This is a genomic window from Ruegeria sp. E8 (genome assembly GCF_056533985.1).
In genome coordinates this window covers 1-54202 of the sequence record NZ_JBQFOY010000013.1, presented here as the reverse complement: position 1 = coordinate 54202, position 54202 = coordinate 1, and the positions used below count along the sequence as shown (strand labels likewise).

The following is a 54202-nucleotide window of genomic DNA, read 5'->3' as shown; positions in this document are numbered from 1 at the left end:
CAGCAGAAGCCGCCGAAGAGGCGCTGGCTGCCGCGGATGAGCTGCGCAATGAGACGCAGGCCCGCGAGGCCGAGGCCCGAGCGCAACGCTCCGAGGCCGAAGGTGAGCTTGGCGCGATCCGGGCCGAAACCACGGCACTGGCCAAGCTGGTGGAGCGCGACACTGCAGAGGGCGGGCAGGTGCTGGACTTGCTGCGTGTCGAACCCGGCTATGAAAAGGCCTTGGGTGCGGCGCTGGCCGACGATCTGCGCGCACCTCTGGTCGAGGGCGATGGCCCGTCGGGCTGGGTGCAGATCGCGGGCTATGACAGCGACCAGCCGCTGCCCGAAGGGGCCGAACCGCTGGCACTGCATGTGTCCGGACCGGATCGTCTCAGCCGCCGGATCGTGCAGATCGGTCTTGTAGACGCCGATCAAGGCGCGCGCTTGCAGGCGGCGCTGAAACCGGGTCAACGGCTCGTGTCGCGTTCGGGCGACCTGTGGCGTTGGGACGGGTTCCGGGCCTGGGCCGAGGATGCCCCAAGCGCGGCGGCTCTGCGGCTGGAACAATTGAACAAGCTGGAAGCGCTGAAACAGGAACTCACCCGCACCGAGGCGCAAGCCGATGGTGCCCGCGCTGCGCATGAGGCACTGTCGCAACAATTGGCCGATGTGACCGAAGCCGACCGCCGCGCGCGTGAAGCCCGCCGTGCTGCTGATCAACGCATGGCCGAAACCGCGCGCCTGCTCAGTCGGGCCGAAGCGGATCGCAATCTGGCACAGGGCAAGCTGGAAACCCTGACTCTGGCCGTGGATCGCCACAAGGAAGACGCGATGTCCGCCCGCGCGCAACTGCGCGAGGCCGAGGGCGCGTTGAACAATCTGGGCGATCTCGACAGCGCCCGTGCCGAGGTCGAAGACATCAAACAAACCGTTGAGGCAGCGCGGATCACGATGCTGACTCACCGCTCGACCCATGATGAGCTGCGCCGTGAGGGGGACGCGCGCACCCGCCGCTCGCAAGAGGTCACGAAGGACCTCAGCGGCTGGCGGCACCGTCTGGAAACTGCTGAGAAACGCATCTCGGAATTGGCCGAGCGCAAGGAAAGTTCTGAAGAGGAGCTGACCGAGGCCATGGCCGCCCCCGGCGAAATCGCCGAAGCGCGGGAAGAGTTGAACGAGCTGATCGAAACCGCCGAAGCCCGCCGGGCCGAGGCTGCCGATAAACTGGCTGAGGCCGAGACTCAGCAGCGCGAAATTGTTCTGGCTGAACGCGAATCCGAACGTCTGGCCTCGGAAGCGCGGGAAAGCCGTGCCGCGGCAGAGGCGCGGTGTGACGCGGCCAAGGAAAGCGTTGTCGCGGCGGCCGAACGCATTGCCGAGGATCAGCAGCTGACCCCGAACCAGTTGCTGAATCAGCTGGACGTGAACCCCGATCAGATGCCTGCTGCGGATGTTCTGGAATCTGAGGTGAACCGCCACAAGCGCCAACGCGACGCCATGGGTGCGGTGAACCTGCGCGCCGAGGAGGACAGCAAGGAGGTTCAGGAAGAGTTCGACACGCTCAGCGGTGAAAAAGCCGATTTGGAAGAGGCGATCAAAGCCCTGCGCAGCGGCATCGCCAGCCTCAACCGGGAAGGGCGCGAGCGTCTGCTGACCGCGTTCGAACAGGTCAACTCGAACTTCGCCATGCTGTTCAAGCACCTCTTTGGCGGCGGCGAGGCCAATCTGGTCATGGTCGAAAGCGACGATCCGCTGGATGCGGGGCTCGAGATCATGTGCCAGCCGCCGGGCAAGAAACTGTCGATCCTCAGCCTGTTGTCGGGCGGGGAACAGACCCTGACCGCGACCGCGCTGATCTTTGGCGTCTTCCTCGCCAACCCCGCCCCGATCTGTGTGCTGGACGAGGTCGACGCGCCGCTGGATGACGCCAACGTCACCCGTTTCTGCGACCTGCTGGACGAGATGTGCCGCCAGACCGACACCCGTTTCCTGATCATCACCCACCACGCGGTGACCATGGCGCGCATGGACCGGCTGTTCGGTGTGACCATGCAGGAACAGGGCGTCAGCCAACTGGTCTCGGTCGACCTTAAGAAGGCCGAGCAGATGGTCGCCTGACCGCTCACCGCAACGTTATGACGGTAACGCGGATATCGCGCTAACTTGGTCGCATGACGCGCTTTTTGATCCCAGCCCTCATCGCCGCCAGCCCGGCCTTTGCCGCAGACTGGCCTGTCAAATCCGGGGATGTTCCCCTGACACCGTCAGAGCTCGACGCTTTGGCAGGCCAGACCTTCACCTTCTACGACGACGGTCAGGCCAAATTTTCGACCGGAGGGGCCTATTCCTACACCTATGCCAGCGGAGACTCGGCCTTTGGAACCTATTCCATCGCCGAGGATGGCAGCGTCTGCATCGCCTACCGCAACGGATTCAGCCGATGTGATCTGTATGTGCGCAGCGGTGAGCGACTGATTTTGATCGATCAGAAGGGGGATCGCTACCCTGTGCGGCCAGAGTAGAATATCCCAAAAGAGTGCATCCCCAATGAAAGGCCGTGGTCGAACTGTGGGCGCTTTGACACAAAGGGCTTGTTCAACACAGGGTAAGTCAGGCCAAATCCACGGCCGCAGTTGACGAGGCCCGCGCGGCATTATTATTGGAACAGCGATCCCGTTTCGGCTTTGGGCATGAGGTGCTGTTTTGGATTTTCAAGTTGCAAGTTTCTGGTTTGGCCCGCCTTTGTCTTGCGTTGAAAGAGTGTGCATTCAGTCCTTTTTGGACCATGGCTATAAGTTCCATCTGTATGTCCTGGACATGGATATAGATGTTCCCGAAGGCGTCATTGTGCATGATGCCCGGGAAATCTATGCAGATGAGACCACCGAAAATCTGGCCGGCGGCCGAAGACGAATGGCAGTCTACTCAGACATTTTCCGGATCCACATGCTGCGAAAAACCGACTATGTCTGGGTCGATCTGGATATATACTGCGTCCGGCCGCTGGACGTTCCGCCGGATTACTTGTTCGGTGTCGTCTGGCGCAATAAAGCGATGAACAACTGCGTCTTGCGCCTTCCAAGGAACTCTCTGGCATTGAAGCTGATCCTGAATTTTTTGGAGTCAGAAGTCCCGATCCCGTTTTGGCTGAGCAGCGATCACATAGCAAAACTGGTCAAACGGCATGACGCGGGCGAGAAAATCACGCTCTATGACCTTCCGTGGACGACAACCGGCCCAAGTGTGACCCGCTGGGCGCTGGGGGTCACGGGTGAAATAGACCGAGGCCAGCACTGGCATTTGTACTGGCCGCGTCGAGGATTTCTTGATCCTGCGCTTCGCATTGAAGAATACGAGCCAGATTGGGCCCGGTTTCACCATTTTCAGGGCGAAACCCGGGGCGACCTTCGCAGCAAGTTTGGCGGGGTTCCTCCGAAGGGAAGCTACATCGACTTTGTCTGCCAAAGACACGGTATAGACCCGGAAAAGTACCCGGTCACATAGGCTGCGCCAGCAGTTCTGGCCCCGGTCGCAAATCGCAATCGCCCCGGCACATCCACTTTTACGATGCACCTGTGGTCAGGCCCGATCCGGTCTGTTCCGCAAGTTTTTCGGTTCATCCCCCTGCCTTCGGCTCACTGTCGATTATCGCGACTTGCCGCCAACTGGCTTGCAGCTGTTTCCTCACTTCGGGTCATATAGGTAAGGTTGACCAGTTGCGAACTGGGGGACTTTAGCGGTTTTTGGGGTCTAGTAGGGTGATGTTCTCGGCAATGGCAACCTTGCTCAAAATGGGTAAGTTTCTTGCTTTTTAAGTCTCATTATGATCTTTTTATTATGTTTGGTGAGGGGTACGGTGATGAAATTGATCAAGCATATTTGTATTTGTTTTCTTTTTTTCTGCAGCGCTCAGGCGGCTCAGGCTATGACCTTCAATCCTTCTACAGTCGGGCTTGTAGCCTTGAACGGACAACAAACCTGCACAAACTCGACGTCAGGCGGATTTGACAACACGACGTGCACCGGGCCTGAAGGTTCGATGTCAACCAGCGCAAGTGCTGTTGGTGGTGTTCTGAAAACCGGCAACCAGTCTTCAATCGACTACAGCGCCGTACCAGGGTCCCTGTTTGGAAGCTTTTCACATGCCGGGGCTGGTTATTCGGACTCCATCACCGTTACCAATGGGCCAAGTAGCGGGTTTCTCGACATTTCTCTGCGTGTTCAGGGGATCGGTACGATTGCCTATACTGGACCCGCTTCCAACAGCGGGTCACTAAGGCTTGAGGTGTTCATGTACAAAGGGCCAGGGTTCGGGGCGACCAATGTGAATGTCGTCAACGATTATACCTCGAACATGAGCATCGATCAGATTTTCACCGGCAGAATCCCCTATCAGAATTCCGTCGCGGACTTTTCCATATTTTTGAATACCTTTGTTTCATGTCCCGGGGCCGCTGCAGGCACGGGCGGCACCTGTACATCTTCGATGAACTTTCTGAACAGCGCGACCGTGGTTGGTACGCAGGTTCTTGATGCAAGCATGAATCTGGTGACCGGCACGACGCTGACTGCGGCGTCGGGATTCAATTACGCAACCGGGGTAACACCTCCGGTTGCGCCGGTTCCGGTTCCCGCATCAATTCCGCTGCTTGCGTCGGCGATTGCGTTGCTTGGGTTCCTTGGGTTCAAGCGCCGCAAGCAGTCTGACCATTCCGCGCCGATTCCGAAACTCGCCCCCGCGTTCTGAGGATACCTATCCAAAACTCTGAGCCTACGACGCAAACCAGCAGGTCGTGGGCTCAGAGCCTGTTCAACAGCTCTTTTGTCGGCCATGCGTCCGCAGGCAGGCCCAGCCGCACCTGTTCGGCCTGTACCGCAGCCCTTGTTCCGGCCCCCAGAATGCCGTCAATCTTTCCAACGTCATACCCTTTGGCCTGAAGCTTGCTTTGCAACTGCTTCATCTGGGCGCCGTTCAAACCCTGTGCCGGATCGCCTGCGTCGTAAATCTGGGCCCCTTCCAGCCGGGTGCCGAAATAGGCGGCGGTCAGGACGTAGACAAAGCTCTGGTTCCATTCGAAGTAAACGTCGAAATTCGGGTAGGCCAGAAAGGCCGGTCCGTTGCGCCCCTGTGGCAGGATCAGCGATGCGGGCAGGTCGGCCAAAGACCCGCTGCGCGCCTCAACGCCCATCGCCTGCCAATCCGCCACGGAACGGGGCTTTCCGGGGCCGGACAGCGACCAATCCATCTGCGTGGGCACCGTGACCTCTTGCAGCCACGGTTGCCCGGATTGCCAGCCCAGATGCGACAGCATCTTGGCTCCGGATATCAGCGCATCGGTGGCCGAGGTCTTCAGGCGGACATGCCCGTCCCCGTCCCCGTCGACGCCGTTTTCCAGAATATCACGGGGCAGCATTTGGACCATACCGACTTCGCCGGCCCAGGCGCCCGTGGTGCGGCCCGGGTCGAAATCGCCATTCTGATACAGCTCGATGGCCGCAAAGATTTGCGGGCGGAACAGGTCCGGACGGCGGCAGTCATGGGCCAAAGTCACCAGCGCGTTGCGGGTGTTGAAATCACCCTGAAAGGCCCCGTAGTCGGTCTCAAACGCCCAGAACGCCAGCAGCACCCCGCGCGAGATGCCGTATTCACGCTCGATCCGGTCAAACACTGCGTCGTATTTGCGCGACATTGCCTGCCCACGCTCGATCCGGTTTTTTGTGATCAGACGGCGTGAAAAGTCGATGAACGGTTTCTGATACACCCCCTGCGCCCGGTCGGCCCTCAGCACGGCGCTGTCCTGCTGAACGCCCTTGAAAAACGCGTTCACGGTGGATTGGTCAAAGCCCTGCTGGACGGCCTCGGCCTTCAGCCCTTTGACGAACGAGTTGAACCCACCCCCACACTGGGCCAGGGCAGGAGAGGCAAACAGGGCGGCAGCGATCAGGCTGGAAAGAAAACGCATAAGGCGGCATCCGTCAGAAAATCAGGTTGACCCCAACCCACACTGACACGAGCCCAAGCGCAAGCCCCCAAACGCTCCACAACATGTGGCATGCGCGGAAAACTTCTGACGGCCCGATCTCGCGCGGCGCATCGCCATTGACCCAGGCCAGATCCCTGACTTGACCGTCATAGCTGCGCGGCCCGGCAAGGGCGACGTTCAGCGCGCGCGCCATGGCGGCTTCGGGCCAGCCTGCATTGGGTGAAATATGGCGGCGCGCATCCGCCACAATCTCGCGCCAGCGCGATCGCTGGCCCGAAAGCGCCACGATCAGCACACAGGTCAGGCGGGCAGGGATCAGGTTCAACAGATCATCGAACCGGGCCGAGGCCCAGCCAAACGCGCGGTATTTTTCATTGCGATACCCGATCATGCTGTCGGCGGTATTCACGGCCTTGTAGACCAGCAGACCGGGCAATCCGGCAATCAAAAACCATAACGCAGGCGCGACAACCCCATCGCTTAGGTTTTCTGCCGCGCTTTCGATGGCCGAGCGCGCCACCTGCGCCTCGGTCATGTCCCGCGTATCGCGCGAGACGATCATAGCCACCTGCCCGCGGCCCTCTGCCAGCGAAGTCAGCAGCCCGTCACCCACCGCGCGCACATGTGCAACCAGCGATTTCTGTGCCAGCAGGATCGCGCAGAGCAAGATCTCGACCACCGGCCCCAGCAGGGACAGCGTCCATCCAAGCCCCCATGCACCGCAAACCAGCAGCGCAAGTACGCCCGCGCCTTTCAACTGCCGCCCGGTTCCGTGGTTCAGACGTTTGTCCAGCCAGCCGATCAGATTGCCGATCATCACCGCCGGGTGTTTGACGCGCGACCACAGCCAGTCAGGCTCTCCCAGCGCGGCGTCCAGACACATGGCGCAGACCAGCATCAGGCCAAGGCTCACAGCGCGGCCTCCAGCCAGTCCCAGCCATCCGCAGGCGGCAGCCCGAGGCGCAGATAGGTGCGCGAATAGGGAAAGATGCGGCTCCAGATATGGCTTTGTGCAAGGCGATCCTGCCAGCTGGCGGCATCGTCGACCTTGTAAAGACGGAACAGGCTGGTGCCGCCGACGACCTCAGCCCCTTTAGTCGTCACCAGCGAATCCAGTCGAGCGGCCTCGCCCGCCAATCGCGCCCGCGTGGCGTCCGCCCAGCCCCTGTCCGTCAGGGCCTGGGTTCCAAGCCGCAGGGCAGGGCCCGATACAGACCACGGGCCGGTCAGGTCATTCAGCCGGTTGATCAGGTCTGGCCGCCCGATGGCAAACCCCAGACGCATTCCGGCCAACCCCCAGAACTTGCCAAAACTCTTCAACACGATCACGCCGGGACGTTCCGCCAGATGGATCAGGGACGCATCGGGCGTGACATCGCAAAAGCTCTCATCGATCACGGTCAGCGGGGCAGAGACATCGCTTTCCTGCCAGATGCGCCCGTCGGGATTGTTTGGGTGCACGATCACACGGGTGTCCCCCGGAGCGTCCGTCTGAACGGTCCAGCCCTGTGCCGAAAAGGCCGCGGCGTGTTCGTTATAGGTCGGTGGCGTGATCTGCACTGTGCCTGCCGCGGCAAGTGCGGGGATGCGCGCGATGATGGCCGATGCGCCCGGCGCGGGCAGGATCGCCGCGCCGTCCGGCACAGTCCAGAACCGGCGTGCGGCATCGCTCAACCGTTCAAAGGCTCCGTGATCCGGCAATTCAGCCCAATCCGCAGCGGTCAGCCCCGAAATCTCGTAGGGATGCGGGTTGATGCCGGTCGACAGATCCATCCAGTCGTCGCGCGTGCCGCCATATCTGACGATTGCCCTGTCCAGCCCGCCGCCGTGGTCGCGCGATGCCCGTGGGTCCAGGCCGTGATCCAATGTGCTCATCTGCTCTCTCTGCGGGAAATGACCGGTTTTGGCGTGCTTCAAGCGGATTTTTGCCTCTTACACAAGCAAAACTGCCCGATCACGGACCTGTTGGGGCGCTGTTAACACTTTGTTAAGGAAATCACGGGATCACGGACTACGGGGGTCGGCACCACTCACCATATCAAGTGCCGAGGTTGTTGCAAATGAAAGTTCTGATTGTTGAGAGTAACCCCGACCTTGGTCGGGTCTGGAAAAGACATCTGGAGCGGCAAGGCGCCGAGGTCACGCTGGTCGAGACGCAGGAGGACGCCATTCTGGCGCTCTATGGCACGGATTTCGAAATCATCGTGCTTGATCTGGTTTTGGAAACCGGCAGCGCGTTGGCCGTGGCCGATTTCGCCAGCTATCGCCGCCCTGAGGCGCGGGTGATCTTTGTCACCAACACCACCTTCTTTTCGGATGGGTCGATCTTTGCCCATAGCCCAAATGCCTGCGCCTATGTGCAAAGCGAAACGCCGCCAGAGGATCTGGCGGCGATGGTCGAACACTACGCCGCAGGGCGTTGATCGCGGCCATGCGGTTCCGCATAGTCCAGCACCGGGTTCACCGGAATGATCCGGTGCGGATTGATGCTGTCATGGCTGAAGTGATAGTGGCGCACGATGTGGTTCATATTCACTGTGGGGGCCACACCGGGCCATTGATACAGCTCACGGGTATAGGCCCATAGGTTCGGGTAATCGACCAGACGCCGCTTGTTGCACTTGAAATGCAGGTGATAGACCGGGTCGAACCGGATCAGTGTGGTGAACAGCCGCCAGTCAGCCTCGGTGATCCGGTCTCCCATCAGATACCGGTTGCGGGACAGGCGATCTTCCAGCCAGTCCAGCGTGTCGAACAACGGACCTACAGCAGCGTCATAGGCCGCTTGCGAGGTGGCAAAGCCGGATTTGTAGACGCCGTTGTTGACGTCGGAATAAATGCGGGCGTTCACATCTTCGATGTCGTCCCGCATCGCCTCGGGCCAGAAATCATCCGTGTTGCCGGTGATCCCGTTGAAGGCCGAATTGAACATGCGGATGATTTCCGAACTTTCGTTCGAGACAATGGTCCCCTGCTGCTTGTCCCACAGGATCGGTACCGTGACCCGACCGGAATAGGACGGATCGGCCCTGGTGTAGACCTGATGCGCAAAGTTCAGCCCATGAAGATCGTCACCTGTGGCACCGTGATCGTCCGTTTCAAAGGTCCAGCCCTTGTCCAGCATATCGGGATGCACCACCGAGACCGAGATCAGGTCGCTCAGCCCTTTCAACTCACGGAAGATCAACGTGCGATGTGCCCAAGGGCAGGCGTGGCTGACATAGAGGTGATAGCGCCCGGCCTCTGCCTTGAACCTGCCCGCGCCGGACGGTCCCGCGCTGCCATCGGCGGTTATCCAGTTGCGGAACTGCGCGGCGCTGCGTTTGAACGCGCCGCCTGTGGATTTGGTGTCATACCAGGTGTCATGCCATGTTCCGTCGACCAGCAGGCCCATATCTTTTCCTCCGCAATAGCGTTTCGCCAAAGATAGGCCCAAGCCCGGCATCTTCCTATCCAAGAGCCCGCGCAAAAGCTCTGCACTCGCGCACAGTTGGGGCCGGTATTTCTGTGCAACACCCCTCGGGCCGATCGTGATCTGTGATGAGGTTCACTGGATTTTTACAATCGTTCCGGCACAATAGGAGTCATTCACGGGGGAACGGATTAATGAGTACCTATGTTTCAAAGGAAATACGCGCCGAGTTGGACGCGGCCCGAATCGCAGCATTGAAGAAAGCCAGCCGTTTGCGGGTGGTCGTGTGCGACAATACCTACAAAATCCTCAAATTGTGGAAGGACGGCTTCACGGTTGAGGCTGAAACCACGCCGCGTCTGCGCGGGCTGGTCGATATCTACGATGGGGCCAACCACCTCTACCAATGCCTGATCATCGCGGATGAGGATGAAGGCGGTGAGATGCGGTATGAGTTCAAGCGCAGCACCGTAGCCCATGACAAGGCTCCGCTGGATTTCTATCGCGCGCCGGATGCGCCGATTGCCCTGTTGGGGCACGAGGATTAAGGCCGGATTTCGACGGTCGTTCCGGTTTCGGTCAGGCTCCAAAGCTGCGTCATTTCGGTGTTCGACAGTGCAATACAGCCCAATGTCCAGTCTCCGGGCAGGGTAAAACCGACCACGCCGTTGGGTTGGCCATGGATGAAGATGTCTCCTCCGGGGTCCGTGCCTTGCTGACGTGCGCGTTCGATGTCGTCGGATTGCGGGTAATCAATTCCCAGCGACAGATGAAAGGCGCTGTTTGGGTTGCGCCGATCGATCCTGAACAGACCGACGGGCGTTTTGCCGTCTCCTTCGATCTCTTTGTCCCCCTCCGGGGCAAAGCCCAACGCAATGTCGGCCTGCATCACCACCGCCCCGTCCAGCGTGGCCGTCAGGCGGCGGGCAGCTTTCTCGATCAGAATATGATCAACACGTGTGGCTTCGGGTGCCATCGGCGGGGCCGGCGGGCGCGGTCCATAGCGGTGCCAGCCAATCCAGCCGGCACCTGCGATCAACAGGGCGAGACCTATCAGCCCCAGCCGCCGCATGACTTACTGCAAATCCCCGAAGGCTTGTTTCAGCCGCGCGCAGGCTTCTTCAACCCGCGCCCGTTGCGTGGCGAGGTTGAAGCGTTCGAACGTTTCCCCACCGGTGCCAAAGCCGGGACCTGACGAGGTCGCAATCCGCGCGTCCTCGCGCAGGCGGCGGACAAATTCCGCGTGATCCATGCCGGTGCCCGAGAAATCGACCCAGGCCAGATAAGTCGCCTGCAACGGCATCGACCACAGGCCCGGAATCTCGGCAATGGTCTGATTGAACAATCGCCGGTTGCCGTCCAGATGCGCGACCTGAGCGTCCACCCATTCGGCCCCCTCAGGGCTGTAGGCGGCAGTGATCATCGCCACACCCAAGGCGCTGGGGTCGTAATCCAGCGTCTGCAACCGATGCTTCATGGCCGCGCGCAGTTTGGGGTCGGGGATGATCATGTTGCCGGTCCGCTGCCCGGCGATGTTGAACGTCTTCGACGCCGCGGTCAGTGTCACTGTCCAGGGCCGCGCATCCGGGGCCGCCACATCCATCGGCACGAACTTGGCTCCGTGATAGACCAAATCGTGGTGGATCTCATCCGACACAAGGATCAATCCGTTGCGCTCGGCAAACGCGGCCACGGCGCGCAGCTCTTCCGGGGTCCAGACCCGCCCCGACGGGTTTTGCGGCGAACACCACAGCAGCATCGTCTCGGACCCGTCCAGCCGCGACTGGGCGTCGTCCAGATCAAGCCCATAACTGTCGCCTTCCCGCACCAGCGGGCATTCCACGACCCGGCGGTCCGATTTGTTCACCTTGTGGGCAAACTCATGGTAGACCGGGGTGAAGATCACGATCCCATCGCCCGGCTTTGTCCAGACATCCAGCGACAAAGCAATTGCGTTGCCCAGACCCTGGGTTGTCAGAATCCAATCCGTGTCGATTTCCCAGTCATGCCGGGTTTTCATCCACCATTGGACTGAGGATAGATAATCCGGATGCATCCAGGAATAGCCGAATACGCCGTGATCCGCGGCCTTGTGCACCGCATCGATCACGCAAGGCGCTGTTTGATAATCGGAATCTGCCGTCCACATGGCCAGCCCGTCCTCGGGCGAAACGCCATACAGCATCTCCATCTTGTCCCATTTGGAACTGTTGGTTCCCCGGCGGTCGGTCAGGTCGTTGAAAGTCATGTCTGCTCCGTTCTGTTGGACGAAAGCTAACCGCAAATCGGGCAGGTGCAAGGGGGGCGTTGCGGCGCGGGGCGGGATGGCCTAAATCAGCCTCATGAAACGCAATATCCTGATCCATCCCGACCCCCGCCTGAAGAAGGTCTGCGCGCCCGTGGGCGACCTTACGGACGAGCTGCGCAAACTGGCCGACGACATGCTGGAAACCATGTATGACGCGCCCGGCATCGGCCTGGCCGCGCCGCAGATCGGTGTGCTGGATCGGTTGATCGTGATCGATTGCGTCAAGGAAGAAGGTGAGGCACCGCGCCCCCTGATCATGTTCAACCCCGAGGTCATCGCCTCGTCTGACGAAACCAATGTCTACGAAGAAGGCTGCCTGTCGATCCCCGATCAATATGCCGAAGTGACCCGCCCCAAGGTGGTGGATGTCACCTGGATGGATCAGAACGGCAAACTTCAGCAGGAAACCTTTGACGGGCTCTGGGCCACCTGTGTACAGCACGAGATCGACCACCTGAACGGCAAGCTGTTCATCGACTATCTCAAACCGCTGAAACGGCAGATGATCACCCGCAAGATGCAAAAGCTCAAACGCGAGAAGGCGCGCACATGACCGTCCGCTCCTGCCTGCCGTGGCCAGACAAACGCCTGCGCACCAAGGCCGATGAGGTGAGTGAAATCACCGATGAGATTCGCGCCATCTGGGACGACATGATCGACACGATGGAGGCGATGCCCGGTGTCGGCCTTGCTGCGCCGCAGATCGGCGTGATGCTGCGTCTGGCCGTCGTCGATGGCTCGGCCGAGCGTGGCAAGGCTGTGCGCCTGGCCAACCCGGAAATCCTGCACAGCTCGATCGAGCTGCGCGAACACGACGAGGCCAGCCCGAACCTGCCCGGCGTCTCGGCCAAGATCAGACGTCCGCGCGCTGTAACGGTGAAGTTCCTGAACGAACAGGGCATGGTGGACCGCCGTGATTTTGTCGGCATCGACGCCACCAGCGTGCAGCATCAGATCGATCACCTGAACGGGCGGATGTATTTCGACCGGCTCAGCAAGGTCAAACGCGACATGCTGCTGCGCAAAGCAAAGAAACTGACGTAGGCCGGGATTCAGCCCGGCACCCGTAAACCACCGGAGCCGATCATGCGCGTCATCTTCATGGGCACCCCCGATTTCTCAGTTCCTGTGCTCGATGCGCTGGTCGAGGCCGGGCACGAGATCGCCGCCGTCTATTGTCAGCCCCCACGCCCTGCGGGCCGCGGCAAGAAAGACCGTCCCACGCCCGTTCATGCCCGGGCCGAGGCGCTGGGCCTTCCCGTCCGCCATCCGGTTTCGCTGAAATCAGCCGAGGAACAGGAAGCCTTCGCCGCGTTGAAAGCAGATGTGGCCGTGGTCGTGGCCTATGGCCTGATCCTGCCGCAACCCATTCTCGATGCGCCCAAACAAGGCTGCCTGAACATCCATGCCAGCCTGTTGCCGCGCTGGCGCGGGGCCGCACCGATCCATCGGGCGATCATGTCCGGCGATGCCGAGACCGGAATCTGCATCATGCAGATGGAGGCCGGCCTGGACACTGGCCCTGTCCTGTTGCGACAGGCGACTGCAATCGATCCCGAAGAAACCACCGCGCAATTGCACGACCGGCTTTCGACCATGGGGGCTGCGCTGATCATCGATGCGCTGGCCAGCCTGTCGGACCTGACGCCCCAACCTCAGCCCGAGGACGGCGTGACCTACGCCACCAAGATCGACAAATCCGAGGGCCGCATCGACTGGACACGCCCGGCAGTCGAGGTAGACCGCCAAATCCGAGGTCTTTCACCTTTTCCCGGTGCATGGACCGAGATGGAAGGTGAACGCATCAAGCTGCTGGCCTCGCGCCTTGCCGACGGGCAGGGCGCTCCGGGTGAGGTTCTGAACGACGATCTGCACGTGGCCTGCGGGCAGGGCGCTGTCGAACTGCTGCGCTTGCAAAGGGCAGGCAAAGGCGCGCAGGATAGGGAAACATTTCTACGGGGCTGGGCAATACCAACCGGCACTCGGCTGTCTTCGGAGTAAAACCATATGTTCATGGTGATGATGGGCACCGTCGTGATTGCCGGGATCGTCGGATATCTGTCCGAGAAGACCGGCTTTACTCATAACGGTTATTTGCAATCCATCATCATCTGTGTGGGCGGCGCGTTTCTGTTCTATTTCGTGCGGATCATGTTCGGCATCAGCTTTGGCCCTCCGGGTCTGGATGCGGTGATTTCCTCGGTTGGTGCTTTGATCATCGTGCCAACGCATTGGAGGAAATGACATGCCCATCGTCGCCCTTATCATCATCGGTGCTGCTGCCGGATTTCTGGCCAACCGGCTGATGCGGATCGAGGCGGATATCCCTCCCACCATGCTCATCGGAATCATAGGTGCCCTGATCGGAGGGCTTCTGCTGCGGTTTCTGGCAACCGTCATGGGCTGGATGTCAGGCTTTGTCGGCGCGGTTCTTGGCGCTTTACTGGTGATCTGGATCTGGCAGACATATCTGCGCCGCTAATCCCTTGACCTCAGGCTGCTTCTCCGTCCTGATCGCATCCAGCGATAGGGGAGGATGTCGATGCAGCACGATCTGAAACCGGGTGATGTTGCCCTGATGGGCATTCCACTGGACTTACATTCGTCGTTCCTGCAGGGCCCCGCCTTCGCCCCCGGACGCATCCGCGAGGCGCTTCATTCCGGTGCCGCCAATCTGACCGCCGAAGACGGCACCGATCTGGGCGCGACCGAGCGGTTCCGCGATACCGGTGATCTCGATGTCTTCGAGATGCGAGGGCAAGAACCGATTGACCGCATCGAAGCCCAAGCAGCCAAGCGGATCGCAACAGGCGCGCGCCTTCTGTCGCTGGGCGGGGACCATTCCGTGGCCTATCCGCTGATCAAGGCCCATGCGGACAGGTACCAAGGGCTGAACATCCTGCATATCGACAGCCATCCGGATCTGTATGACACGCAAGACATCGGACCGCTGGGCCATGGCTGCCCCTTTGCGCGGGTCATGGAGACCTGCCCGGTCAACCGGCTGGTACAGGTCGGCATCCGCACCATGAACGCCCACCAACGCGAACAGGCCGACAGGTTCGGGGTCGAGGTGATCGACATGCGCAACTGGAGCCCCGATCTGGAGATCAGCTTCGATGGCCCCGTCTACCTGTCACTGGATCTGGATGCGCTGGACCCGGCCTTTGCCCCCGGCGTCTCGCATCACGAACCCGGCGGGCTGAGCACGCGTGAGGTCATCAACCTGATCCACAGCTTCGAAGGTCAATTGGTCGGTGCGGATATTGTCGAGCTGAACCCGCACCGCGACCCTTACGGCATGACCGCAATGGTTGCTGCGAAGTTCGTCAAGGAAATCGGCGCGCGCCTGCTGACGCGCTGATTTACCGTTCGTCGCAGACCGCAGCCGAACCCAAGGCCGGTGCACCCTTTGTGGTCAAATCATACCGGTTGGCCTCAGCGGCGGTCATCCAGTGCATGCTGTCGGCCGGGGCAGCAAACAGGGTGTACCAGTAAAACTCCTCATCCACGCCGATGTCTCTGAAATAGTCCAGATATCGATCATGTTCCGGGTCGTCCTCGGGCAGCTCGGTCGCAACCAGCCCTGACCCGGCCCAGCTGTGGACACCGACACAGGCCCCCGGTTGCAGGACGCGGCGCTTTCCGGCCAGAAACAGATCGGTGCCCCCGCTGGCAACCAGACCGTTCGAGGGCACGACCGTGTCGAACCCAGCCCTGCGCACCTCGCGGCTGAAGACGACATTTGCATCATCATCCACCGACCCCTCGATGTATTGCAGGACCAGCGTGCGGGCTTCGGGGTATTCGGCCGTTACTTCCTCAAAGGCGGACAGCGTTGTTTCATCAATCGTGCCCGAGGCGATGATCTGATCGCCCTGAGCGACGAAACTGACAGGGTTATAAACCTCGCCACATGAGGCCAGCAGAGCCAGACAGGCTGCAATCGATGTAAGTCTGAAAGTCACGTTGGCCTCCGGGCTGTGCATTCCAAAGAGGTATCAGCCCGCCCTTGCCGCGTCTACCAACAGGCTCAATTGCGTGGCGGACGGCTTTTGTAGACGGGCAACTGCCAGCCAAACACCAGTGATCCGGCCCGCAGCGCCCAGCACACAAGGGCGCAGAGGCTCAACGCAAATACGGGTTCCAGTCCCAGCCTAACGGCCAGAACCGTCGTCAATGCCCCGGCAAATGCGCAGGAGACATAAAGTTCACCCTGTTTCAGCACCAGCGGCACTTCGTTGCAGACCACGTCCCTCATCAGCCCGCCCAGACACCCGGTTGTCACACCCATTAACACGACAATGACACCGGATTGGCCTAACGATAGCGCCGCACCGGTTCCGGCCGCGACCGCAACCGACAGGGCGAAACTGTCCAGCCAGACCAGCCAGTTGTAGCGGCTTTCCACCAGATGCGCGGTAAAGAACACAAGAACTGCCGCTGCTACGGCAATCAGAATGTAATCCGGTTGCCCCACCCAGAAGATCGGGTGCCGGTCCAGCAACAGGTCGCGCACGGTACCGCCCCCGACCGCAGTCAGGCAGGCCATGAAGGCGAACCCGACCAGATCCAGCTGAGCGCGACTGGCCACCAAGGCCCCGGTCAGCGCAAAGATCAGAACCGAGGCATAATCCAGCAGGGTCAGTGCGGTCACGCCTGCGCCTTTTTGGGTTTGAACGGCGCCATGCCTGCGCGCGCCAGCTCATCGGCCTTTTCATTTTCCGGATGGCCTGCATGGCCCTTGACCCATTCCCATGTCACATCGTGCCGCTCCTGCGCCTCATCCAGACGCTGCCACAGATCGACATTCTTGACCGGTTTCTTGTTCGACGTTTTCCAGCCGTTCCGTTTCCAGCCAAAAATCCAGCCGGTGACGCCGTTCTTCACATAGGCGCTGTCGGTGACGATGGTGATCTTTGACGGGCGCTCCAGCGTCTCCAACGCGCTGATGGCGGCCAGCAGTTCCATCCGGTTGTTGGTCGTCTCGGCCTCGCCGCCGTTCAGCTCGCGTTCTTTCAGAACCCTGTCCCCGTCCATTGCGCGCAGCAGAACGCCCCAGCCTCCGGGGCCGGGATTGCCGGAACAGGCACCATCGGTATAGGCAAAAAGGTCAGGCATGGGCGAACACCAGAATGAACCCGTCATACGATCCGGCCAGTCCCTTGCCCATGCCTTGGACTGCGCGATCAATCGTGAACCCTGCCGCGTGCAGGGCGTCTGTGATCTCGGCCTCAGTGTAATAGGTGTAGTAGCGATCCAGTTCGTCCCGGTGTTCACCAGTGCCCAGCTTCATCCCCAGAAACAGTTGCCCTCCGGGTTTCAGAGCCGTGTGGATCGCTTTCAGATGACCCGGGAAATCAACGCGCGGCGCGTGCAGCAGGGAAAAGCTGGCGTAAATGCCGTCATATTTGGCGGTCTCTGTGACGTCGTCAAACGTACCCAGATGCGCGTCCACACCGTTTTCGCGGGCATGTTCGACAAAGGCGGGCGTGGCATCCAGCGCCCGAACCTTCAGCCCCTGCCGCATCAGGAAACTGCTGTCCGACCCGGGACCGGACCCCAGATCCAGCACATACCCACCGGCGCCAACCGCATCTGCGAAAGCCTGACGGGCCTCAAGCTGTTCGGGTGGCAGGGGGATGTTCAGATATTCCGCCACCCTGTTGGTATAAGCGGTGATTGTGCGTGTATCGGTCACAGGTACACTCCGACTGCAAGGCTGGCCAAAACGACGGCGGTTAGCAGGATGCGCAATTGCATCCACCAGACCGGCGTCAGCCGCCAGTATGAAAACAGGGCGTCCAGCAGCAGCAGGCCCGCGAACCCGTACATCAGATTGGTGCCCGCATTGACCGGCCCGCCACCCGTCATGACAAAGGCCCAAAGGGCCGGCAGAACCGACAGCAGATAGCACAGGGCTGCCTTGCTGCCCGAGGTCTTGGTGGCAAAGCCCCAGAGAACGCCGGACATGAAGCTCAGGATGACCGAGCCATAGAACAGCTGCACATACGGCCCCACAAAGCGCGGGCCAAATGTCTTCGCGCCCCAGGCGTTCAGATCACCATTCAGGTAAGTCAACGCGCCCCAGACAAACGGGATCAGCCCGGCAAGCCCAAGATAGAGCGGTGCCTTCGGCACTCCGCTCACGCCGGCTGCCTCAATACGCGGGGCACTTTGAACTCGACGTTTTCGACGGCCGTTTCAACCGGCTCGACGGTGACATCGTAGTGATCGCGGAAGGCGTCTATCACCTCGTTCACCAATAGTTCCGGAGCCGACGCACCCGCAGTGACGGCCACGGTCGAGATCCCCTCAAGCGACCGCCAGTCGATCTCGGTGGCCCGCTGCACCAACTGCGCATACTGGCACCCCTCGCGTGAGGCGACCTCGACCAGACGGCGTGAATTCGACGAGTTTGGCGCGCCCACGACCAGCAAGGCATCCGCCTTGGGGGCCACGGCTTTCACCGCCTCCTGCCGGTTCGTGGTGGCGTAACAGATGTCTTCCTTGTGTGGGCCGACAATGGCGGGGAACCTGGCCTGAAGGGCGGCTATGATGTCCTTGGTGTCATCAACCGACAGGGTGGTCTGGGTGACAAAAGCCAGTTTCTGCGGATCGCGCACGTCGACCGTGGCCACATCGTCCACGGTTTCGACCAGCAGCACATCGCCCTCGGGCAATTGCCCCATGGTGCCGACCGTTTCGGGGTGGCCTTTGTGGCCGATCATGATCATCTGCAACCCGGCATCTGCATGGCGCTGGGCCTCGACATGCACCTTCGAGACCAAAGGGCAGGTCGCGTCCACATAGATCATCTCACGCTCGGCGGCTTCGGCGGGTACGGATTTCGGTACGCCATGGGCGGAAAAGATCACCGGGCGGTCATCGGGGCATTCATGCAGCTCTTCGACAAACACAGCCCCCTTGGCGCGCAAGCCATCGACCACGAATTTGTTGTGCACGATCTCATGACGCACATAGACCGGGGCCCCCCATTTCTGCAGGGCCATCTCAACGATCTTGATGGCGCGGTCCACACCGGCGCAGAACCCGCGCGGGGCGGCCAGGTAAAGTGTCAGTGGTGGCTTTGTCATTGGGCTGTCTCCTTACGGCACAGGTAAGTCTTTTCCCGGCCATGGTCCAGACAGGACAGTGTCATTCATCTGACACGAATCGATGCTAGTCAGGTGATGTTTCAGCACCTGTACCTAGTTAAAGAAGCGCGGTCAGAACCATTGGTCCTGACCGCGCGAAATTTTCCCCATCATGTCAGACGTTTTGCCTGATCAGCCGTTGCTGGCAACTGCTACGCTGCGAGGCTCTGCCGGCATTTCGCGCGGCGGGCGCCCGATGACGTCGCGCAGGTCTTCCAATTCGATGAAATTGTCGGCCTGACGGCGCAGCTCGTCCGAGATCATCGGCGGCTGGCTGCGAATGGTCGACACGACCGACACACGAACGCCCTGACGTTGCAGGCTTGCGATCAGCGGACGGAAATCTCCATCGCCCGAGAACAGCACGATATGGTCCACACGTGGCGCAAGTTCCATGGCATCGACGGTGAGCTCGATATCCATGTTTCCTTTGACTTTACGGCGCCCCATGCTGTCGGTGTATTCCTTGGCCGGTTTGGTGACCATGGTGAATCCATTGTAATGCAGCCAATCAACCAATGGGCGGATCGGCGAGTATTCGTCGTTTTCCAACAGCGCTGTGTAGTAGAAAGCCCGAAGCAACTTGCCACGGCGCATGAATTCCTGCCGCAGAAGTTTGTAGTCTATGTCGAAACCGAGAGCTTTTGCCGCAGCATAAAGATTCGAGCCATCGATGAACAGCGCTAGCCGTTCGTCCTTATAAAACATAAATAGTCCCTTCCGGTATAATCCAGACCGCGCCGCGTTACGTGAGTGAGTGAGTGATAAAATGACGCGCTCTGGTAGGCCTATAATTAGAACTTTTGTCGATTATCGCAAGTATGCAGTGTGTCGAATGTAGGATATCACATGAGCAAATCCATGCCAAATGCCGTTGTTGCGCTGGGCGCAAATCTCGATTTGAGAGGAAACGGTCCCAATGTGACGCTACAACATGCACTTGATGCGCTTTCGCGTCAGGGTGAAGTGATTCGCTCGGTCAGCCGATTTTTTGCCACGCCGTGCTTTCCTGCCGGGGCCGGGCCGGATTATGTGAACGCTGCAGCGCTGATTGCAACCGGGAAATCCCCGGCCGAGCTGTTGCAGGTTCTGCACGAGGTCGAACACGAGTTTGGGCGGGAACGGATACAGCGCTGGGGGATGCGGACGCTGGATCTGGACCTTGTCTGTTTCGACGATCAGGTCCTGCCGGATCGCGCCACGTTTGACCGCTGGCTGACCCTGCCGCCCGAGGCACAGCGGCAAGAGGCGCCGGATCAACTGGTTCTGCCGCATCCGCGCCTTCAGGATCGTGCTTTTGTGCTGGTACCCATGGCCGATATCGTCCCGGATTGGCGCCATCCAGTTCTGGATCGCACGGTTTCCCAGATGGTCTCTGCCCTGCCTGCGGCAGAGGTTGCGGCGGTCACGCCGCTGTGATCCCTGCAAATGCAGCATTTCCTGCTTGTCAAGGCGCGGATTCGCGCTTAGATAAGCCTCTTCCTGACATGGATTCAGAAACGGAGAGCGCCCCATGGCCCGCGTGACGGTTGAAGATTGCGTAGACAAGGTTCCAAACCGGTTCGAGCTGGTGATGCTTGCCGCCCATCGGGCGCGTGAGATTTCCGCCGGTGCTGCGATTACCGTTGACCGCGACAACGACAAAAACCCTGTCGTGTCCCTGCGTGAGATCGCCGACGAAACCCAAAGCGCGGATGAACTGCGCGAGCGTCTGATCGAGGCGAACCAGACCCAGATCGAGGTTGATGAGCCTGAAGAAGACCAGATGGCGCTGCTGATGGGTGCCGAAACGGACAAACCCGCCATGGACGACATGTCCGAAGAGAAGCTCCTGCGCGCTCTGATGGAGGCTCAAGGCCAGGGGTAAGCCCTAAAGACGAAGGTGCGGACCGGATGATTTCTGCTGACGACCTGATTGCGCTGGTCCGCAACTACAATCCCAAGACGAATGCCGATCGCATCGCGCTGGCCTATGAGTTCGGCCAGCAGATGCATGAGGGGCAATACCGCCATTCCGGCGAGCCTTATTTTACCCATCCCGTTGCCGTTGCCGCCATCCTGACCGAACAGCGTTTGGACGATGCGACGATCATCACCGCCCTGCTGCACGACACGATCGAGGACACCAAGGCCAGCTATGGCAAAGTGGCCGAACTGTTCGGGGATGAGGTCGCCAAGCTGGTCGATGGCGTCACCAAGCTGACCAACCTGCAGCTTTCCAGCCGCGAGACCAAGCAGGCCGAGAATTTCCGCAAGCTGTTCATGGCGATGTCCAAGGACCTGCGGGTCATTCTGGTCAAGCTTGCCGACCGTCTGCACAACATGCGTACGATCAAGGCGATGCGCCCTGAAAAACAGGTGATCAAAGCGCGCGAGACGATGGACATCTACGCGCCGCTTGCGGGCCGGATGGGGATGCAATGGATGCGCGAGGAACTGGAAGACCTCGCCTTCCGCGTCCTGAACCCCGAAGGCCGCCAGTCGATCATCCGCCGCTTCATCACCCTGCAACGGGAAACCGGCGACGTGATCCACCGCATCACCGGCGACATGCGGCACGAACTGGAAAAAGCCGGGATCGAGGCCGAGGTGTTCGGCCGCGCCAAGAAACCCTATTCGATCTGGCGCAAGATGCAGGAAAAGGATCAGGGCTTCTCGCGCCTGTCCGACATTTATGGGTTCCGCATCATCACCCGGACCGAAGAAGACAGCTATCGCACGCTCGGTGCCATCCACCAGCGCTGGCGCGCGGTGCCGGGGCGGTTCAAGGATTACATCAGCCAGCCGAAATCGAACGGCTACCGCTCGATCCACACCACGGTTTCCGGGCGTGACGGCAAACGGGTCGAGGTTCAGATCCGCACCCGCCAGATGCACGACGTGGCCGAAACCGGCGTTGCCGCGCATTGGTCCTATCGCGACGGTGTGCGCTCGGAAAACCCGTTTGCAGTCGATCCGGCCAAATGGATCGCGAACCTGACCGAACAATTCGACAGCGAAGATGATCACGAGGATTTCCTCGAAGCCGTCAAGCTCGAGATGTATTCGGACCAGGTCTTCTGCTTCACTCCCAAGGGTGACGTGGTGAAGCTGCCGCGCGGGGCGACGCCGATTGATTTTGCCTATGCCATCCATACCCGGATCGGTCACGCCTGTGTCGGGGCCAAGGTGGATGGCATTCGGGTACCGCTCTGGACGCGGCTGAAAAACGGCCAGTCGGTGGACATCATCACCGCAGACGGTCAGACGCCGCAGGTCACATGGCTTGAGATTGCAGTTACCGGCAAGGCCCGTACCGCCATCCGCCGCGCCCTGCGCGAAGTGGATCGTGAACGCTTCATCAAGCTGGGCAAGGAACTGGCGCGGTCGGGTTTCGAACATGTGGGCCGCAAGGCCACTGACAAGGCGCTGGATACCGCTGCCAAACACCTGCGCCTGAAGGACCGGCACGAGCTGCTGGCCCGTCTGGGCAGCGCCGAACTGACCGCCCATGAAGTGGTCGAGGCCGTCTATCCCGAGCTTGCCAAAGATGACGGCGATGCCATTCCGCTGCGCCGTGCGGTGATCGGTCTTGAGCCGGGGCAGAAGTTCGACCGTGCGCCCTGTTGTCAGCCGCTGCCGGGGGAGCGTATCGTCGGCATCACCTATCGGGGCAAGGGCGTTGTCGTGCACGCCATCGATTGCGACAGGCTCAGCGAGTTCGAGGGCGAACCAGACCGCTGGGTCGATCTGCACTGGCATTCCGGCACCCATCCGGCGGTCTATGGCGCGACTCTGGATCTGACCATTGGCAACGATGCCGGGGTTCTGGGGCGCATTTGCACATTGATCGGCGAGAAAAAGGCCAATATTTCGAACCTGGAATTTGTTGACCGCAAACCGGATTTTTACCGTCTGCTGATCAATGTCGAACTGCGCGACCTTGAACAGCTGCATTCGCTTATGCTGATGCTCGAGGCGGAAAGCGACGTTGCAGCGGTCGAACGGTATCGGGACCGGCCTAAGACCGCAGTTGCGGCTGGCTGAGAAGGGGTGATCACGGGTGGTATTCAAGCGCCGAGACCGACGCTCTCCAGTCCAGATCGCATCGGAATTCGTTTATCCGCGTGGCGGATGGACCCGCGCCTTTCATTACGTCAAGCACCGTGTCCGGCGGTTGCCGGATTCGCCTGACCGCATTGCGCGCGGCATCGGGGCAGGGGTGTTTGCCGCCTTCACCCCGTTTTACGGGCTTCATTTTCTGGTGGCCGCTATCGGTGCCCGACTGATCAAGGGAAACATTCTGGCCGCGCTCAGCGGTACGTTTTTCGGCAACCCGCTGACCTATGTTCCGATCGGGGTGATCTGCCTTCAGACCGGGCATTTCCTGCTGGGCACCGAATACGAAGAAGGCGACACGCAGGGCCTGATGGGCAAGTTTGCCGATGCCATCGGGGACCTCAAGAACAATTTTCTGGCCTTGTTCACCGATCGCGTGGCCGACTGGCACGGGCTGGCGCAGTTCTATGATGACGTCTTCTACCCCTATATGATCGGTGGCATCATCCCCGGCATCGTGGCGGGTGTGATCTGCTACTACCTCAGCCTGCCCCTGATCCTCACTTACCAGCAGCGTCGCCGCGCCAAGATCAAAGCGAAGTTTGAGGAAATCAAACGTTTGGCCGAAAAATCGACTGCCGTTTCCCCGGCAGAGCCTCTAGGCTCGGGCCAAACTGTTCAAAAGGAATCGACTGATGTCTGACAACCAACTGCGTCTGGGTGTGAACATCGATCACGTCGCCACCGTGCGCAACGCGCGGGGCGGGGCCTATCCCGATCCGCTGCGCGCCGCCAAACTGGCGGAAGAGGCCGGGGCCGATGGCATCACGGCGCACCTGCGCGAAGACCGCCGCCATATCTCGGACGCCGATATCGACGGGCTGATGGAGGTTCTGTCGGTCCCGCTGAACTTTGAGATGGCCGCGACGCCCGAGATGCAGAAAATCGCCCTGCGCCACAAACCGCACGCGGTCTGCATCGTGCCCGAAAAGCGCGAGGAACGCACCACGGAAGGCGGGCTCGAAGTCGCGCGCGAAGAAAACAAGCTGGCCCATTTCATCGCACCGCTGCGTGATGTCGGCTGCCGCGTGTCGATCTTCATCGCCGCCGATCAGCGCCAGATCGAAGCCGCCCACCGCATCGGCGCCGAAGTGATTGAGCTGCACACCGGCGCCTATTGCGACGCCCATGCCGAAGGTCGCATGGACGAGGCCGCGCGCGAGCTTGAATCGCTGCGCCAGATGTCCGCCTTCGCCCATTCGCTGGGGCTCGAGGTTCATGCAGGTCACGGTCTGACCTATGACACCGTCAAGCCTGTTGCCGCCTTCCTCGAGGTGAAAGAGCTGAATATCGGCCACTTCCTGATCGGTGAATCGATCTTTCTGGGTCTCACCCCGGCCATTGCCGAGATGCGCCGCCTGATGGACGAGGCGCGCGCGTGATTACGCCCGGCTTTGTCGCCATCTGGCTGGCCTGGCTGATGGCTGGCGGCTCTCCGGGGCCTGCCACGATGGGCATTGCCGGAACCGCGATGAACGAAGGCCGCCGTGCCGGTCTGGCCTTCTCGCTGGGCATCTGTGCCGGTTCCGCCGCCTGGGGCATTGCCGCTGCTCTGGGCCTGTCGGCGATCATGCTGGCCAATGTCTGGGTCTTCGAGGTGATCCGCTATATCGGCGTGGCCTATCTGGGCTGGCTGGCCCTCAAGGCCCTGCGCCGCGCGATTACTGCGGATGACGTCGCTTTGGGCAAACCGGTCACAGGCTCGCTGCCGACGATCTTCGCCAAGGGCGCGGCGATTCACCTGACAAACCCCAAGGCGATCCTCAGCTGGGGCTCGATCTACGCCATCGTCGCGCCCAATGATGCCAGCCTGTCGATGCTGCTGGGCTATTTCGCCATGCTCTATGCCGGATCGCTGCTGATTTTCATCGGCTATGCGTTCCTGTTTTCCTCCGAGCGCATGGTCCGCACCTACCGCCGCGCCCGCCGCTGGTTCGATTTCGCCTTTGCCGGGTTCTTCGGGGTGGCGAGTTACAAGATCCTGACGGTGCGGTTGGGATGATGGATTACACTGCGCTGATCTCGACGGCATTGACGTTCTTTGTGGTGGCGGTTTCACCCGGCCCCGCAAACATCTCAAATGCTGCAATAGCAATGAAATTTGGCCGCAAAACCAGCCTAACTTACGGTGCCGGTCTGTCCTGTGGTCTGGCATTCTGGGGCCTTGTTGCCGCCAGCGGCATGGGGGCAGTTCTTCAGACATCAATCTATCTGCTGATGTTGCTCAAAATTCTGGGCGGCCTTTATCTGCTGTGGCTCGCGTGGCAATCCTTCAATTCGGCTGTTAAACCCGGCAATGATGCCGAGGGTCCATCCGGCGGTGGGCGCTGGTTTCTGCGCGGGCTGATCCTGAACATGTCAAATCCGAAATCTGTGATCGCATGGATGGCGGCATTGTCGATTGGGCTTGGACCAGATGACGGTTTGCTGAATGTGGCGCTCGCCACTCTAGCCTGCGTAGTGGTTGGTACATTGAACAACACCCTGTATTCAATTCTGTTCTCGGTGGATGGCATGATGCAGGGCTATCGTCGCTGCTGCCGCTGGATTGACGGAGCCGCAGCCGGGTTGTTTGCGTTGGGCGGCTTCGGTTTGATAAGGTCGGCGTTCTCCAGATGATCCTCGGCATCGGCACAGACCTCGCAAATATTGACCGCATCCAGGGTACGCTCGACCGGTTCGGCGACCGCTTCCGCAATCGTGTCTTCACCGACACCGAACAGCACAAGGCCGAACGCCGCGCCGATACGGCCGGAACCTACGCCAAACGCTGGGCCGCGAAAGAGGCCTGTTCCAAGGCGCTGGGTACCGGCCTGCGCATGGGTATCGCTTGGAAAGACATGGCCGTCACCAACCTGCGCACCGGCCAGCCCGTGATGCATGTGACCGGATGGGCGGCCGAGCGCCTCAGGGAAATGACCCCCGACGGGCACGAGGCGATCATCCACGTCACCCTGACCGATGATCACCCCTGGGCGCAGGCCTTTGTGGTGATCGAGGCCCGCCCGCTTCAAGAAGCGCCTGCGCAGCCTTGACTTGCCCCCACCTGACCCGCATGTAGCACCCCAACCACGCATAGACTGGAGAGAGCAGTATGGCCGAGGAAGCCAAAACCGGAAGCGGCGTCTGGGAGACGATTAAAACCATCGTCTACGCTCTGCTGATTGCAGGCGTGTTCCGCACCCTCTTCTTTCAGCCGTTCTGGATTCCCTCAGGCTCGATGAAGCAGACGCTGCTGATCGGTGATTTCCTCTTCGTCAACAAGATGGCCTATGGCTATTCCTACGCGTCCTGCCCCAGCCTGATCATCCCCAGCGTTGGCCTGAATGTGGATGCCGAAGATATCTGCGGCTGGATGCAGGGCGGAGAAAACACCCGCATCTGGGGCGGTGATCCCGAACGCGGCGACGTCATCGTTTTCCGCCATCCGGTCACCGGGCGTGACTATATCAAACGCCTGATCGGTCTGCCGGGCGACCGTATCCAGGTGCGCGCTGGCCAGATCATTCTCAACGGCACGCCGGTTCCGCAGCAGCCCGATGGCGTCTTCACCGAACTTGCCGAACCGCAAGGCCCGCAACGCCTGCGCCCGCGCTGTTCTAACGGTCCGGTCGGCATCGGCGGCACTTGCGAGAAAAACCGCCTGATTGAAACCCTGCCCAACGGTGTTTCGTATGACGTGCTGGAAATCGGCAATCAGGGATCGGACAATACCGGCATCTATACCGTGCCCGAAGGCCACTATTTCTTCATGGGTGACAACCGCGACAATTCCAGCGACAGCCGCCTGCCGCAATCCGCCGGTGGCGTGGGATACGTGCCATACGAAAACCTGATCGGGCGCGCCGACCGGATCATGTTCTCGTCCGCAGGCCGGTCGATGCTGTTCTTCTGGACCTGGCGCGGTGATCGGTTCTTCAAGGCGGTCAATTGAAGCTTTCGGTTGAAATAAAGGCGTTCCAGCAGCGTTTGGGGTACCAGTTCACCAACCCCGAACTGCTGGTGCGCGCGCTGACCCATGGCTCGGTGTCGTCGTCCACACGACCCGACAATCAGCGGCTCGAATTTCTCGGCGACCGCGTGCTGGGCCTTGTCATGGCCACGGCGCTGCTTGAGGCCGATAAAAAGGCCTCCGAAGGCCAGCTGGCCCCCCGCTTCAACGCTCTGGTCCGCAAAGAGGCCTGCGCCGATGTGGCACGCCAGATCGATCTCGGTGCGGTCCTGAAACTTGGCCGGTCCGAGATGCTGTCCGGTGGCCGCCGCAAACAGGCCCTGCTGGGTGACGCGATGGAGGCGGTGATTGCCGCCATCTACCGCGATACCGGGTTCGAGGCCGCCCGCGATGTCATCCTCGCCCTGTGGGGGGATCGCATCCACAAGGTCGATGCCGACGCCCGCGATGCCAAAACCTCGTTGCAGGAATGGGCGCAGGCCCGCGGTCAAAAACCGCCCGCATATGTCGAGGTCAAACGCAGCGGCCCCGACCACGCCCCGATCTTCACCATCGCCGCCCGCCTTCAGGACGGCACCGAGGCACAGGCCACAGCAGGCTCGAAACGACAGGCCGAACAGGCCGCGGCGAAGGCTCTGCTGGACCAGTTGAGCCCGCCCGGTTCCTCCTAAAACTATGAAGATCAGACCGGCCCAGAAGGTAGACGCCGCCAGCTTGGCCGCACTGTCGATTGAAGTCTGGGTCAGCACTTACTTGCGTCACGGCGTGAGTTCTTTCTTCGCCGAGTTCGCACTGTCCGAGTTCGCGACCGCGCGGTTCGAAACGCTGCTGCAAGAAGAGAAGGATATTCTGGTTGTTTCGGAAAACCGTGATGGGATCGATGGTTACATTCGGCTGGCGGAAGGCCGTATTGCTCCCGTTGACGGGCTTTCCGATCTTGAGATCGTGACATTCTACGTGCAGCCGCGCCATCACGGAAAAGGCATCGGTTCAGCGCTGTTAAAGGTGGCAATTGACCACTGCCACGGTAAAGGCCGGAACGACATTTGGCTGACGACCAATTCCGAGAATACGCCCGCAATTGAGTTCTATCTGTCCAAAGGGTTCCGGCAGGTTGGCGTCGCGGATTTTCAAATCGGAGACCAAGCCTATCCGAACCATGTATTGGCGCTGAGCATGTCCGCAAAGGGTTAAGTTCAGACCACCCGAATGAACCCGGTCAGCCCGGTCTTCTGATGCTCGATCACATGACAATGAAACGCCCAGTCGCCGGGATTGTCGGCAACCAGCGCGATCTCGACCACCTCATCTTTCAACAACAGTATCGTATCGGTCATCAATGGCGGCAGCCTGCGCAGGTTCGACGTCAGCGGAACAAAAGCCAGCCCGTGCAGGTGGATAGGGTGCAGGTTCGGTGATTCATTGCGCAGCCGCAGAACATAGCTCTTGCCTTGTTCCAGCACGGCCAGCGGCCCGGTACCCTGTGCAGCATCGCCCGCCCAGGGCGTGCGGTTGATCGACCAGAAATTATACCCCAGAGAGCCGCAGAACCCGTTATTTGGCTGACCCCCTTCCGGGGTCCATCCGAACACGAACTCATGCAGTTCCGCCTGTCCAAGATCGGGTCGCCCTACCGGGTTTTTGCGCAATGGCCGTAGATCACGCAGATCGCGTGCCAAAGATTGCCCCGTGGCCCGCAACTGCGCCATGGCGCGGTGTTTCTGACCGGGGAACTTGGCGACAAGCGTTGTGGATTGCCCTTCGCCGTCAGGCATCCGTACGGCAAAATCCACCCGCTGACCGGGGCCCAGCAGCAGCGGCTCGGCGGCGGTGGGCAGGGTCAGATCAACCTCGACCGGATGTCCGTCCCAAGCGATGATCCGGGCGTCAGCCTCTTCCAGATGCAGCTTGTAGATACGTGTCGTGTCCGTATTGACCACGCGCAGGCGTACCAGAGCACCTGCTGCGTGGTCATACATCGCCTCGCTCTGCCAGTTGGCGGTCTGTACGTTGCCAAACGTGCCCGCCCGTGCGGCGCCACGCGCGGTATAGGCCGGCAAAAACGCACCTTCCTCGTCCAATCGGAAATCCCGCAGATTGATCACCTGTTCGCTGTCGAAACCGGGGTCTTCCGGCTCGGCAATCACCATGACGCCGGTGAGCCCACGGGCCATCTGATCCATCGTCATGCAATGGGGATGATACCAATAGGTGCCCGCATCCGGAGGCGTGAACTCATAGACAAAGCTCTCGCCCTCGCCGATGGGCATCTGGGTCAGATAGGGCACCCCGTCCATCTGGTTGGCGATCCGCAGCCCGTGCCAATGCATCGCGGTATAATCGGGCAGTGTATTGCGCACCGTCAGCCGCATCGCCTCGCCCTGACGCCCATACAGAACCGGCGGTGGCGCGTCGGGTGACAGGCTGACCATCCCCGTCGTCACTTGATCGCGCAGCCGATAGCTGGCGGGTTGCAACACCAGCTCCTGCGCGGCATCGCTTGCCGCCAGAGACAACCCTCCCAAACCAATGGTACCTGCGGCGGCGCCGCTTCCAAGAAGAAATGCGCGACGTTTCATTAAGACCTCACTGATCGGATCTGGGGCCGGGCTGGGACTGGCTAGGCGTCTGACCCTGTCCTGCCACCGCAGACGCATGGCTGCAATGCGACAAATCCCTCTGGCCCGCCGGGCCATTCTGCTATAGGGGTGCGCACTTGCAAACAGGATCGCCAGACACATGACCACACGCGCCGGATTTATCGCCCTGATCGGAGAGCCCAACGCGGGCAAGTCCACCCTGCTGAACCGCATGGTCGGGGCCAAGGTCTCGATCGTGACGCATAAGGTGCAGACCACCCGCGCGCGTATTCGCGGCGTGGCGATGGAGGGAGACGCGCAGCTTGTGTTTGTCGACACGCCGGGCCTGTTCAAACCCCGCCGCCGTCTGGACCGCGCCATGGTCGCCGCCGCCTGGGGCGGGGCGGCTGACGCCGATGTCGTCGTGCTGATGGTCGAAGCGCATCGCGGCATCACCGAAGGGGTCGAGCGTATCCTCGAAGGTCTGGAAGAGATCGGGCAGGGCCGCACCATTGCGCTGGCCATCAACAAGATCGACAAGGTCCCGTCGGAAAAGCTGCTGGCTCTGACCAGCGACTTGAACGCGCGCTACCCCTTCGCCGAAACCTTCATGATCTCGGCCGAAAAAGGCCACGGCGTCGACGACCTGCGCAAATGGCTGGCCTCGGAATTGCCCGAAGGCCCATGGCTCTACCCCGAAGACCAGATTGCCGATCTGCCCCTGCGCATGATCGCGGCTGAGATGACGCGCGAGAAACTGACCCTGCGCCTGCATCAGGAACTGCCCTATCAACTGACCGTCGAAACCGAGAACTGGGAAGAGCGCAAGGATGGTTCTGCTAAGATCGATCAGGTCATCTATGTCATGCGGGACGGCCACAAAGGCATCGTGCTGGGCAAGCGCGGCGAGACGATCAAAGCGGTCAGCCAGGCCGCGCGGGCGGAACTGGAAGAATTCCTCGACCGTAAGATCCACCTGTTCCTGCAAGTGAAGGTCCGGCCCAACTGGTTGGAAGAATCCGAACGCTACTCGGAAATGGGTCTGGATTTCAAAGACGGCAACGCATGACCCGGCTGACGGCCGACTTCTGGGTTCACGCCTATCTGGCGCGGCTCCGGTTTCAGGAAATCCCGGCCTTTGTCGTGGCCCATGGCGACGACACGGCGGGTGCCGTTCTGGTCAAGCTCAACACGCTGGACGGGCAGGCTGTCGCATTCCAGCGCAGCTTTGATCTGATGAGCGGTGAGCGGAAATGGGTCGAACTCTCGTCCGGTCAGGAAACTGAAGTGGATCAGGCCATCCAACGCCAACGCAGCTTTGACCCCGACCTTTGGGTGATCGAGGTCGAGGATCGCCAAGGGCGGCATCTGTTGGGCGAAGAGGGATTGGACTAAGCGCTTACCCTGTTTGGCGCTTGAAAATGCAAGCGTTTGAACCCGAATCCCACAGCCTTGAAACGGGCACTATTCGCCCCGGTTCCACCCATCCTCGTATTCGCCCAACATTCTGGACATCTGACGCAGCGATGCGAAAAAGCGCGCATAGACGTCCCGTGATAACATGGGTTTGTTGTCGTCCAGCACCTGCAAAAGACTGACGACGGTCGACGCAAACGTCTCATAGACCTGCATGTCAACAGCCGTGGGGTCCTGGGTCCAGATATTGCGGTCTTCGTAATAGGTGACAGGTTGTGGTTCGTCATCAATCATAGCGTGGCCCCTTCCGTTTGAGGTGCAGGTGGGGGTGGCGTGGATGCGCGCAAGATGGCTGGCACGAAGTCGCAAAATTATGGCGGTTTCGGAAAAGAACTCTGATGGAAAGGGGCAAGGAACAGGTTCCGCTCTTGCGTGCCAACTCTGCTTGGGATTTTCTGCGATCACTCTTAGCAACAACAGGGCCGAGTTTTGGACTGGCGCGATCACGGCATACTTCTGACCTCTCGCCGCCATGGCGAAACGGCGGCGATTATCGAGGTCTTTACCGAAGGCCACGGGCGTCATGCCGGGGTCGTGCGGGGTGGAACCAGCCGCAAAATCGCTCCGATCCTGCAACCCGGCGCGCAGCTGGATGTGCTGTGGCGCGCGCGGCTCGAGGAGCATATCGGCACGTTTCAGGTTGAACCCCTGCGCTCCCGCGCCGCGGCGGCGTTTTCCGGGCGGTTGGCCCTGTCCGGGCTGAATGCCGTCGTCTCGCTTTTGTCCTTCTGCCTGCCCGAACGCGAACCGCATCCGGCGCTTTATACGCGGACCGAACAGTTGATGGACCTTTTGGGACAGGATGAGATCTGGCCGCTGGCTTACCTGCGCTGGGAACTGGCGCTGCTGGACGAGCTTGGCTTTGGCCTCGACCTGACCGCCTGCGCCGTGACCGGCGCGACCGATGGGTTGATCTATGTGTCCCCCAAGACGGGCCGGGCCGTCAGCGCAAAAGGGGCCGGAGAGTGGGCGGACAAGCTGCTGCCCTTGCCGCCCTGTCTGCGCGGAGAAGGCGCGGCACCTGATGCCGAGATCGCCGAAGCCCTGCGCACAACCGGTTACTTCCTTGAACACCGTGTTGCCCCGTCGCTGGGGCATAGCCCACTGCCCGAGGCGCGGGCGCGGTTTGTGGATCAGGTCACTCGGCGGCTGTGAACACCATCTCGTGCCCATCCTCATTGCGCAGGATCAGCACATCACCGGACACTTCGGATTGCGTCATCGCCATGAGGGCGGCGAAATAGAACCCTTCTGCCTCAAGCCCCGCACAGGCCGCGCGCGTAGCGTTCAGGTCCTGAACCTCAAACCACGGATAGGGCGCGTTCAGAGTGCCGTTATAGCTGTTGCAGGGGGCGTTTCCGGCGATCTTGCCCTCTTCGGGAAACCGCAACAGGGCGCAGGCCTCATAGGGTTGCCCGTCGATCTCCTGCAGCACCCAAGTCCGATCCGCCGCGCCATAAGCGGCGACAGTTTCATCCTTGTCGCATTGGAACAGGGCCAGCAGGGGCAGGGTCAGGATCAGGCGGATCATTTCAGGGTCTTAGCCCATTCAGGGCGTCGCGAAAACCTCAATAGGGGTTCGCGCCGTTCAGCAATTCCCGCCGCACCTCAAGGCGCGGCCGCCAATTGTATTTTGTATCCTCGCGCACCGGTGCCCAATACAGCGCGCCACTGTTGCGCCACGGGTCAAGGATGATCCCGTCATACATCGAATCCCCCTTGGCGCTGATCAGCGCCGAGTGATGGATGATCCGAAACTGCGTCGGCGGCGAAGTGGCCCAGTGCAGGTCAAGCGTGCGGAAATCCTCTTGCCGCAGACGCGTGGTCATGGCCTGCGCCCAGTCATTGCACAAGCCGAACTCGCGAAAGCCGTTGGAGATCTTGGCGTTGTGGATGATGGCCGGGTCGGTGATGTTCCATTCCCGCGCCAATTGCTGGGAATAGCTGTACGAGATCGTGGCGGCCCGTTGCGCCTCGGCCGGGTCGACCTCGGGGCCCAGCGATCGGATGGCCTGCGCCAGCGCGTCGATGTCGCTTTGGGTGGCGGTCGGCTGACTGACGGTGCAACCGCCCAGCGCAAGTGCTGCGAGGGTCGCCCAAAGCGCAAAGATTCGACGGGTCATTCTGTGCTCACAATTCCATGGGCGGGGTCGGTTTTGCAGCGTGATCTATCGGGGTTCACAGCGGATGCAAAGGGGGAAGTTTGCATGGCCAGCGACAGGAAAGCGGCAGTGATCAGGTGGCTTTCCGTTTTGTACAATCCGAACAGTCGGGGGGCCGTTGGCGGTACAAACCCATCAATTCTGGAAAAAGACCCGGCGCAAGGCCGGGTCAGTTGGGGAAACGGGACTGCCGAACTTGGTTACCCAAGCAGACGTCGTGCGATCACCTGCGCCTGAATCTCGGCCGCCCCTTCGAAAATGTTAAGAATGCGCGCGTCGCACAGAACGCGGCTGATCTTGTATTCCAGCGCAAAGCCGTTGCCGCCGTGAATCTGCAAGCCATTATCCGCCGCAGCCCAGGCCACACGGGCCCCCAGCAGCTTGGCCATTCCAGCCTCAAGGTCACAGCGCTGGCCGTGGTCTTTCTCCCACGCGCTGAAATATGTCAGCTGCCGCGCGATCATAATCTCGACCGCCATCATCGCCAGCTTGCCGGAAACGCGCGGGAAGTTGATCAGGGACTTGCCGAACTGTTTGCGGTCGATCGCATATTGCATCGCGATGTCCAGCGCGCATTGAGCAACACCAATGGCGCGGGCGGCGGTCTGGATGCGCGCGCTTTCGAAGGTTTCCATCAACTGCTTGAAACCTTTACCTTCTTCGCCACCCAGAAGGTTTTCACCTTTGACTTTGAAGCCATCAAAGCCCAGCTCGTATTCCTTCATGCCGCGATAGCCCAGCACCTCGATCTCACCGCCGGTCATACCGGGGGTGGGGAAGGGGGCCTCGTCCGTGCCGGGTGTCTTTTCGGCCAGGAACATCGACAGGCCACGGTGGTCGGTGGTGTCGGGGTTGGTGCGCGCCAGCAGCGTCATCACATGGGTCCGCGCGGCGTGGGTGATCCATGTCTTGTTGCCGGTGATCTCATAATCACCATCTGCATTCTTGACCGCGCGTGTGCGCAGACTGCCGAGGTCGGATCCGGTGTTCGGTTCGGTGAAAACGGCGGTCGGCAGAATTTCTGCGCTGGCCAGTTTCGGCAACCAGTTCGCCTTTTGCTCATCCGTGCCGCCCGCGATGATCAGTTCCGCCGCGATCTCGGACCGCGTTCCCAACGAGCCCACACCGATGTAGCCGCGCGACAGCTCTTCGGAGACCACACACATCGACGCTTTGGACAGGCCGAACCCGCCGAATTCTTCGGGGATGGTCAGGCCGAAGACGCCCATTTCCGCCAGCTCCTCGATGATTTCCATCGGGATCAGCTCGTCATTCAAGTGCCAGTCATGAGCGTTTGGCTCGACTTTTTCTTGCGCATAGCGGCGGAACTGGTCGCGGATCATTTCCAGCTCTTCGTCCAGACCCGAGGCGCCGAACATCGTGGCGCCAGCCTGATCCTGCATCAGTTCGACCAGACGGCTGCGCGCGGCCTGAGAATTGGCCTGCGCCATCAGGGTCTGCACTTCGGAAGATTGGAAGCCGGATAATGCGTCCCAGCCCAGCCCCATATCCTGAAGGCGCACGACCTCACCCTGGTTCATCGGGATGCCGCCAGCGACCTGATGCAGGTATTCGCCAAAGGCGATCTGGTGCAGCAGTTGTTCGACCTCGCCGAACTTTCCATCGGCTTGCAGCGCTTCGGCCCAGCGTTGCATCTGCTGCAGCGATTGGTTGTAGGTGGCCAACCAGGCCAGACCATGAGCGGCGGTCTGGTTCGCTTCGATCAAAGCGCCGGAAACACGACCATCCGCCGTTACCTTGCTGCGTATGGACTCGCGCGCTTTTTCAAAAACCGCCTCCACTGCGGGCACGGCGGCCCGGGTCAAATCCAGAAGATCGGGCAAAATTGCAGCTGTAGTCATCTCGGTCATATCCTGTCCGTCGTGGGCCATGAATCGCGTCCTTTCCTCGGTCGTCTGGTCATATCATGCTGCACGTGCAGCGCAACAAAAATGCTTATTACCCCGCAAAAAAGTTCAAAAATTACCTAAGCATTTTTGCAATGCAGAAGAAAATCCAGATGATATCTAGGGGGCATGACCCTGTTTTCCATTCTCACGCCACAGGAACTGCTGCTGGCCATGGCCGTCGCCTTCGCCGCCGGATCGATCAAAGGCTTGGTCGGTTTTGCAATGCCTATGGTGTTTGTGTCTGGGCTAACCTCATTTCTGCCGCCGGATTTGACACTGGCGGGGCTTATTCTGCCAACGCTTGTGACAAACGGGCTTCAGGCCCTTCGCGGGGGGGGCAGCGCCGCGGTTGCCTCCATTCGCAGATTTCGGGTTTTCCTTATTGTCGGAGGTTTCTTTCTGCTGCTGAGCGCGCAGCTTGTCGCGATGATCCCCGGCACTGTCTTTCTGCTTCTTATCGGGGTATTCGTATCGATCTTCGCCCTGTTGCAGGTTCTGGGTTTCAGGTTGTCCCTGAACCAGCCGTCGACCGGTGTTGAAGCTGCGGTTGGCGGTGTTGCGGGGTTTGTGGGCGGGATGTCAGGGGTCTGGGGCCCTCCGACCGTTGCCTATCTGACGGCGCTGAACATGCCGAAAAAGGAACAGTTTCGCATACAGGGTGTCATCTACGGCCTTGGGGCGATCATGTTGCTGATCGCGCATGTCGGGTCGGGTATTTTGCGCGCAGAAACGCTGCCGTTTTCCGCAGTGCTGGTTCTTCCGGCCATGGCTGGAATGTGGATCGGGATGAGGTTGCAGGACCGTATTGATCAGGCAAGCTTTCGCAAGGCAACCCTGTTTGTTTTGCTGATTGCCGGTCTGAACCTGCTGCGGCGCGGTCTGTTCGGGTGATGTCTCAACCCTGTCGCTTGTCAGCGAACCGAAAGGCAAAATAAAGACCCAACATCAGGAAGAACAGGCCCGAGATATCGCCGATCAGGAATGCGATATATTCGACTGTCGCGCTGCCGAAGGCCAGATTGGTCAAACCCGAGACAAGAAATGACGTGATGACGCCGACGCCCATCACACATATCCAGCAGGGTTTTCGATCGGCACGCGGGAACAGATCCCATCCTACAGCCTTGAGCAGATAGAAAACGGCCGGGACCGTCAGGACCGCTATCGCCATGGCCATCAGGCGGCTGGGCAGGAACACATCCGATCCACCCAAATAGGCGAAGACGATGAACACGCCGGGTAGCAAGGCAAAAATTGCGCGCCATCCCAACAGCCAGGCAGACAGAACCCGCACGCCATGCGGCAGAAACAGCAGGCTTGCCCGGCTTGGATATTCAGGAAAAAACACGTTCTGCAACGGCATCAGGACGACGAAAGTAAATATCGACGCCAGCACATAGGCCGAAGAGGCCAGAAACGTTTCAGTAGCCCACGCGCGCAAAGACCTCACCGCTCCTTGCGCGTGTTGATAGCGTCATCTGGGCGCATTAACGATGTACCGCCCCCGGTTGGAACTGCCGCTTTGCGAAAGATAGCCCTTTTCGACAAGCGATTTCAGCGCGCGGAAGAAAGTTGGACGCGAAACGCTTTGAACCAACGTGTGTTCGATCAGGCCGAATGTACGGACTTCCTGATCGGATTTGGAAAGCTCTTCGGCGGCGTAATAAATGTCGCGCTCAACCGGAGATAGTTTTTCCAGACCCAGCGTGCGCTCCATGCTTTGCATCAGTTTGCGCAGTTCAGTAAGTTTTGAAATCTCAGTCATGATGTTACCTACAGCTTGCAGTGCCAAATGTCGCGTCCCTGCGACCATCTGAGCCATGCTGAACCTTGCACAATTCAGCAAGTATCATATTGACACTCATCCCCATTTACTTAGACTAGGTTCATGATTAGGTTGCTCATTCCAGCGTTGTGAGTGTGCGCACATGAGCGGCCCCAAGGTACTTTCAGTTAGTGCCCGGCGCAATTGTGCCGGGTATTTTCGTCGTAGTGGTTAACAGGCGTAGCGCAAATCGCATTTTGAAACAACGCAATTGTATGTGCTTTTTGTGACATACAATCATGGGGAGAAAATTACCCGCAACCGCGCAATGAAAAAGGGGCGCTGTGGCCCCTTTCCCTGATTTATCCGATTGCGACGGCTTTGATGTCTTCGTCGATGAAAGGCAGATACTGTTCAAAGTTCTCTGCGAACATCTGCACCAGCTTCTCGGCCTGCTTGTCGAACGCGGCCTGATCGTCCCAGGTGCGGCGCGGGTCCAGCAATACCTCGGCCACGCCCGGCACCGAGACCGGCACGTCAAAGCCGAAATTGGCATCCTTGCGGAACTCGGCGTCGCGCAGCGATCCTTCCAGTGCGGCGGTCAACAGAGCACGGGTGGCCTTAATCGGCATTCGCGAGCCAACGCCATAGGCACCGCCGGTCCAGCCGGTGTTCACCAGCCAGCAGGTCGCGCCGTGCTGAGCGATCTTGTCACGCAGCAGGTTGCCGTAGACTTCCGGACGGCGCGGCATGAACGGCGCGCCGAAGCAGGTCGAAAAGGTCGGTTGCGGTTCGGTGATGCCACGCTCAGTACCGGCCACCTTCGAGGTAAAGCCCGACAGGAAGTGATACATCGCCTGCGCCGGGGTCAGCCGCGCGATCGGAGGCAGAACGCCGAACGCGTCACAGGTCAGCATGATGATGTTCTTCGGATGACCGCCCAAAGCGCTGCTTGATGCGTTCGAGATATACTCGAGCGGATAGGCGCAACGCATATTCGCGGTCAGCGAGTCGTCTTCGAAATCCAGTTCCTTGGTTTCGGGATCGAAGACCATGTTCTCGATCACGGTTCCGAACTTGCTGGTGGTCGCGTAGATTTCCGGCTCGGCTTCGGCGTTCAGATTGATGGTCTTGGCATAGCAGCCGCCTTCGAAGTTGAAAGTGCCGCGATCCGACCAGCCATGTTCGTCATCCCCGATCAGGGTGCGCGACGGATCGGCCGACAGGGTGGTCTTTCCGGTACCCGACAGGCCAAAGAACACGGCGGTGTCGACCGGGTTGCCGACAGCGTGGTTGGCCGAACAGTGCATCGGCATCACGCCTTTTTCCGGCAGCATGTAGTTCAGCAGGGTGAATACCGACTTCTTGTTTTCGCCCGCATATTCGGTGCCACCGATCAGGATCATCTTGCGGTCGAAATTCAGCGCAATGATCGTCTCGCTGTTGCAGCCATGCTTGGCCGGGTCGGCCTGGAAGCTGGGGCAGTTGATGACGGTAAAGTCCGCGATGAACTCTTCCAGGTCTTCGCGGTCCGGACGGCGCAGCAGGTGACGGATGAACAGGTTGTGCCACGCCAGTTCGGTGACCATGCGCACGTTGATCGAATAGGCCGGGTCGGCACCACCGACGAGGTCCTGCACGAAAAAGTCGCGGCCCTTCATATGCTCGAGCATGTCGGCATGCAGCGCGTCAAAGCCTTCGGGGCTCATGGCGGCGTTGTTTTCCCACCAGATGGTGTCGGCGACGTTGTCGGTCTTGACGACATGCTTGTCCTTGGGCGAGCGGCCGGTGAACTTGCCGGTGGTGACCAGAAATGCCCCGCCTTTGCCAAGTGTGCCTTCGCCGCGCTTCAGCGCCTCTTCGATCAGCGCCGGTTCCATGAAGTTGTAATAGACATTGCCCAGACCCTCGATGCCCTGATCTTCGAGGCGGAATTGCGGGTTAACCCGTCCAGATGTCATGTGTGTCTTCTCCTGTGGCGGCGCGGTGGCTGATGGCCTGTTGCGCCATTGGGGCAGTGAGCCGGGAAAAACCGGCGGCTGGGCGCGTCTTATCACGGTCATTCGGGGCATGAACAGGCGGGTTTGACGCAGTTAACGCAAACAAGTTCAGATTTAGCGCCATCACCTTTTTCCAGCCGGAAAAGCAGGCAGTTTTTTGCGGGCATCAAGGCAAATTTGCCGCAGACCTGCCGCAAGAAAGGCACGATTCGCAGTTACGGATTGATTCGGCGTCTTAAAACCGCCAACAATGCCTTACAAATAAGCGAATTATTGCGCGAGTGAGCAGGAATAGGGGTGAGCCCGATGTCAAAGATTGCACTTGTGGATGACGATAGAAACATTCTGACGTCCGTATCCATGACACTCGAAGCCGAAGGTTTCGAGGTAGAAACGTATAACGATGGACAGGCCGCGTTGGACGCGTTCAACAAGAAACTGCCGGACATGGCTGTTCTGGATATAAAGATGCCGCGTATGGACGGTATGGATCTGCTGCAGCGGCTGCGTCAGAAAACGCAGATGCCGGTGATCTTCCTAACCTCGAAAGATGACGAGATCGACGAGGTTCTCGGCCTGCGCATGGGCGCGGACGACTATGTAAAAAAGCCATTCTCGCAACGTTTGCTGGTTGAGCGCATTCGTGCGCTGCTGCGTCGGCAAGAGGCCACAAGCGGCGATGCAGTTACAGCCAACAGCAATGACACCAAGGTAATGGAACGCGGCGACCTTCGGATGGACCCGCTGCGTCATGCAGTCAGCTGGAAGGGCAACGATGTCTCACTGACCGTAACCGAATTCCTGTTGTTACAGGCGCTGGCTCAGCGTCCGGGATTCGTCAAAAGCCGCGATCAGCTGATGGATGTGGCATACGACGATCAGGTCTATGTGGACGACCGCACCATCGACAGCCATATCAAGCGCCTGCGGAAAAAAATGCGTGCGGCCGATTCCGAGTTCTCGGCGATCGAAACCTTGTATGGTATCGGTTACCGGTACAACGAAGAATAGGCGCGGCCGCCTGCAAGAGGTAATGGGGTCTCGTGCGCGACACCGAACAAGCCAGCGAACTACGCGACGGTGACGTCGTTCTTGGGGATGACTGGGTCATTCCCCAGGACCCCGAGTCGGCGGAGCTGAGAGAGAAGCGATCCCGGAGGAACCTGTTTTCTCTGCGCGGGTCCCCGTTGGCGCGCAAGATCATCACCTTCAATCTGATTGCCTTGGTGATTCTGGTCACGGGATTGCTGTATCTGGACGACTCGCGAAAAGAGAAAGTCCAGCAGACCGCACGCAACCTGCTTGGCGACGCGCAACTGGTCAGCAACGTCTTTGAAACCCAGTTGCGTCAGAGCGCATTGCAATCCGCGCAGAATGCCGGGGCTCTGGACGTCAAGGATACGCTGTCCGGCCTGACTCTGCCCGAAGGGGGTGAGGTTTTTGTCTATGACGCCAGCGGCACTCTGATCGGCTGGACACGCGGTGCCCCTCAGGCATCGGACATGCCGGTTCTTCTGAGGTCCGAGGCCGATGTGCAGACCGGCAGCACGGTAATCAGCGACACGCTGAACGCCGTTTGGACTGGGTTGTCGAACCTACTCAACTGGTCAACCGAAGTTGAGGCACCGACGCTGGCGCAACGGGTTCAGGCCATAATTCCGCCTGCGATTGCCGGGCAAAGTCAGGTTCAGGCGGTTCAGGATAGCGCCGGTGAGACGGTTATCGTGGCCGCCGCACCGATCCTATTTGAAAATGCCCCAGCCGGAGCGGTGGCCATCACTGGCCCCGCAGGTGAGATTGACGCGCTTGCCCGCCGGGAGCAGGAACGCATCCTTCAGATGTTCGTGGTGGCCCTGCTGGTGTCGGTCGGCCTGAGCCTTGTGCTGGCCTCGACAATCGCGAACCCGCTGGCCGATCTGGCAGCAGCGGCCGAAATGGGCAAGGACCGGGGCACCGGGGTCAATCCCGGGCGCATCCGTATTCCGGATCTCAGCGCACGTCCGGACGAAATCGGGCGCCTCAGCCGCGCTTTGCGGGGCATGGTGACGGCGCTGTATAACCGGATCGACGCAAACGAACAGTTCGCCGCCGACGTCGCCCATGAAATCAAGAACCCGCTGGCCAGCCTGCAATCCGCCGTCGGCACGCTGCGCATGGTCAAACGTGAGGATCAGCGCGACAAACTGCTGGATGTGATCGAACACGACGTTCGGCGTCTGGATCGGTTGGTCAGCGATATCTCGAACGCGTCGCGTTTGGATGCGGAACTGGTCAAGGAAGAAGAGCAACCCTTCGATCTGCTCAAACTGCTGGGCAATCTTGGGCAGTATCTGGGCGAGGATGCACGCTCGAAGGGTATCGATTACATAACCGACTTGCCATCCGAGCCGATTGTGATCAACGGGTTGGAAGCGCGCTTGGCGCAGGTGTTCGTCAATCTGATCACCAATGCCATTTCCTTCTGCGAGGAAAACGACGCCATTCGGGTCTGGGTTCGTCAGCGGGACAATCGCGTGCTGGTCGTTGTCGAAGACACAGGCCCCGGCATTCCCGAACAGGCGCTCACCAAGGTGTTCAAGCGCTTCTACTCGGAACGCCCGGCGGAGCATTTCGGCAATAACTCGGGCCTTGGATTGGCCATTTCAAAGCAGATCGTCGAAGCCCATGGCGGCGTGATCTGGGCCGAAAACATCCGCCCGACCGAGGCCGATATCACATCCGATCCTCTGGGTGCCCGCTTTGTCGTGGGGCTGCCCGTTTAACTCGATGCCGATTGATTCGCTGTCAAACGCCAAAGACCAGAACCGGGCGTGTGTTCATGCCTCATGCGTTTCGGTTGCCGGGCGCGGGCTTTTGATCATCGGCGCGTCCGGCACCGGGAAATCCGGGTTAGCGTTGCAGATGATGGCGTTTGGCGCGGACCTGGTTGCCGATGACCGCGTCAATCTGGAAATGCGACACCATCAGGTGTTCGCTTCGGCCGTGCCCAACATACACGGATTGATCGAGGCCCGGTACATTGGGTTGATCAAGGCAGACCCCTCTGATCCGGTTCCTTTGGACTACGTGGTGGATCTGGACCAACACGAACCGCAGCGTCTGCCAGACCCAGCGACAATTTCAGTGCTGAGGCAAACTGTTCCCTTGCTTCGGGGTGCGTCTGTACCCAATTTGGCTGCAGCGTTGATGCTGCTTTTGAAAAATGGACGTGTAAACCCGGAATGGCCGAACACATGACATCGCAACGGCGGATCGTATTGGTCACGGGGCCATCCGGGGCGGGCAGATCCACCGCTATTCACGTTTTGGAAGATCTGGGTTTTGAGGCGATCGACAACCTGCCCATGGGGCTATTGCTGCGCCTGCTTGACAGCGCAGACAGTGACCGTCCGATGGCCTTGGGTATCGATGCCCGAAATCGCGATTTCTCGACCATCGGCTTTATTGAACTGGCAGAAAAACTGGGCCGGATGGCGCAGGTCGATCTGACGGTTCTGTATCTGGATTGCAGCGATGACGTTCTGGTGCGTCGTTTTTCGGAAACCCGACGACGGCACCCCGTTGCAAAAAATGCCAGCCCGGAAACCGGCATTCAGCGCGAAAAAGAACTGCTGGCCCCGATCCGTGAGATTGCCGATACACTGATCGATACCAGCCTTCTGAACGTGCATCAGCTGCGCGAAGAGGTCGAGAACTGGTTCGCACCTCAAGGCGGGCGGCATCTGGCGGTTTCTGTCGAGTCCTTCTCCTATAAACGCGGCTTGCCGCGCGGGTTGGATATGGTGTTCGATTGCCGTTTTCTGGCAAACCCCTATTGGCGGCCCGAACTTCGTGCGGCGGATGGTCGACACCCCGACGTCGCGCACTATGTGCAGTCAGATGCAAACTACCTGCCGTTTTATGATCGAGTGCTCGATTTGCTGACCCTGTTGCTGCCGGCTTTTCGGGCCGAAGGCAAAGCGCATCTGTCCGTTGCGTTTGGATGCACGGGCGGCCAGCACAGATCAGTGGCCCTTGCAGAGGCCGTCGCAAAGGCTCTTGCGGAAGACGGGCAGCAGGTGGCAATTAGACATCGCGAGATGGAACGTCGGTCGTTGAATGTGAGGTCGGATTGATCGGAATTGTGATCGTTGCGCATGGGGGGTTGGCTCAGGAATACCTGGCCGCCACGCAGCATGTGGTCGGGCCACAGCCCAGCCTCGTGGCCATTGCGATTGAAGCCAACCATGACCGGGATGAAAAACAGGCCGAAATCTGCCGTGCCGCCGACGAAGTAGACATGGGGGACGGTGTTGTCGTCGTCACCGACCTGTTCGGAGGCAGCCCATCGAATCTCAGCCTGCGTGCCTGCGCGCCTCAAGATCGGCGCATTCTGTACGGAGCAAATCTGCCGATGCTGATCAAATTGGCCAAAAGCCGCCACTTGCCCATTGGAGACGCCGTCCGCCAGGCGATGGAGGCTGGACGGAAATACATCAATGCGCAAAATGTGACATTAGATTAAAAGCGGATTATTGAATATGACGAACCGAAGCCTCAAAATATTAAATGAAAAGGGCCTCCATGCACGTGCCTCGGCAAAGCTGGTTGAGGTTGTGGAAGGGTTCGATGCACATGCTGAGGTGTCAAAAGACGGACTTTCTGCATCAGGCGACAGTATTATGGGGCTTTTGATGTTGGCAGCATCGCGCGGAACAACTATTGACGTCGAGACGTCCGGGCCGGATGCTGAGGCATTGGCAGAAGCTCTGGAAACGCTTGTGAACGACAAGTTCGGAGAGGGGTTTTAAGCCACCCCGCCGGGACAGGAAGAACGGGAAGACCAGGAATTGGCGGAAACAACGCACGAGACCAAGACAAGCCCGGTGCTGGATGGGACCGCAGAACAGGGTGAGATCTACGACCGTAGAACTCTGACCTATGCGAACTCGTTCGACGATGCCTGGACTTCAACCGCCATTCGGGCGATCGAATGGTGCACAGGCAAGCTGACCATTCTGCGCATGGTCAACAAGTTCGAGAAAAAGAACGAATATTATCGCGGCCAGCGGTTCTGGGGCGGTGCGCTAAAAGTGATGGGGATCGATCTGACCACCCCACAAGAGCAGATCGCGCGTATTCCCAAAACCGGCCCCGTTGTTGTCGTTGCCAACCATCCCCATGGCATGGTGGACGGTATGATTCTGGCCGAGTTGATCGGACAAGTGCGCAGCGACTACCGCATTCTCACCCGTTCGGTCCTGACCGGTCTGGATGAGGCCGCGACCTCTTTCATGATCCCGGTGCCCTTCCCACACGATCCCGAGGCGCAGGCGAAAATGCTGGAAATGCGCGGCAAGGCGATGGAGCACCTGAAAAACGGTGGCGTTGTGGCGCTGTTCCCATCCGGTGTCGTGATGTCCTCGGACGACTGGTTCGGGCCTGCGATCGAGCGCGAATGGAACGTGTTTACCGCCAAAATGATCCGCCGTTCGGGCGCGCGCGTGGTGCCGATATTCTTTCCGGGCAGCAATTCGCGCTGGTATCAGATTGCCAACCGCGTATCGCCGATCCTGCGGCAGGGTCTTTTGCTGCATGAAATCGTGCGCTCCTGCAACAAACCGCAATCGCCGGTCATCGGCGATCCGATCTCGGATCAGGATATGGAGCAGCTGGAGCGTGATCCGCGTGGCTTCATGGCCTGGCTCAGAAACCACACAATGTCCCTGGGCAAGACGCTTAAGTCCTGATCCGCTTCTTCATCTGGCTAAAAATATCCCGGGGGTGAGCCCGGATGAAATCCGGGCGAGGGGGCTGGCCCCCTTCAGCGCGTTGGGACAGGAACGTCACCCCGATAATCATAGAACCCACGCTCTGTTTTACGTCCCAGCCACCCGGCCTCGACATATTTCGTCAACAGCGGACAGGGTCGATACTTGGTGTCGGCCAGCCCGTCATGCAGCACGTTCATGATAGCCAGACAGGTATCCAGCCCAATGAAATCCGCCAGTTCCAGCGGCCCCATCGGATGGTTCGCACCCAGCTTCATTGACTGGTCGATGGACTGAACGTTTCCAACGCCTTCGTAGAGCGTATAAACCGCTTCGTTGATCATCGGCATCAGGATGCGATTCACGATGAAGGCGGGGAAGTCTTCGGCACTTGCTGCCGTTTTCCCTAACCGGTCCACAACCGCTTTGCAGGCGCTGAAGGTTTCTTCGTCCGTGGCGATGCCCCGGATCAATTCCACCAGCTGCATCACCGGCACCGGGTTCATGAAATGAAATCCCATGAACCGTTCGGGTCGGTCCGTGCGGCTTGCCAGACGTGTGATCGAAATTGACGACGTATTGGACGTCAGAATCGTATGCGGCAGCAGATGGGGTTGCAGGTCTTCGAAAATCGCCTGTTTAATCGTTTCCCGCTCGGTCGCGGCCTCGATCACCAGATCGGTTTGACCCAGACTCGGTAGCTCCAGCGTGGTGTTGATCCGCTTCAGAGCGGCCTGCATCGCGTTTTCGGTGATCTTTCCACGCGACGCCTGACGCGCCATGTTGCCCTCGATCGTGGAAATCGCGCTGTCCAGTGCATCCTGGCTGACATCGTTCAGCAAGACGTCGTATTCCGCCAATGCCAGAACGTGGGCAATACCATTGCCCATTTGACCCGCGCCAATCACCCCAACCGATTTAACTTCCATTTTCAGCTGCCTTTACCCTGGAGGATACCGCGACAGTATCGGTAGACCGGGGCAGGCGGCAAGGGGATCGAACCCGTCAATTTTGCTTCAAATGCGCGCATTAGGATATTCTCAATATCTGCGGCCGCAAAATGGCAATCGGGTGAGAAAATGGGGGGCTTGATATGAGCTTTCATCAGACAAACAGCGGCAGAGAGGCTGCCTGTCGATACGCGGATTCGAAACTGTGGTTCCGGGGGCCACCTAGCGGGTTGGAGGCGCCTTACGTGGCATGCCTGGGCGGGGAAGAGACATTCGGCAGGTTCGTCGATGATCCGTATCCGGCAGTGCTGGGGAAGCGGTTGGAAAAACCCTGTGTCAACTTTGGCAGCCTGTTTTGCGGGGCCGAGGCGCTGTCCGGCGATCCGGGCGTGTTGAAACTGGTCAACGGGTCAGACCTGTGCGTGTTGCAGGTGCCGGATGTCCCTTGTCAGTCGAATCGGTTCTACCGCGTGCATCCGCGCCGCAATGATCGGTTTCTTCAGCCGACCCGCGATCTGCTTGAACTTTACCCAGATGTTGATTTCACGGAAATCCACTTCATAAGGCACTTGCTGGCAAGGTTGAGTGCCGAAAAGGACGCGCGTTTTGAAGTCATCGCGCAGGAGTTGAAAGAGGTCTGGGTGCAGACCACCACAACGCTGATCAAAGCAATCGAACCCGAGGTCATTCTTCTCTGGTTGCACGTAAAGCGGCAAACTGGTTCGCATGGCGATTGTGTCGTGCCGGACGTCGCCATGATCGAACAGCTGAAGCCTTTATGTGCCAGTGTTGTCGAGGTTTCCGTTTGCGTGTCCGGTCAGTCTGCTGCGCTTGAGGATGTTTTGTTCGGCACGCTGCAGCAACCGATTGCAGAACATATGATCGGTCCGTCCGCGCATCGAGAGATTGCGGAAAAACTGCTGGTTGCATTGAGGGATCTGAACTGAAAAAGGCCCGCCTCTCGGGCGAGCCTTTATAAGTTTTGTCGGGTCGATGTACCGAAAGATCAGCCGAGTTTTCCGGTGAGTTCGGGAACCGCATCGAACAAGTCAGCGACCAGACCGAAATCGGCAACCTGGAAGATCGGCGCCTCTTCGTCTTTGTTGATCGCAACGATGACCTTGGAGTCTTTCATGCCCGCGAGGTGCTGGATCGCACCCGAGATGCCGACCGCGACATAGAGGTCCGGTGCAACAACCTTACCGGTCTGACCCACCTGCCAGTCGTTCGGGGCATACCCTGAGTCAACGGCGGCGCGCGATGCGCCAACTGCCGCGCCCAGCTTGTCTGCCAGACCTTCGATCAGTTTGAAGTCTTCTTCCGAACCAACGCCACGGCCACCCGAAACAACAACGCCAGCCGAGGTCAGCTCAGGACGGTCGCTTTCGGCAACCTTGTCCTCAACCCAGGACGACAGGCCGGGATTGTCACCGACCGAGATGGTCTCGATCGCGGCTGAGCCGCCTTCGCCGGCCGCGTCGAAGGACGCGGTACGGATGGTGACGACTTTCTTGGCGTCGTTCGATTTCACGGTCTGGATCGCGTTGCCCGCATAGATCGGACGCTCGAAGGTCGAGCCGTCAACAACGCCGGACGCATCCGAGATCACCATCACGTCCAGCAGCGCGGCAACGCGCGGCATCACGTTTTTGGCGTCGGTGGTGGCTGGGGCAACGATGTGCTCGTACCCGTCGGCCAGGCCAACGATCAGCGCTGCGGTCGATTCCGCCAGACGGTGACCCAGCGAGGCATCTTCGGCAACCAGAACCTTGGACACACCGTCGATCTTGGCAGCGGCCTCACCGGCAGCAGCGGCCGAACCGCCTGCGGCCAGAACGGTGATGTCGCCCAGCGACTTGACGGCGGCAACAGTCTTGGCGGTGGCGTCCAGCGACAGCTCACCATTGTTGACTTCACCAAGCAGAAGTACAGCCATTACACAGCCCCCGCTTCTTTGAGTTTCGAAACCAGCTCGTCAACCGAACCCACGATGATACCTGCGGCGCGCGCCGGCGGTTCTTCGGTCTTGACGACTTCCAGACGCGGGGTGACATCGACGCCGTAATCGGCGGCGGTTTTCTCATCCAGCGGCTTTTTCTTCGCCTTCATGATGTTCGGCAGCGACGCATAACGCGGCTCGTTCAGGCGCAGGTCGACGGTCACGATGGTCGGCATATTGACGCTGATGGTCTGTAGACCGCCATCCACCTCGCGGGTGATCTTGGCGGTGTCGCCTTCGATGTCCAGTTCCGAGGCAAAGGTGCCCTGCGACCAGCCCAGCAGGGCCGACAGCATCTGGCCGGTGGCGTTCATGTCGTTGTCGATCGCCTGCTTGCCCGCCAGAACGATGCCGGGCTGCTCTTCCTCGACCACTTTGGCCAGGATCTTGGCAACGGCAAGAGGCTCGATATCGGTGTGCACGTCGTCCGCAGCAACAACCAGGATCGCGCGGTCAGCACCCATGGCCAGAGCAGTCCGCAGGGTTTCCTGCGCTTGCTTTACGCCAATCGAAACAACCACGACTTCTTCAGCCTTGCCTGCTTCTTTCAGGCGGATCGCCTCTTCCACGGCAATTTCGTCGAACGGGTTCATCGACATTTTGACATTGGCGAGATCAACACCGCTTCCGTCCGCCTTCACGCGAACCTTCACGTTGTAGTCAATCACGCGCTTTACAGGCACCAGTACCTTCATTTCTGCGCTTGCTCCTTAAAAATACGGTAAGCCGCGTCGCGACTCCACCAATGCTCTCGCGGGCCTAGATAGCGCCTGTCGCAGTGGCACAACAGAGCAAAATCGTCACGTCAGTGCACCGGGACGTCGCGTTTTGCATTTTTTTCCGCAGAGAAGGGAAATAATGTAGCCCATGCGCTTCTTTGGCTGAGTATCGGTTCAGCGATTTGCGCCCGGAACCCATAGCACGTCGTCTTTGCCGTTTGCATTTGCGCAGCGGGCGGCAACGAAGAACCAGTCGCTGAGACGGTTGAGGTATTTGACCGCCACGTCGTTCACGGGCTCCATGTTCGTCAGCTCGACCGCAAGGCGTTCCGCCCGACGTGAAACCGTGCGGCACACGTGCAGATGTGCCGCGAGTCGAGAGCCTCCGGGCAGGATGAAGCTGCGCAGCGGTTCCAGCGTTTCGTTCATCACATCGATCTCGGCTTCCAGCCGGTCGATCTGGGCGGGCACGACGCGCAGAGGCGGATAATCGGCCTCGGCATCCTTTTCCATTTCGGGGCGGCAGAAATCGGCGCCCAGATCGAACAGGTCATTCTGGATGCGCGCAAGGGCGGCTTCGACGTCGCCTTCGGCCTCGGTCCGGGCCACGCCGACAAAGGCGTTCAATTCGTCGACTGTGCCATAGGCCGCAACGCGGCCTGAGTATTTCGCCACACGCTCACCATTGCCCAGAGCGGTTTTGCCGTCATCGCCCGTGCGGGTGTAGATTTTGTTGAGTACTACCATTTACTGAACTCCCTGTCCGCGCAGATAAACGAAAAGCACGATCAGCAACACGGCAATGAACTGAAAGAGGATACGCAGGCGCATCATCTTGTTGCTTTTCTTTGCAGCTTCCATGCCGCCTTTGCCGAAATTCGCAATGCCCAAGGTCAACACGACGACAACCGCCGCCATGGCCAGAAGCAAAACGATCATCAAAAAGTCCATTTGAAGTCACCATCCGGTTTATTCGATTATGCCCCATCTAGCGTCAGGGCGTCAAAAAGCGAACGGGATATTTCGCCTCAGATATCCGAAAGGATGCGATCGGTGGCTTTTGTGGACAAAACCCGGCGCAGAAAGCCAGCGATATAGGTCGGTGTCGTCACGTAATAGCGCGGCTTGGGACGGCGCGCTTCGACCGCGTGGGCCAGCTTGTCCGTGACCGCCGAAGCGGGCAGTTCGAACCGGTCAGGCCCGCTGCTTTCATAGAGTCGCTTCAGCAGCGATCCTTCATACCGGTCCCGAAGCGCCGAGTTTTCCCAGTCGATGTACTTTTCGAACATCGGAATCGCTTTTTCCCGAAGTTTCGAGGTGATGGGGCCGGGCTCGATCAGGACAACGTGAATGTCGGTGTCCCTCAGTTCCAGCCGTAGTGTGTCCGTCAGCCCTTCAACGGCGTATTTGGTGGCGACATAAGCGCCGCGCCACGGGAAGGCGACCAGACCCAGAACCGAGGAACATTGCACAATCCGACCATGGCCCTGTTCCCGCATGACGGGAATCACCTGACGCGTCAGCTCGTGCCAGCCGAAGACGTTGGTTTCAAAGATATGACGCAGGCCGTCGGTGGGAACATCCTCAATCGCGCCGGGCAGGCCATGCGCGCCGTTGTTGAACAGGGCGTCCAGCGTGCCGCCCGTTTTCTCAAGAACATATGACAAACCCGACGTGATGCTGTCGGCATCGGTGTAGTCGATCCTGGGACTTTCAAAGCCCTGAGCGCGCAGGCGATCACAGTCACGTTGCTGTCGGCAGGATGCAAAAACGCGCCACCCCCGCGCACGCATACCGTGTGCTGCGTCCAGACCGATGCCTGACGAGCATCCCGTAATTAGAATCGATTTCTGCATGTTTCTTCCGAGCCTGATCCCCGCCAAAAGCTATGGCGGGGTTTGCGGCAGGGCAATGACGCTTCGATGTCAGTTCGTTGTTTTCCGGACGAGTGATGCCGAAATCCACCCAACCTGTTGCCCCGGCAACACGCGCAGGCGCAACCAGCCGGTGCCCGAATCCCCAAAGACCTCGACCTGCTGGCCAATCCTGGCCTTGCCGATGATCGGATAGATCGTCCCCGGCCCGTCGCGCAAGTTGACGCGGGTTCCCGAAATTTCGCGGATATCCTTGGGTGTCTCGACCACCTCGGGCAGTTCAACGGTTGGCAGTTCGGCGTCGGTGGTCACCTGTTCCAATGCAGCCACGCCTTGTTCCAGCGACGCCAGGGTCAGAGTCACGCTTTCATCGCTGAACAATGAGGGGTTCGCTTTCAAGCCCGCCGCAACCTGTGACAGCAGCACTTTGGTTTCGGCCTCGCCCAACTCGGCGACGGTTTCAGTGACGGCTGGGGGCGCGACCGCAGGTTTCACAGCGGCGCGGGTCACCAACACTTCGACCGGTGCCGGCTCAACAACCGGATCGGCCGGTTTGGGTGCCACTGCAACGCGTTCAGGTTCTACCGAGCGAACCCCGCGAGGCTCAAATTCAGGACCTCCGCTCATCACGTAAAAGGTCCAGCCGAGTGCAGCAAAAGTAACAAGTATCAGGCGCGTCATGGCGCATCCCCCAAGCAATCGTAACATCAACAATAGGCAGCAATTCAATTGATGAGAGTTTAGCATATTTCCGGGGCCGAGTCGAAAAACCGGGGAAAACAACAGGCTGTCTCCCCCTGTTGCAAAAAGCGCGACTTGTCCCCAGCAAAATATGCGTTGCTTGCTTTACCCAGCCGCGCTTGCGTCGTATCACATCATGTATGAACGACACGATCGACGACCCCAATATGGAGGCCCCCGAAGGTGGGGGCGAGGTGGCTGAACCGCTGCGCCGCGCAATTGGCGAGCGCTATCTGACCTATGCGCTGTCCACCATCATGCACCGCGCCCTGCCGGATGCGCGGGACGGGCTGAAGCCGGTCCATCGGCGAATCCTCTATGCGATGAGAGAGTTGCGACTCAGCGCAACCGGAGGTTTCAGGAAGTCAGCCAAGATTTCCGGCGACGTGATGGGCAACTATCACCCGCACGGCGACGCCGCGATTTACGACGCGATGGCGCGCCTGGCGCAGGACTTCAACGTGCGCTATCCGCTGGTCGACGGGCAGGGGAATTTCGGCAATATCGACGGCGACAACCCGGCGGCCTCGCGATACACCGAGGCGCGGATGACCATCGTGGCCGAGGCGCTGCTTGAGGGTCTGAACGAAGACGCCGTCGATTTCCGCGACAACTATGATGGCACGCTGACCGAGCCGGTCGTGTTGCCCGCACAGTTCCCGAACCTGTTGGCCAATGGCGCCAGTGGGATCGCGGTGGGTATGGCGACGAATATTCCGCCTCATAATATCGCTGAGCTGTGTGATGCTTGTCTGCATCTGATCAAGACGCCGGATGCCCGCGACGACACGCTGTTGAACTACGTGCCCGGTCCGGACTTCCCGACCGGCGGCGTGATAGTAGAGCCGCCCGAGAACATCGCGCAGGCCTATCGCACCGGGCGCGGCTCGTTCCGTCTGCGCTGTAAATACGAGGTCGAGGATCTGGGCCGCGGCCAGTGGCAGATCATCGTCACTGAAATCCCCTATCAGGTTCAGAAATCCAAGCTGATCGAAAAGATCGCCGAACTGATCCAAACCAAGAAAATCCCGATCCTCGCCGATGTGCGCGACGAATCCGCCGATGACATCCGCCTGATTCTCGAACCGCGTTCCAAGAACGTCGACCCCGAGGTGCTGATGGGCATGCTCTATCGCAACTCGGACCTTGAGGTGCGTTTCAGCCTGAACATGAACGTGCTGATCGACGGTGTGACGCCCAAGGTCTGCTCGATGAAGGAAGTGCTGCGCGCCTTCCTCGATCACCGGCAAGAGGTGCTGATCCGCCGTTCGCGTCACCGGATGGCGAAGATCGATCACCGGTTGGAAGTTTTGGAGGGCTTTATTGTTGCCTTCCTGAACCTCGACCGGGTGATCGACATCATTCGTTACGACGACGATCCCAAAGCCGCGCTGATGCGCGAGGATTGGGGGATCGACCATATCCGCGCCACCAGCGAAGCCGATTATGTCTCGCCCAAGCCGGGCGAGGGCGAACTGTCCGAGGTTCAGGTCGACGCCATCCTCAACATGCGCCTGCGCAGCTTGCGCCGACTGGAAGAGATGGAGTTGGTCCGCGAACGCGATGAGCTGATGCTGGAACGCGCCAATCTCGAAGATCTGCTGGCCGATCCTGCCCTGCAATGGGCCAAGATCGCTGAGCAGCTGAAAGAGACCAAGAAGACCTTCGGCAAAGATTACGAAGGCGGCGAGCGCCGGACGCAATTTGCCGAAGCCGGGCAGATCGAGGAAGTTCCGCTTGAGGCTATGATCGACAAGGAACCGATCACGGTCGTTTGCTCGCAAATGGGCTGGATCCGCGCCATGACCGGCCACATCGACCTGAAGCGCGAGCTGAAGTTCAAGGATGGCGACGGCCCGCGCTTCATCTTCCACGCGGAAACGACGGACCGGCTGTTGGTCTTTGCGTCGAACGGACGTTTCTACACCGTCAGTGCGGCCAACCTGCCCGGCGGGCGAGGTATGGGTGAACCGTTGCGCCTGATGGTTGACCTGCCGAATGAAGCGCAGATCATCGATATCCTGATCCACAAGCCCGGGCGCAAGTTGCTGGTGGCCTCGGATGCGGGCAACGGTTTCATGGTGCCCGAGGACGATGTGCTGGCCCAGACTCGCAACGGCAAACAGGTGCTGAACGTCAAGGGTGACGAGACGGCGATGATCTGTAAGCCGGTCGCGGGTGACCACGTGGCGGTGGTGTCGCAAAACGGCAAGTTCCTTGTGTTCCCGACCGAGGAGCTGCCCGAGATGACCCGCGGCAAGGGCGTGCGTCTGCAGAAATACAATATGGCGCGCGGGCGTCAGGGGACGCTTGAGCTGGATGGTGGCCTGTCCGACATTACGACCTTCAATTGGGAAGAGGGTCTGAAATGGTCCATGGGCGGTGACAAAACCCGTCATGAGGCCGACATGAGCCAATGGCTGTCCAAGCGCGCCAGTGTCGGGAAAAAGCCGCCTTATGGCTTCCCGCGCGACTATAAGTTTTCGTGATCAGGCGGCCATAACAGTGAAATTCCGCCGATACGGCTTGGCACAACCCGTATCGGTACGTTAGATCAAAGAAAAACAGGCCTATCGAGACGAGATATATGCTGCGCATTCTGACCCTGATCACCGGACTTGCCCTGATGGGCGCTTGCACGCAAACGCAGGTTTATGAGGAACCCGAAAGCCTCGGAGAATTCAAACTGCGCGTGAACTATGCCTTCGCCGAAAAAGCCAAGCAGGGTCCGGTGTCGCGGGATGCGACCCCACAGGAGTGGGAGGATGCGATCCAGAACGCGGTCAATATCCGGTTGGGCCGATATGAAGGCGCTCAGGAATATGACATCGGCATCAGCTTGGAAGGCTACATGCTGGCGCCTCCGGGAATCCCTGTGTTGTATAACCCCAAAAGCACTGCGATCGTTTTGGTGAACGTGTACGACGTGAAAAAGGAAGAATTCCTCGCCAAGGGTAAGCAGTTTCAGGTTCTGGAAGATACGACCGGGGGCAGCGCCCTGAAAGGGTCGGGGCATGAACGCACCAGGGAAGAGCAGATGAGCGGTCTGGCCCTGAAAGTCGCCGACCGGGTCGAAGAGTGGCTGGCCGAAGAACACAAGGACAATGGCTGGTTTGATCGGCGTCCTGACCTGATCCAGCCGCTGGAATCCGGCGAGGTCACGCAAAATCCGGCGTCTTAACCTTCTTTTCACGCAGGATGTGCTTGATTTTCCCCTTTGAACCAAATATCTCGCGCGCGCAGATGTAACCACGGGACCAAGGGTCCCCCAAATCGCAAAAGGGCGCCTGAGGAATGGCAAAGGAAAAGTTTGAGCGTACAAAACCGCACGTCAACATCGGCACGATTGGCCACGTTGACCATGGTAAAACGACGCTGACCGCAG

At 59.7% G+C, this 54202-nt stretch carries 67 protein-coding genes (1 of these 67 cut by a window edge); 39 read left to right on the top strand and 28 right to left on the bottom strand.

All coding sequences use genetic code 11. From position 1 onward, the window contains the following. The 4 genes from ACR0LF_RS16195 to ACR0LF_RS16180 all read left to right on the top strand — a co-directional run. A protein-coding gene (locus tag ACR0LF_RS16195; protein ID WP_480581531.1) for a chromosome segregation SMC family protein crosses the window boundary here: on the top strand, positions 1-2099 show its 3' portion. The gene continues 1357 nt to the left of window position 1, outside the view; 2099 of the gene's 3456 nt are visible here — the last part of the coding sequence; the start codon falls outside the window, past its left edge; it ends in the stop codon at positions 2097-2099. Between the two features lie 53 nt (positions 2100-2152). Further along, the gene (locus ACR0LF_RS16190) at positions 2153-2503 is read left to right on the top strand and encodes a hypothetical protein (RefSeq protein WP_480581529.1); all 351 of its coding nucleotides are present in this window, start codon (positions 2153-2155) and stop codon (positions 2501-2503) included. A 295-nt stretch (positions 2504-2798) separates the two neighbouring features. Next, complete coding sequence (locus ACR0LF_RS16185; RefSeq protein WP_480581527.1) at positions 2799-3485, top strand: hypothetical protein; 687 nt, start codon at positions 2799-2801, stop codon at positions 3483-3485. A gap of 535 nt (positions 3486-4020) precedes the next feature. Continuing rightward, positions 4021-4728 (top strand): PEP-CTERM sorting domain-containing protein, encoded by a 708-nt coding sequence (locus ACR0LF_RS16180; protein ID WP_480581525.1) that lies wholly within the window; start codon positions 4021-4023, stop codon positions 4726-4728. Between the two features lie 52 nt (positions 4729-4780). Here ACR0LF_RS16180 and ACR0LF_RS16175 read toward each other — a convergent pair whose 3' ends face one another. From ACR0LF_RS16175 to ACR0LF_RS16165, 3 genes are read right to left on the bottom strand one after another with little or no spacing between them, the layout of a single operon-like run. Continuing rightward, the gene (locus ACR0LF_RS16175) at positions 4781-5944 is read right to left on the bottom strand and encodes a lytic murein transglycosylase (RefSeq protein ID WP_480581524.1); all 1164 of its coding nucleotides are present in this window, start codon (positions 5942-5944) and stop codon (positions 4781-4783) included. A gap of 13 nt (positions 5945-5957) precedes the next feature. Continuing rightward, the gene (gene cbiB, locus ACR0LF_RS16170) at positions 5958-6878 is read right to left on the bottom strand and encodes an adenosylcobinamide-phosphate synthase CbiB (RefSeq protein ID WP_480581522.1); all 921 of its coding nucleotides are present in this window, start codon (positions 6876-6878) and stop codon (positions 5958-5960) included. Next, positions 6875-7840 (bottom strand): threonine-phosphate decarboxylase, encoded by a 966-nt coding sequence (locus ACR0LF_RS16165; RefSeq protein ID WP_480581520.1) that lies wholly within the window; start codon positions 7838-7840, stop codon positions 6875-6877. Before ACR0LF_RS16165 ends, cbiB begins: the two co-directional genes overlap by 4 nt. Before the next feature lie 185 nt (positions 7841-8025). Between ACR0LF_RS16165 and ACR0LF_RS16160 the strand changes: the two genes are divergently transcribed. Beyond that, on the top strand, positions 8026-8388 hold the full coding sequence (locus ACR0LF_RS16160; RefSeq protein WP_480581518.1) for a response regulator transcription factor: 363 nt from the start codon (positions 8026-8028) through the stop codon (positions 8386-8388). Here ACR0LF_RS16160 and ACR0LF_RS16155 read toward each other — a convergent pair. Beyond that, the gene (locus tag ACR0LF_RS16155; protein ID WP_480581516.1) at positions 8370-9359 is read right to left on the bottom strand and encodes a glutathione S-transferase family protein; all 990 of its coding nucleotides are present in this window, start codon (positions 9357-9359) and stop codon (positions 8370-8372) included. The genes ACR0LF_RS16160 and ACR0LF_RS16155 overlap by 19 nt on opposite strands. A 212-nt stretch (positions 9360-9571) precedes the next feature. Between ACR0LF_RS16155 and ACR0LF_RS16150 the strand changes: the two genes are divergently transcribed. Further along, the gene (locus tag ACR0LF_RS16150; protein WP_480581514.1) at positions 9572-9925 is read left to right on the top strand and encodes a hypothetical protein; all 354 of its coding nucleotides are present in this window, start codon (positions 9572-9574) and stop codon (positions 9923-9925) included. On the opposite strand, the gene ACR0LF_RS16145 is transcribed toward ACR0LF_RS16150, so the two are convergent. After that, a complete protein-coding gene (locus tag ACR0LF_RS16145) occupies positions 9922-10449 on the bottom strand; it encodes a L,D-transpeptidase family protein (RefSeq protein WP_480581512.1) in 528 nt (175 codons plus the stop codon). The genes ACR0LF_RS16150 and ACR0LF_RS16145 overlap by 4 nt on opposite strands. A gap of 3 nt (positions 10450-10452) precedes the next feature. Next, positions 10453-11625 (bottom strand): MalY/PatB family protein, encoded by a 1173-nt coding sequence (locus tag ACR0LF_RS16140; protein ID WP_480581510.1) that lies wholly within the window; start codon positions 11623-11625, stop codon positions 10453-10455. Positions 11626-11719: 94 nt separating this feature from the next. Between ACR0LF_RS16140 and def (ACR0LF_RS16135) the strand changes: the two genes are divergently transcribed. From def (ACR0LF_RS16135) to speB, 6 genes are read left to right on the top strand one after another with little or no spacing between them, the layout of a single operon-like run. Then, positions 11720-12238: a peptide deformylase gene (gene def, locus ACR0LF_RS16135; RefSeq protein WP_480581508.1), complete on the top strand. Its 519-nt coding sequence runs from the start codon at positions 11720-11722 to the stop codon at positions 12236-12238. After that, the gene (gene def, locus ACR0LF_RS16130; RefSeq protein WP_480581506.1) at positions 12235-12729 is read left to right on the top strand and encodes a peptide deformylase; all 495 of its coding nucleotides are present in this window, start codon (positions 12235-12237) and stop codon (positions 12727-12729) included. The genes def (ACR0LF_RS16135) and def (ACR0LF_RS16130) overlap by 4 nt, the downstream gene beginning before the upstream one ends. Positions 12730-12771: 42 nt before the next feature. Continuing rightward, positions 12772-13686, top strand: coding sequence for a methionyl-tRNA formyltransferase (gene fmt, locus ACR0LF_RS16125; RefSeq protein WP_480581504.1), 915 nt, complete (start codon positions 12772-12774; stop codon positions 13684-13686). Between the two features lie 6 nt (positions 13687-13692). Further along, complete coding sequence (locus ACR0LF_RS16120; protein WP_480581502.1) at positions 13693-13929, top strand: hypothetical protein; 237 nt, start codon at positions 13693-13695, stop codon at positions 13927-13929. A 1-nt stretch (position 13930) separates the two neighbouring features. Further along, positions 13931-14167, top strand: coding sequence for a GlsB/YeaQ/YmgE family stress response membrane protein (locus ACR0LF_RS16115; protein WP_480581500.1), 237 nt, complete (start codon positions 13931-13933; stop codon positions 14165-14167). Positions 14168-14227: 60 nt separating this feature from the next. Beyond that, a complete protein-coding gene (gene speB, locus ACR0LF_RS16110; protein WP_480581498.1) occupies positions 14228-15049 on the top strand; it encodes an agmatinase in 822 nt (273 codons plus the stop codon). A 1-nt stretch (position 15050) separates the two neighbouring features. Here speB and ACR0LF_RS16105 read toward each other — a convergent pair whose 3' ends face one another. From ACR0LF_RS16105 to ACR0LF_RS16075, 7 genes are all read right to left on the bottom strand, one after another. Then, positions 15051-15653, bottom strand: coding sequence for a COG3904 family protein (locus tag ACR0LF_RS16105; RefSeq protein WP_480581496.1), 603 nt, complete (start codon positions 15651-15653; stop codon positions 15051-15053). A gap of 65 nt (positions 15654-15718) precedes the next feature. Next, on the bottom strand, positions 15719-16342 hold the full coding sequence (locus tag ACR0LF_RS16100; RefSeq protein WP_480581494.1) for a trimeric intracellular cation channel family protein: 624 nt from the start codon (positions 16340-16342) through the stop codon (positions 15719-15721). Then, positions 16339-16806: a ribonuclease HI gene (gene rnhA, locus ACR0LF_RS16095; RefSeq protein ID WP_480581492.1), complete on the bottom strand. Its 468-nt coding sequence runs from the start codon at positions 16804-16806 to the stop codon at positions 16339-16341. The genes ACR0LF_RS16100 and rnhA overlap by 4 nt, the downstream gene beginning before the upstream one ends. Further along, positions 16799-17386 (bottom strand): class I SAM-dependent methyltransferase, encoded by a 588-nt coding sequence (locus ACR0LF_RS16090; RefSeq protein WP_480581490.1) that lies wholly within the window; start codon positions 17384-17386, stop codon positions 16799-16801. The genes rnhA and ACR0LF_RS16090 overlap by 8 nt, the downstream gene beginning before the upstream one ends. After that, positions 17383-17835 carry a DUF3429 domain-containing protein gene (locus ACR0LF_RS16085; protein ID WP_480581488.1) on the bottom strand — a complete coding sequence of 151 codons (453 nt, stop codon included), beginning with the start codon at positions 17833-17835 and terminating at the stop codon, positions 17383-17385. The genes ACR0LF_RS16090 and ACR0LF_RS16085 overlap by 4 nt, the downstream gene beginning before the upstream one ends. Beyond that, positions 17832-18782 (bottom strand): 4-hydroxy-3-methylbut-2-enyl diphosphate reductase, encoded by a 951-nt coding sequence (gene ispH, locus ACR0LF_RS16080; RefSeq protein ID WP_480581486.1) that lies wholly within the window; start codon positions 18780-18782, stop codon positions 17832-17834. The genes ACR0LF_RS16085 and ispH overlap by 4 nt, the downstream gene beginning before the upstream one ends. Positions 18783-18974: 192 nt before the next feature. After that, positions 18975-19550: a LabA-like NYN domain-containing protein gene (locus ACR0LF_RS16075; protein WP_480581484.1), complete on the bottom strand. Its 576-nt coding sequence runs from the start codon at positions 19548-19550 to the stop codon at positions 18975-18977. Between the two features lie 141 nt (positions 19551-19691). Between ACR0LF_RS16075 and folK the strand changes: the two genes are divergently transcribed. The 11 genes from folK to ACR0LF_RS16020 all read left to right on the top strand — a co-directional run bounded on the left by folK (position 19692) and on the right by ACR0LF_RS16020 (position 28086). Beyond that, a complete protein-coding gene (folK, locus tag ACR0LF_RS16070; RefSeq protein ID WP_480581482.1) occupies positions 19692-20261 on the top strand; it encodes a 2-amino-4-hydroxy-6-hydroxymethyldihydropteridine diphosphokinase in 570 nt (189 codons plus the stop codon). Between the two features lie 94 nt (positions 20262-20355). After that, positions 20356-20709, top strand: coding sequence for a DNA-directed RNA polymerase subunit omega (rpoZ, locus tag ACR0LF_RS16065; RefSeq protein WP_117869873.1), 354 nt, complete (start codon positions 20356-20358; stop codon positions 20707-20709). A 26-nt stretch (positions 20710-20735) separates the two neighbouring features. Beyond that, on the top strand, positions 20736-22868 hold the full coding sequence (locus ACR0LF_RS16060; RefSeq protein ID WP_480581480.1) for a RelA/SpoT family protein: 2133 nt from the start codon (positions 20736-20738) through the stop codon (positions 22866-22868). A gap of 16 nt (positions 22869-22884) precedes the next feature. After that, positions 22885-23583, top strand: a complete 699-nt coding sequence (locus tag ACR0LF_RS16055) for a DUF2062 domain-containing protein (protein ID WP_480581478.1) — start codon at positions 22885-22887, stop codon at positions 23581-23583. Then, on the top strand, positions 23576-24322 hold the full coding sequence (locus ACR0LF_RS16050; protein WP_480581476.1) for a pyridoxine 5'-phosphate synthase: 747 nt from the start codon (positions 23576-23578) through the stop codon (positions 24320-24322). Before ACR0LF_RS16055 ends, ACR0LF_RS16050 begins: the two co-directional genes overlap by 8 nt. Beyond that, entirely contained in the window at positions 24319-24942 is a 624-nt protein-coding gene (locus tag ACR0LF_RS16045; RefSeq protein ID WP_480581474.1) for a LysE family translocator, read from the top strand. Before ACR0LF_RS16050 ends, ACR0LF_RS16045 begins: the two co-directional genes overlap by 4 nt. After that, positions 24939-25559 (top strand): LysE family translocator, encoded by a 621-nt coding sequence (locus ACR0LF_RS16040; protein WP_480581472.1) that lies wholly within the window; start codon positions 24939-24941, stop codon positions 25557-25559. Before ACR0LF_RS16045 ends, ACR0LF_RS16040 begins: the two co-directional genes overlap by 4 nt. Further along, entirely contained in the window at positions 25556-25975 is a 420-nt protein-coding gene (acpS, locus tag ACR0LF_RS16035) for a holo-ACP synthase (RefSeq protein WP_480581470.1), read from the top strand. The genes ACR0LF_RS16040 and acpS overlap by 4 nt, the downstream gene beginning before the upstream one ends. A 59-nt stretch (positions 25976-26034) precedes the next feature. Continuing rightward, positions 26035-26874 carry a signal peptidase I gene (gene lepB / locus ACR0LF_RS16030; RefSeq protein WP_480581468.1) on the top strand — a complete coding sequence of 280 codons (840 nt, stop codon included), beginning with the start codon at positions 26035-26037 and terminating at the stop codon, positions 26872-26874. Next, positions 26871-27563 (top strand): ribonuclease III, encoded by a 693-nt coding sequence (rnc, locus tag ACR0LF_RS16025; protein WP_480581466.1) that lies wholly within the window; start codon positions 26871-26873, stop codon positions 27561-27563. Before lepB ends, rnc begins: the two co-directional genes overlap by 4 nt. 4 nt (positions 27564-27567) lie before the next feature. Then, positions 27568-28086 (top strand): N-acetyltransferase family protein, encoded by a 519-nt coding sequence (locus tag ACR0LF_RS16020; RefSeq protein ID WP_480581464.1) that lies wholly within the window; start codon positions 27568-27570, stop codon positions 28084-28086. A gap of 2 nt (positions 28087-28088) precedes the next feature. Here ACR0LF_RS16020 and ACR0LF_RS16015 read toward each other — a convergent pair whose 3' ends face one another. Then, positions 28089-29471, bottom strand: coding sequence for a multicopper oxidase family protein (locus ACR0LF_RS16015; RefSeq protein ID WP_480581462.1), 1383 nt, complete (start codon positions 29469-29471; stop codon positions 28089-28091). 160 nt (positions 29472-29631) lie between these two features. On the opposite strand from ACR0LF_RS16015, the gene era reads away from it, so the two are divergent. Both era and ACR0LF_RS16005 read left to right on the top strand, forming a co-directional pair. Next, on the top strand, positions 29632-30540 hold the full coding sequence (gene era, locus ACR0LF_RS16010; protein WP_170428777.1) for a GTPase Era: 909 nt from the start codon (positions 29632-29634) through the stop codon (positions 30538-30540). Continuing rightward, complete coding sequence (locus tag ACR0LF_RS16005) at positions 30537-30866, top strand: DUF1491 family protein (protein WP_480581460.1); 330 nt, start codon at positions 30537-30539, stop codon at positions 30864-30866. Before era ends, ACR0LF_RS16005 begins: the two co-directional genes overlap by 4 nt. Positions 30867-30935: 69 nt before the next feature. Here ACR0LF_RS16005 and ACR0LF_RS16000 read toward each other — a convergent pair whose 3' ends face one another. Continuing rightward, on the bottom strand, positions 30936-31181 hold the full coding sequence (locus ACR0LF_RS16000) for a hypothetical protein (RefSeq protein WP_480581458.1): 246 nt from the start codon (positions 31179-31181) through the stop codon (positions 30936-30938). 195 nt (positions 31182-31376) lie between these two features. On the opposite strand from ACR0LF_RS16000, the gene recO reads away from it, so the two are divergent. Continuing rightward, positions 31377-32102 carry a DNA repair protein RecO gene (gene recO, locus ACR0LF_RS15995; protein WP_480581457.1) on the top strand — a complete coding sequence of 242 codons (726 nt, stop codon included), beginning with the start codon at positions 31377-31379 and terminating at the stop codon, positions 32100-32102. Here the strand turns inward: recO and ACR0LF_RS15990 are convergent. The 3 genes from ACR0LF_RS15990 to ACR0LF_RS15980 all read right to left on the bottom strand — a co-directional run bounded on the left by ACR0LF_RS15990 (position 32086) and on the right by ACR0LF_RS15980 (position 35001). Beyond that, complete coding sequence (locus ACR0LF_RS15990) at positions 32086-32478, bottom strand: META domain-containing protein (protein WP_480581455.1); 393 nt, start codon at positions 32476-32478, stop codon at positions 32086-32088. The two genes, recO and ACR0LF_RS15990, sit on opposite strands and share 17 nt — an antisense overlap. Positions 32479-32515: 37 nt before the next feature. Further along, entirely contained in the window at positions 32516-33070 is a 555-nt protein-coding gene (locus ACR0LF_RS15985; protein WP_480581453.1) for a hypothetical protein, read from the bottom strand. A 239-nt stretch (positions 33071-33309) separates the two neighbouring features. Continuing rightward, entirely contained in the window at positions 33310-35001 is a 1692-nt protein-coding gene (locus ACR0LF_RS15980) for an acyl-CoA dehydrogenase family protein (protein ID WP_480581452.1), read from the bottom strand. A 144-nt stretch (positions 35002-35145) separates the two neighbouring features. Between ACR0LF_RS15980 and ACR0LF_RS15975 the strand changes: the two genes are divergently transcribed. Next, entirely contained in the window at positions 35146-35910 is a 765-nt protein-coding gene (locus tag ACR0LF_RS15975; RefSeq protein ID WP_480581450.1) for a sulfite exporter TauE/SafE family protein, read from the top strand. Positions 35911-35914: 4 nt separating this feature from the next. On the opposite strand, the gene ACR0LF_RS15970 is transcribed toward ACR0LF_RS15975, so the two are convergent. From ACR0LF_RS15970 to ACR0LF_RS15960, 3 genes are all read right to left on the bottom strand, one after another. After that, on the bottom strand, positions 35915-36460 hold the full coding sequence (locus ACR0LF_RS15970; protein ID WP_480581448.1) for a hypothetical protein: 546 nt from the start codon (positions 36458-36460) through the stop codon (positions 35915-35917). A gap of 33 nt (positions 36461-36493) precedes the next feature. Beyond that, positions 36494-36784, bottom strand: coding sequence for a hypothetical protein (locus tag ACR0LF_RS15965; RefSeq protein ID WP_480581446.1), 291 nt, complete (start codon positions 36782-36784; stop codon positions 36494-36496). A 362-nt stretch (positions 36785-37146) separates the two neighbouring features. Then, positions 37147-38745, bottom strand: a complete 1599-nt coding sequence (locus tag ACR0LF_RS15960) for a phosphoenolpyruvate carboxykinase (protein WP_480581444.1) — start codon at positions 38743-38745, stop codon at positions 37147-37149. Between the two features lie 123 nt (positions 38746-38868). Here ACR0LF_RS15960 and ACR0LF_RS15955 point away from each other — a divergent pair, with 123 nt between their 5' ends. Genes ACR0LF_RS15955 through ACR0LF_RS15920 form a run of 8 tightly spaced genes read left to right on the top strand, consistent with a single transcriptional unit; the run spans position 38869 to position 44513 of the window. Continuing rightward, entirely contained in the window at positions 38869-39069 is a 201-nt protein-coding gene (locus tag ACR0LF_RS15955; RefSeq protein ID WP_480627539.1) for a hypothetical protein, read from the top strand. A gap of 21 nt (positions 39070-39090) precedes the next feature. Then, complete coding sequence (locus ACR0LF_RS15950) at positions 39091-39795, top strand: response regulator transcription factor (protein ID WP_480581443.1); 705 nt, start codon at positions 39091-39093, stop codon at positions 39793-39795. A 32-nt stretch (positions 39796-39827) separates the two neighbouring features. Then, on the top strand, positions 39828-41546 hold the full coding sequence (locus ACR0LF_RS15945; RefSeq protein ID WP_480581441.1) for an ATP-binding protein: 1719 nt from the start codon (positions 39828-39830) through the stop codon (positions 41544-41546). Positions 41547-41550: 4 nt separating this feature from the next. Then, positions 41551-42021: an HPr kinase/phosphorylase gene (locus ACR0LF_RS15940; RefSeq protein WP_480581439.1), complete on the top strand. Its 471-nt coding sequence runs from the start codon at positions 41551-41553 to the stop codon at positions 42019-42021. Next, positions 42018-42899, top strand: a complete 882-nt coding sequence (rapZ, locus tag ACR0LF_RS15935) for an RNase adapter RapZ (RefSeq protein ID WP_480856434.1) — start codon at positions 42018-42020, stop codon at positions 42897-42899. Before ACR0LF_RS15940 ends, rapZ begins: the two co-directional genes overlap by 4 nt. Continuing rightward, positions 42896-43288: a PTS sugar transporter subunit IIA gene (locus ACR0LF_RS15930; protein WP_480581435.1), complete on the top strand. Its 393-nt coding sequence runs from the start codon at positions 42896-42898 to the stop codon at positions 43286-43288. Before rapZ ends, ACR0LF_RS15930 begins: the two co-directional genes overlap by 4 nt. 16 nt (positions 43289-43304) lie before the next feature. Further along, positions 43305-43574, top strand: coding sequence for an HPr family phosphocarrier protein (locus tag ACR0LF_RS15925; protein WP_480581434.1), 270 nt, complete (start codon positions 43305-43307; stop codon positions 43572-43574). 39 nt (positions 43575-43613) lie between these two features. Beyond that, positions 43614-44513, top strand: a complete 900-nt coding sequence (locus tag ACR0LF_RS15920) for a lysophospholipid acyltransferase family protein (RefSeq protein WP_480581433.1) — start codon at positions 43614-43616, stop codon at positions 44511-44513. Between the two features lie 74 nt (positions 44514-44587). Here ACR0LF_RS15920 and ACR0LF_RS15915 read toward each other — a convergent pair whose 3' ends face one another. After that, complete coding sequence (locus tag ACR0LF_RS15915; protein WP_480581431.1) at positions 44588-45463, bottom strand: 3-hydroxybutyryl-CoA dehydrogenase; 876 nt, start codon at positions 45461-45463, stop codon at positions 44588-44590. A 164-nt stretch (positions 45464-45627) separates the two neighbouring features. Here ACR0LF_RS15915 and ACR0LF_RS15910 point away from each other — a divergent pair, with 164 nt between their 5' ends. Then, on the top strand, positions 45628-46431 hold the full coding sequence (locus ACR0LF_RS15910) for a DUF6473 family protein (RefSeq protein WP_480581429.1): 804 nt from the start codon (positions 45628-45630) through the stop codon (positions 46429-46431). A gap of 59 nt (positions 46432-46490) precedes the next feature. On the opposite strand, the gene ACR0LF_RS15905 is transcribed toward ACR0LF_RS15910, so the two are convergent. The 6 genes from ACR0LF_RS15905 to ACR0LF_RS15880 all read right to left on the bottom strand — a co-directional run bounded on the left by ACR0LF_RS15905 (position 46491) and on the right by ACR0LF_RS15880 (position 50757). Then, entirely contained in the window at positions 46491-47420 is a 930-nt protein-coding gene (locus tag ACR0LF_RS15905; protein ID WP_480581427.1) for an electron transfer flavoprotein subunit alpha/FixB family protein, read from the bottom strand. Then, positions 47420-48178, bottom strand: a complete 759-nt coding sequence (locus ACR0LF_RS15900) for an electron transfer flavoprotein subunit beta/FixA family protein (RefSeq protein WP_480581425.1) — start codon at positions 48176-48178, stop codon at positions 47420-47422. Before ACR0LF_RS15900 ends, ACR0LF_RS15905 begins: the two co-directional genes overlap by 1 nt. A gap of 198 nt (positions 48179-48376) precedes the next feature. Beyond that, entirely contained in the window at positions 48377-48949 is a 573-nt protein-coding gene (locus ACR0LF_RS15895; RefSeq protein WP_480581424.1) for a cob(I)yrinic acid a,c-diamide adenosyltransferase, read from the bottom strand. Further along, positions 48950-49153: a twin transmembrane helix small protein gene (locus ACR0LF_RS15890; RefSeq protein ID WP_480581422.1), complete on the bottom strand. Its 204-nt coding sequence runs from the start codon at positions 49151-49153 to the stop codon at positions 48950-48952. It abuts the gene before it with no gap. 77 nt (positions 49154-49230) lie between these two features. After that, positions 49231-50058: an SDR family NAD(P)-dependent oxidoreductase gene (locus tag ACR0LF_RS15885; protein ID WP_480581421.1), complete on the bottom strand. Its 828-nt coding sequence runs from the start codon at positions 50056-50058 to the stop codon at positions 49231-49233. Positions 50059-50127: 69 nt separating this feature from the next. Then, entirely contained in the window at positions 50128-50757 is a 630-nt protein-coding gene (locus ACR0LF_RS15880) for an SH3 domain-containing protein (protein WP_480581419.1), read from the bottom strand. A 200-nt stretch (positions 50758-50957) separates the two neighbouring features. Between ACR0LF_RS15880 and ACR0LF_RS15875 the strand changes: the two genes are divergently transcribed. From ACR0LF_RS15875 to ACR0LF_RS15865, 3 genes are all read left to right on the top strand, one after another. After that, a complete protein-coding gene (locus ACR0LF_RS15875) occupies positions 50958-53306 on the top strand; it encodes a DNA topoisomerase IV subunit A (protein ID WP_480581417.1) in 2349 nt (782 codons plus the stop codon). A gap of 98 nt (positions 53307-53404) precedes the next feature. After that, the gene (locus ACR0LF_RS15870; RefSeq protein WP_480581415.1) at positions 53405-53998 is read left to right on the top strand and encodes a hypothetical protein; all 594 of its coding nucleotides are present in this window, start codon (positions 53405-53407) and stop codon (positions 53996-53998) included. A gap of 113 nt (positions 53999-54111) precedes the next feature. Continuing rightward, positions 54112-54202: GTP-binding protein (locus tag ACR0LF_RS15865; RefSeq protein ID WP_215675807.1), on the top strand; the 91-nt coding region annotated here is incomplete at its 3' end.

Excerpts from the sequence above, each read along its gene's own strand:
- ACR0LF_RS16190 (WP_480581529.1), top strand. The coding sequence starts at position 2,153 with ATGACGCGCTTTTTGATCCCAGCCCTCATCGCCGCCAGCCCGGCCTTT.
- ACR0LF_RS16185 (WP_480581527.1), top strand. The coding sequence starts at position 2,799 with ATGGATATAGATGTTCCCGAAGGCGTCATTGTGCATGATGCCCGGGAA.
- ACR0LF_RS16180 (WP_480581525.1), top strand. The coding sequence starts at position 4,021 with ATGTCAACCAGCGCAAGTGCTGTTGGTGGTGTTCTGAAAACCGGCAAC.
- ACR0LF_RS16175 (WP_480581524.1), bottom strand. The coding sequence starts at position 5,944 with ATGCGTTTTCTTTCCAGCCTGATCGCTGCCGCCCTGTTTGCCTCTCCT.
- ACR0LF_RS16165 (WP_480581520.1), bottom strand. The coding sequence starts at position 7,840 with ATGAGCACATTGGATCACGGCCTGGACCCACGGGCATCGCGCGACCAC.
- ACR0LF_RS16160 (WP_480581518.1), top strand. The coding sequence starts at position 8,026 with ATGAAAGTTCTGATTGTTGAGAGTAACCCCGACCTTGGTCGGGTCTGG.
- ACR0LF_RS16155 (WP_480581516.1), bottom strand. The coding sequence starts at position 9,359 with ATGGGCCTGCTGGTCGACGGAACATGGCATGACACCTGGTATGACACC.
- ACR0LF_RS16150 (WP_480581514.1), top strand. The coding sequence starts at position 9,572 with ATGAGTACCTATGTTTCAAAGGAAATACGCGCCGAGTTGGACGCGGCC.
- ACR0LF_RS16145 (WP_480581512.1), bottom strand. The coding sequence starts at position 10,449 with ATGCGGCGGCTGGGGCTGATAGGTCTCGCCCTGTTGATCGCAGGTGCC.
- ACR0LF_RS16140 (WP_480581510.1), bottom strand. The coding sequence starts at position 11,625 with ATGACTTTCAACGACCTGACCGACCGCCGGGGAACCAACAGTTCCAAA.
- def (WP_480581508.1), top strand. The coding sequence starts at position 11,720 with ATGAAACGCAATATCCTGATCCATCCCGACCCCCGCCTGAAGAAGGTC.
- def (WP_480581506.1), top strand. The coding sequence starts at position 12,235 with ATGACCGTCCGCTCCTGCCTGCCGTGGCCAGACAAACGCCTGCGCACC.
- fmt (WP_480581504.1), top strand. The coding sequence starts at position 12,772 with ATGCGCGTCATCTTCATGGGCACCCCCGATTTCTCAGTTCCTGTGCTC.
- ACR0LF_RS16120 (WP_480581502.1), top strand. The coding sequence starts at position 13,693 with ATGTTCATGGTGATGATGGGCACCGTCGTGATTGCCGGGATCGTCGGA.
- ACR0LF_RS16115 (WP_480581500.1), top strand. The coding sequence starts at position 13,931 with ATGCCCATCGTCGCCCTTATCATCATCGGTGCTGCTGCCGGATTTCTG.
- speB (WP_480581498.1), top strand. The coding sequence starts at position 14,228 with ATGCAGCACGATCTGAAACCGGGTGATGTTGCCCTGATGGGCATTCCA.
- rnhA (WP_480581492.1), bottom strand. The coding sequence starts at position 16,806 with ATGCCTGACCTTTTTGCCTATACCGATGGTGCCTGTTCCGGCAATCCC.
- ispH (WP_480581486.1), bottom strand. The coding sequence starts at position 18,782 with ATGACAAAGCCACCACTGACACTTTACCTGGCCGCCCCGCGCGGGTTC.
- ACR0LF_RS16075 (WP_480581484.1), bottom strand. The coding sequence starts at position 19,550 with ATGTTTTATAAGGACGAACGGCTAGCGCTGTTCATCGATGGCTCGAAT.
- folK (WP_480581482.1), top strand. The coding sequence starts at position 19,692 with ATGAGCAAATCCATGCCAAATGCCGTTGTTGCGCTGGGCGCAAATCTC.
- rpoZ (WP_117869873.1), top strand. The coding sequence starts at position 20,356 with ATGGCCCGCGTGACGGTTGAAGATTGCGTAGACAAGGTTCCAAACCGG.
- ACR0LF_RS16060 (WP_480581480.1), top strand. The coding sequence starts at position 20,736 with ATGATTTCTGCTGACGACCTGATTGCGCTGGTCCGCAACTACAATCCC.
- ACR0LF_RS16050 (WP_480581476.1), top strand. The coding sequence starts at position 23,576 with ATGTCTGACAACCAACTGCGTCTGGGTGTGAACATCGATCACGTCGCC.
- ACR0LF_RS16040 (WP_480581472.1), top strand. The coding sequence starts at position 24,939 with ATGATGGATTACACTGCGCTGATCTCGACGGCATTGACGTTCTTTGTG.
- acpS (WP_480581470.1), top strand. The coding sequence starts at position 25,556 with ATGATCCTCGGCATCGGCACAGACCTCGCAAATATTGACCGCATCCAG.
- lepB (WP_480581468.1), top strand. The coding sequence starts at position 26,035 with ATGGCCGAGGAAGCCAAAACCGGAAGCGGCGTCTGGGAGACGATTAAA.
- ACR0LF_RS16020 (WP_480581464.1), top strand. The coding sequence starts at position 27,568 with ATGAAGATCAGACCGGCCCAGAAGGTAGACGCCGCCAGCTTGGCCGCA.
- ACR0LF_RS16015 (WP_480581462.1), bottom strand. The coding sequence starts at position 29,471 with ATGAAACGTCGCGCATTTCTTCTTGGAAGCGGCGCCGCCGCAGGTACC.
- era (WP_170428777.1), top strand. The coding sequence starts at position 29,632 with ATGACCACACGCGCCGGATTTATCGCCCTGATCGGAGAGCCCAACGCG.
- ACR0LF_RS16005 (WP_480581460.1), top strand. The coding sequence starts at position 30,537 with ATGACCCGGCTGACGGCCGACTTCTGGGTTCACGCCTATCTGGCGCGG.
- ACR0LF_RS16000 (WP_480581458.1), bottom strand. The coding sequence starts at position 31,181 with ATGATTGATGACGAACCACAACCTGTCACCTATTACGAAGACCGCAAT.
- ACR0LF_RS15990 (WP_480581455.1), bottom strand. The coding sequence starts at position 32,478 with ATGATCCGCCTGATCCTGACCCTGCCCCTGCTGGCCCTGTTCCAATGC.
- ACR0LF_RS15985 (WP_480581453.1), bottom strand. The coding sequence starts at position 33,070 with ATGACCCGTCGAATCTTTGCGCTTTGGGCGACCCTCGCAGCACTTGCG.
- ACR0LF_RS15980 (WP_480581452.1), bottom strand. The coding sequence starts at position 35,001 with ATGGCCCACGACGGACAGGATATGACCGAGATGACTACAGCTGCAATT.
- ACR0LF_RS15975 (WP_480581450.1), top strand. The coding sequence starts at position 35,146 with ATGACCCTGTTTTCCATTCTCACGCCACAGGAACTGCTGCTGGCCATG.
- ACR0LF_RS15965 (WP_480581446.1), bottom strand. The coding sequence starts at position 36,784 with ATGACTGAGATTTCAAAACTTACTGAACTGCGCAAACTGATGCAAAGC.
- ACR0LF_RS15960 (WP_480581444.1), bottom strand. The coding sequence starts at position 38,745 with ATGACATCTGGACGGGTTAACCCGCAATTCCGCCTCGAAGATCAGGGC.
- ACR0LF_RS15950 (WP_480581443.1), top strand. The coding sequence starts at position 39,091 with ATGTCAAAGATTGCACTTGTGGATGACGATAGAAACATTCTGACGTCC.
- ACR0LF_RS15940 (WP_480581439.1), top strand. The coding sequence starts at position 41,551 with ATGCCGATTGATTCGCTGTCAAACGCCAAAGACCAGAACCGGGCGTGT.
- rapZ (WP_480856434.1), top strand. The coding sequence starts at position 42,018 with ATGACATCGCAACGGCGGATCGTATTGGTCACGGGGCCATCCGGGGCG.
- ACR0LF_RS15925 (WP_480581434.1), top strand. The coding sequence starts at position 43,305 with ATGACGAACCGAAGCCTCAAAATATTAAATGAAAAGGGCCTCCATGCA.
- ACR0LF_RS15915 (WP_480581431.1), bottom strand. The coding sequence starts at position 45,463 with ATGGAAGTTAAATCGGTTGGGGTGATTGGCGCGGGTCAAATGGGCAAT.
- ACR0LF_RS15910 (WP_480581429.1), top strand. The coding sequence starts at position 45,628 with ATGAGCTTTCATCAGACAAACAGCGGCAGAGAGGCTGCCTGTCGATAC.
- ACR0LF_RS15905 (WP_480581427.1), bottom strand. The coding sequence starts at position 47,420 with ATGGCTGTACTTCTGCTTGGTGAAGTCAACAATGGTGAGCTGTCGCTG.
- ACR0LF_RS15900 (WP_480581425.1), bottom strand. The coding sequence starts at position 48,178 with ATGAAGGTACTGGTGCCTGTAAAGCGCGTGATTGACTACAACGTGAAG.
- ACR0LF_RS15895 (WP_480581424.1), bottom strand. The coding sequence starts at position 48,949 with ATGGTAGTACTCAACAAAATCTACACCCGCACGGGCGATGACGGCAAA.
- ACR0LF_RS15890 (WP_480581422.1), bottom strand. The coding sequence starts at position 49,153 with ATGGACTTTTTGATGATCGTTTTGCTTCTGGCCATGGCGGCGGTTGTC.
- ACR0LF_RS15885 (WP_480581421.1), bottom strand. The coding sequence starts at position 50,058 with ATGCAGAAATCGATTCTAATTACGGGATGCTCGTCAGGCATCGGTCTG.
- ACR0LF_RS15880 (WP_480581419.1), bottom strand. The coding sequence starts at position 50,757 with ATGACGCGCCTGATACTTGTTACTTTTGCTGCACTCGGCTGGACCTTT.
- ACR0LF_RS15875 (WP_480581417.1), top strand. The coding sequence starts at position 50,958 with ATGAACGACACGATCGACGACCCCAATATGGAGGCCCCCGAAGGTGGG.
- ACR0LF_RS15870 (WP_480581415.1), top strand. The coding sequence starts at position 53,405 with ATGCTGCGCATTCTGACCCTGATCACCGGACTTGCCCTGATGGGCGCT.